The 56,563-nt window shown below is 67.0% G+C and carries 52 protein-coding genes and 1 riboswitch (1 of these 53 cut by a window edge); of the genes, 42 read left to right on the plus strand and 10 right to left on the minus strand.

The features are described from left to right. The first annotated feature begins 220 nt into the window (after positions 1–220). Entirely contained in the window at positions 221–1,198 is a 978-nt protein-coding gene (locus AC0GNO_RS06665; protein ID WP_472903438.1) for an esterase/lipase family protein, read from the plus strand. Positions 1,199–1,261: 63 nt separating this feature from the next. On the opposite strand, the gene hppD is transcribed toward AC0GNO_RS06665, so the two are convergent. Further along, positions 1,262–2,398: a 4-hydroxyphenylpyruvate dioxygenase gene (gene hppD / locus AC0GNO_RS06670; protein WP_472903439.1), complete on the minus strand. Its 1,137-nt coding sequence runs from the start codon at positions 2,396–2,398 to the stop codon at positions 1,262–1,264. A gap of 121 nt (positions 2,399–2,519) precedes the next feature. Between hppD and AC0GNO_RS06675 the strand changes: the two genes are divergently transcribed. The 9 genes from AC0GNO_RS06675 to AC0GNO_RS06715 all read left to right on the plus strand — a co-directional run bounded on the left by AC0GNO_RS06675 (position 2,520) and on the right by AC0GNO_RS06715 (position 12,354). Continuing rightward, complete coding sequence (locus AC0GNO_RS06675; protein WP_472888779.1) at positions 2,520–2,993, plus strand: Lrp/AsnC family transcriptional regulator; 474 nt, start codon at positions 2,520–2,522, stop codon at positions 2,991–2,993. Positions 2,994–3,133: 140 nt separating this feature from the next. Beyond that, positions 3,134–3,871: a GNAT family N-acetyltransferase gene (locus AC0GNO_RS06680; protein ID WP_472888778.1), complete on the plus strand. Its 738-nt coding sequence runs from the start codon at positions 3,134–3,136 to the stop codon at positions 3,869–3,871. A 120-nt stretch (positions 3,872–3,991) separates the two neighbouring features. Further along, positions 3,992–4,858 carry an HlyC/CorC family transporter gene (locus AC0GNO_RS06685; RefSeq protein ID WP_472888777.1) on the plus strand — a complete coding sequence of 289 codons (867 nt, stop codon included), beginning with the start codon at positions 3,992–3,994 and terminating at the stop codon, positions 4,856–4,858. Positions 4,859–4,897: 39 nt separating this feature from the next. Beyond that, positions 4,898–6,700, plus strand: coding sequence for an apolipoprotein N-acyltransferase (lnt, locus tag AC0GNO_RS06690; RefSeq protein WP_472903440.1), 1,803 nt, complete (start codon positions 4,898–4,900; stop codon positions 6,698–6,700). A 124-nt stretch (positions 6,701–6,824) separates the two neighbouring features. After that, positions 6,825–7,745 (plus strand): glycine--tRNA ligase subunit alpha, encoded by a 921-nt coding sequence (gene glyQ / locus AC0GNO_RS06695; RefSeq protein WP_472888775.1) that lies wholly within the window; start codon positions 6,825–6,827, stop codon positions 7,743–7,745. 16 nt (positions 7,746–7,761) lie between these two features. Continuing rightward, positions 7,762–9,882 carry a glycine--tRNA ligase subunit beta gene (gene glyS / locus AC0GNO_RS06700; RefSeq protein ID WP_472903441.1) on the plus strand — a complete coding sequence of 707 codons (2,121 nt, stop codon included), beginning with the start codon at positions 7,762–7,764 and terminating at the stop codon, positions 9,880–9,882. A gap of 103 nt (positions 9,883–9,985) precedes the next feature. Then, the gene (gene gmhB, locus AC0GNO_RS06705; protein ID WP_472903442.1) at positions 9,986–10,576 is read left to right on the plus strand and encodes a D-glycero-beta-D-manno-heptose 1,7-bisphosphate 7-phosphatase; all 591 of its coding nucleotides are present in this window, start codon (positions 9,986–9,988) and stop codon (positions 10,574–10,576) included. Positions 10,577–10,584: 8 nt separating this feature from the next. Beyond that, positions 10,585–11,328, plus strand: a complete 744-nt coding sequence (locus AC0GNO_RS06710; protein WP_472903443.1) for a lysophospholipid acyltransferase family protein — start codon at positions 10,585–10,587, stop codon at positions 11,326–11,328. Between the two features lie 120 nt (positions 11,329–11,448). Further along, a complete protein-coding gene (locus AC0GNO_RS06715; protein WP_472903444.1) occupies positions 11,449–12,354 on the plus strand; it encodes a M48 family metallopeptidase in 906 nt (301 codons plus the stop codon). Between the two features lie 3 nt (positions 12,355–12,357). Here AC0GNO_RS06715 and AC0GNO_RS06720 read toward each other — a convergent pair whose 3' ends face one another. Further along, positions 12,358–13,428, minus strand: a complete 1,071-nt coding sequence (locus AC0GNO_RS06720) for an MBL fold metallo-hydrolase (RefSeq protein WP_472903445.1) — start codon at positions 13,426–13,428, stop codon at positions 12,358–12,360. Positions 13,429–13,548: 120 nt separating this feature from the next. Here AC0GNO_RS06720 and AC0GNO_RS06725 point away from each other — a divergent pair, with 120 nt between their 5' ends. Together AC0GNO_RS06725 and AC0GNO_RS06730 are read left to right on the plus strand one after the other, a co-directional pair. Continuing rightward, positions 13,549–13,965, plus strand: coding sequence for a MerR family transcriptional regulator (locus AC0GNO_RS06725; protein ID WP_472903446.1), 417 nt, complete (start codon positions 13,549–13,551; stop codon positions 13,963–13,965). Between the two features lie 54 nt (positions 13,966–14,019). After that, complete coding sequence (locus AC0GNO_RS06730; protein WP_472888768.1) at positions 14,020–14,385, plus strand: DUF1304 domain-containing protein; 366 nt, start codon at positions 14,020–14,022, stop codon at positions 14,383–14,385. Positions 14,386–14,397: 12 nt separating this feature from the next. On the opposite strand, the gene AC0GNO_RS06735 is transcribed toward AC0GNO_RS06730, so the two are convergent. Continuing rightward, positions 14,398–14,568: a hypothetical protein gene (locus AC0GNO_RS06735; RefSeq protein WP_472903447.1), complete on the minus strand. Its 171-nt coding sequence runs from the start codon at positions 14,566–14,568 to the stop codon at positions 14,398–14,400. 126 nt (positions 14,569–14,694) lie between these two features. On the opposite strand from AC0GNO_RS06735, the gene AC0GNO_RS06740 reads away from it, so the two are divergent. The 10 genes from AC0GNO_RS06740 to AC0GNO_RS06785 all read left to right on the plus strand — a co-directional run bounded on the left by AC0GNO_RS06740 (position 14,695) and on the right by AC0GNO_RS06785 (position 26,498). Next, on the plus strand, positions 14,695–15,156 hold the full coding sequence (locus AC0GNO_RS06740; protein ID WP_472903448.1) for a PaaI family thioesterase: 462 nt from the start codon (positions 14,695–14,697) through the stop codon (positions 15,154–15,156). Between the two features lie 32 nt (positions 15,157–15,188). Then, positions 15,189–16,370: an isovaleryl-CoA dehydrogenase gene (locus tag AC0GNO_RS06745; protein ID WP_472903449.1), complete on the plus strand. Its 1,182-nt coding sequence runs from the start codon at positions 15,189–15,191 to the stop codon at positions 16,368–16,370. Positions 16,371–16,444: 74 nt separating this feature from the next. After that, positions 16,445–17,113, plus strand: coding sequence for a carbonate dehydratase (can, locus tag AC0GNO_RS06750; RefSeq protein ID WP_472903450.1), 669 nt, complete (start codon positions 16,445–16,447; stop codon positions 17,111–17,113). Positions 17,114–17,145: 32 nt separating this feature from the next. After that, positions 17,146–18,981, plus strand: a complete 1,836-nt coding sequence (gene aceK / locus AC0GNO_RS06755) for a bifunctional isocitrate dehydrogenase kinase/phosphatase (RefSeq protein WP_472903451.1) — start codon at positions 17,146–17,148, stop codon at positions 18,979–18,981. 19 nt (positions 18,982–19,000) lie between these two features. Then, positions 19,001–20,188 carry an acetyl-CoA C-acyltransferase gene (locus AC0GNO_RS06760; protein WP_472888763.1) on the plus strand — a complete coding sequence of 396 codons (1,188 nt, stop codon included), beginning with the start codon at positions 19,001–19,003 and terminating at the stop codon, positions 20,186–20,188. Positions 20,189–20,196: 8 nt separating this feature from the next. After that, the gene (locus AC0GNO_RS06765; RefSeq protein WP_472903452.1) at positions 20,197–20,865 is read left to right on the plus strand and encodes an SDR family oxidoreductase; all 669 of its coding nucleotides are present in this window, start codon (positions 20,197–20,199) and stop codon (positions 20,863–20,865) included. A gap of 30 nt (positions 20,866–20,895) precedes the next feature. Beyond that, positions 20,896–22,023, plus strand: coding sequence for an acyl-CoA dehydrogenase family protein (locus AC0GNO_RS06770; RefSeq protein ID WP_472903453.1), 1,128 nt, complete (start codon positions 20,896–20,898; stop codon positions 22,021–22,023). A gap of 124 nt (positions 22,024–22,147) precedes the next feature. Beyond that, positions 22,148–23,539 carry a Trk system potassium transporter TrkA gene (gene trkA / locus AC0GNO_RS06775; protein ID WP_472903454.1) on the plus strand — a complete coding sequence of 464 codons (1,392 nt, stop codon included), beginning with the start codon at positions 22,148–22,150 and terminating at the stop codon, positions 23,537–23,539. A gap of 16 nt (positions 23,540–23,555) precedes the next feature. Then, a complete protein-coding gene (locus AC0GNO_RS06780) occupies positions 23,556–25,028 on the plus strand; it encodes a TrkH family potassium uptake protein (RefSeq protein ID WP_472888759.1) in 1,473 nt (490 codons plus the stop codon). Between the two features lie 9 nt (positions 25,029–25,037). Continuing rightward, complete coding sequence (locus tag AC0GNO_RS06785) at positions 25,038–26,498, plus strand: TrkH family potassium uptake protein (protein ID WP_472903455.1); 1,461 nt, start codon at positions 25,038–25,040, stop codon at positions 26,496–26,498. Positions 26,499–26,632: 134 nt separating this feature from the next. Here the strand turns inward: AC0GNO_RS06785 and AC0GNO_RS06790 are convergent, their stop codons facing one another. Beyond that, positions 26,633–27,340 carry a glutathione S-transferase N-terminal domain-containing protein gene (locus AC0GNO_RS06790; protein WP_472903456.1) on the minus strand — a complete coding sequence of 236 codons (708 nt, stop codon included), beginning with the start codon at positions 27,338–27,340 and terminating at the stop codon, positions 26,633–26,635. Between the two features lie 139 nt (positions 27,341–27,479). Here AC0GNO_RS06790 and AC0GNO_RS06795 point away from each other — a divergent pair, with 139 nt between their 5' ends. Genes AC0GNO_RS06795 through AC0GNO_RS06810 form a run of 4 tightly spaced genes read left to right on the plus strand, consistent with a single transcriptional unit; the run spans position 27,480 to position 29,874 of the window. Then, positions 27,480–27,917 (plus strand): rhodanese-like domain-containing protein, encoded by a 438-nt coding sequence (locus AC0GNO_RS06795; RefSeq protein WP_472903457.1) that lies wholly within the window; start codon positions 27,480–27,482, stop codon positions 27,915–27,917. Between the two features lie 5 nt (positions 27,918–27,922). Next, positions 27,923–28,318, plus strand: a complete 396-nt coding sequence (locus tag AC0GNO_RS06800; RefSeq protein WP_472903711.1) for a YchJ family protein — start codon at positions 27,923–27,925, stop codon at positions 28,316–28,318. 5 nt (positions 28,319–28,323) lie between these two features. Further along, positions 28,324–28,980: an HAD family hydrolase gene (locus AC0GNO_RS06805; protein WP_472903712.1), complete on the plus strand. Its 657-nt coding sequence runs from the start codon at positions 28,324–28,326 to the stop codon at positions 28,978–28,980. Between the two features lie 9 nt (positions 28,981–28,989). Further along, the gene (locus AC0GNO_RS06810; RefSeq protein ID WP_472903458.1) at positions 28,990–29,874 is read left to right on the plus strand and encodes a hypothetical protein; all 885 of its coding nucleotides are present in this window, start codon (positions 28,990–28,992) and stop codon (positions 29,872–29,874) included. 239 nt (positions 29,875–30,113) lie between these two features. On the opposite strand, the gene AC0GNO_RS06815 is transcribed toward AC0GNO_RS06810, so the two are convergent. Next, the gene (locus AC0GNO_RS06815; RefSeq protein ID WP_472888751.1) at positions 30,114–30,401 is read right to left on the minus strand and encodes a hypothetical protein; all 288 of its coding nucleotides are present in this window, start codon (positions 30,399–30,401) and stop codon (positions 30,114–30,116) included. Then, the gene (locus AC0GNO_RS06820) at positions 30,388–31,608 is read right to left on the minus strand and encodes an AraC family transcriptional regulator (protein WP_472903459.1); all 1,221 of its coding nucleotides are present in this window, start codon (positions 31,606–31,608) and stop codon (positions 30,388–30,390) included. The genes AC0GNO_RS06815 and AC0GNO_RS06820 overlap by 14 nt, the downstream gene beginning before the upstream one ends. A gap of 127 nt (positions 31,609–31,735) precedes the next feature. On the opposite strand from AC0GNO_RS06820, the gene AC0GNO_RS06825 reads away from it, so the two are divergent. From AC0GNO_RS06825 to AC0GNO_RS06885, 13 genes are all read left to right on the plus strand, one after another. Next, entirely contained in the window at positions 31,736–33,463 is a 1,728-nt protein-coding gene (locus tag AC0GNO_RS06825) for an AMP-binding protein (protein ID WP_472903460.1), read from the plus strand. A 12-nt stretch (positions 33,464–33,475) separates the two neighbouring features. Continuing rightward, on the plus strand, positions 33,476–35,098 hold the full coding sequence (locus AC0GNO_RS06830; protein ID WP_472903461.1) for a carboxyl transferase domain-containing protein: 1,623 nt from the start codon (positions 33,476–33,478) through the stop codon (positions 35,096–35,098). 8 nt (positions 35,099–35,106) lie between these two features. Then, positions 35,107–35,619, plus strand: coding sequence for a DinB family protein (locus AC0GNO_RS06835; RefSeq protein ID WP_472903462.1), 513 nt, complete (start codon positions 35,107–35,109; stop codon positions 35,617–35,619). Then, the gene (locus AC0GNO_RS06840) at positions 35,616–36,404 is read left to right on the plus strand and encodes an enoyl-CoA hydratase/isomerase family protein (RefSeq protein ID WP_472903463.1); all 789 of its coding nucleotides are present in this window, start codon (positions 35,616–35,618) and stop codon (positions 36,402–36,404) included. Before AC0GNO_RS06835 ends, AC0GNO_RS06840 begins: the two co-directional genes overlap by 4 nt. A gap of 27 nt (positions 36,405–36,431) precedes the next feature. Beyond that, a complete protein-coding gene (locus tag AC0GNO_RS06845; protein WP_472903464.1) occupies positions 36,432–37,157 on the plus strand; it encodes a DUF4126 domain-containing protein in 726 nt (241 codons plus the stop codon). A gap of 8 nt (positions 37,158–37,165) precedes the next feature. After that, positions 37,166–39,172 (plus strand): acetyl/propionyl/methylcrotonyl-CoA carboxylase subunit alpha, encoded by a 2,007-nt coding sequence (locus AC0GNO_RS06850; protein ID WP_472903465.1) that lies wholly within the window; start codon positions 37,166–37,168, stop codon positions 39,170–39,172. Positions 39,173–39,207: 35 nt separating this feature from the next. Continuing rightward, entirely contained in the window at positions 39,208–40,128 is a 921-nt protein-coding gene (locus tag AC0GNO_RS06855; RefSeq protein ID WP_472903466.1) for a 2-hydroxyacid dehydrogenase, read from the plus strand. Between the two features lie 66 nt (positions 40,129–40,194). Next, positions 40,195–41,103, plus strand: a complete 909-nt coding sequence (locus AC0GNO_RS06860; RefSeq protein ID WP_472903467.1) for a hydroxymethylglutaryl-CoA lyase — start codon at positions 40,195–40,197, stop codon at positions 41,101–41,103. Between the two features lie 5 nt (positions 41,104–41,108). Continuing rightward, positions 41,109–41,762: a LysE family transporter gene (locus AC0GNO_RS06865; RefSeq protein ID WP_226464871.1), complete on the plus strand. Its 654-nt coding sequence runs from the start codon at positions 41,109–41,111 to the stop codon at positions 41,760–41,762. Between the two features lie 24 nt (positions 41,763–41,786). Further along, entirely contained in the window at positions 41,787–42,314 is a 528-nt protein-coding gene (locus AC0GNO_RS06870) for a YbaK/EbsC family protein (protein ID WP_472903468.1), read from the plus strand. Next, complete coding sequence (locus tag AC0GNO_RS06875; protein WP_177132314.1) at positions 42,311–42,526, plus strand: DUF1289 domain-containing protein; 216 nt, start codon at positions 42,311–42,313, stop codon at positions 42,524–42,526. The genes AC0GNO_RS06870 and AC0GNO_RS06875 overlap by 4 nt, the downstream gene beginning before the upstream one ends. A 29-nt stretch (positions 42,527–42,555) precedes the next feature. Next, a complete protein-coding gene (locus tag AC0GNO_RS06880; protein WP_472903713.1) occupies positions 42,556–43,230 on the plus strand; it encodes a DsbA family protein in 675 nt (224 codons plus the stop codon). Between the two features lie 135 nt (positions 43,231–43,365). Beyond that, the gene (locus AC0GNO_RS06885; protein ID WP_472888737.1) at positions 43,366–43,803 is read left to right on the plus strand and encodes a universal stress protein; all 438 of its coding nucleotides are present in this window, start codon (positions 43,366–43,368) and stop codon (positions 43,801–43,803) included. A gap of 120 nt (positions 43,804–43,923) precedes the next feature. On the opposite strand, the gene AC0GNO_RS06890 is transcribed toward AC0GNO_RS06885, so the two are convergent. After that, entirely contained in the window at positions 43,924–45,057 is a 1,134-nt protein-coding gene (locus tag AC0GNO_RS06890) for an ABC transporter substrate-binding protein (RefSeq protein ID WP_472903469.1), read from the minus strand. A 129-nt stretch (positions 45,058–45,186) separates the two neighbouring features. On the opposite strand from AC0GNO_RS06890, the gene uvrA reads away from it, so the two are divergent. Beyond that, positions 45,187–51,099, plus strand: a complete 5,913-nt coding sequence (gene uvrA, locus AC0GNO_RS06895) for an excinuclease ABC subunit UvrA (RefSeq protein WP_472903470.1) — start codon at positions 45,187–45,189, stop codon at positions 51,097–51,099. A gap of 594 nt (positions 51,100–51,693) precedes the next feature. Here the strand turns inward: uvrA and AC0GNO_RS06900 are convergent. Then, the gene (locus AC0GNO_RS06900) at positions 51,694–52,080 is read right to left on the minus strand and encodes a hypothetical protein (RefSeq protein WP_472903471.1); all 387 of its coding nucleotides are present in this window, start codon (positions 52,078–52,080) and stop codon (positions 51,694–51,696) included. A 137-nt stretch (positions 52,081–52,217) separates the two neighbouring features. Here AC0GNO_RS06900 and AC0GNO_RS06905 point away from each other — a divergent pair, with 137 nt between their 5' ends. After that, the gene (locus AC0GNO_RS06905) at positions 52,218–53,354 is read left to right on the plus strand and encodes a YeeE/YedE family protein (RefSeq protein ID WP_472888733.1); all 1,137 of its coding nucleotides are present in this window, start codon (positions 52,218–52,220) and stop codon (positions 53,352–53,354) included. Between the two features lie 7 nt (positions 53,355–53,361). Here AC0GNO_RS06905 and AC0GNO_RS06910 read toward each other — a convergent pair whose 3' ends face one another. Continuing rightward, positions 53,362–54,594 carry an MFS transporter gene (locus tag AC0GNO_RS06910; RefSeq protein WP_472903472.1) on the minus strand — a complete coding sequence of 411 codons (1,233 nt, stop codon included), beginning with the start codon at positions 54,592–54,594 and terminating at the stop codon, positions 53,362–53,364. Positions 54,595–54,655: 61 nt separating this feature from the next. Beyond that, positions 54,656–55,465, minus strand: a complete 810-nt coding sequence (locus AC0GNO_RS06915; RefSeq protein WP_472903473.1) for an HAD-IIB family hydrolase — start codon at positions 55,463–55,465, stop codon at positions 54,656–54,658. Positions 55,466–55,519: 54 nt separating this feature from the next. Then, positions 55,520–55,607: riboswitch (S-adenosyl-L-homocysteine riboswitch) on the plus strand. A 68-nt stretch (positions 55,608–55,675) separates the two neighbouring features. Here AC0GNO_RS06915 and ahcY point away from each other — a divergent pair. After that, positions 55,676–56,563: the 5' portion of an adenosylhomocysteinase gene (ahcY, locus tag AC0GNO_RS06920; protein ID WP_472903474.1), read on the plus strand. 549 nt of this gene lie beyond the right edge of the window; only the first 888 of its 1,437 coding nucleotides appear in the window; its start codon is at positions 55,676–55,678; its stop codon lies off the right edge, out of view.

Here is a 56,563-nt window from a genome sequence, read left to right on the forward strand (position 1 = left end):
TCACTGATGAAGTACGCCAGGTGCCCTTCGGGCAGCCAGTCTTGCAGTGCGTCGGGCAGCAGTCGCTGCTGTTGGGGTTCGTAGGGGAGGTAACTTGCGGCCATGCCCACAATTTACCAAGCCTTCGCGACCTCAGTGCGCTTCTGCCGCGCAAGCTCCTAGGGCGTGCGCTCTATCACCGTGCAGGCAACATCCGGCGATGGCGTGCGATAGTTCAACGATGTTCGATAGACAAGTTGCTGATCCCAACGGGCGGGCCGCGGTCCACCGCGTTTCCGGACTCGCACGCCTGCAGCAAGGACTCATGCTCGGGTCGTTGGCACTGGCCGCGGGCTGGAGTCTGTGGGCGTGGAGCTGGTCCCGCCCCGCTGCGTTGCTGGGGGTGCTGGCCATGTTGGGGGGTTATGCCTTGGTGCTGGCGCTGGAGTTTGTGGTGGTCGGCGTGGTGAACCGGAGCGACCCGACACCCCGTGCCCATGCGGGAACCCTGTTGTGCGCCTGGTGGCAGGAGGTGCGGGTGGCCCCCCGGGTGTTTTCCTGGCGGCAGCCGTTTCGCTGGCGCTGTCTGCCGGATGAAGACGTGCCGCCGGCACCGGGTTGCACAGCGTTGGTGTTCGTGCACGGCTTTGTGTGCAACCGCGGCTTCTGGCTGCCCTGGATGCACGAGCTGCGGCAGCGCGGCGTGCCCTACACCTCGGTGAATCTGGAACCGGTGTTCGGTTCGATAGACGCGTATGGGTCATCGATCGACGACGCCGTGCGGCGTGCGCACGCGCTCACCGGACAGCCGCCGATGCTGGTGTGTCACAGCATGGGCGGCCTGGCGGCGCGCGCCTGGCTGGACGCGGTGCCCGGTGCGGACCAGCGGGTGAGCCGGATCGTGACCATCGGCTCGCCGCACCACGGCACTTGGCTGGCCCAGTTCAGCCGCGTGAACAACGGCCGCCAGATGCGGATCGGCGGGGACTGGTTGCGCTCACTCCAGGCGCGTGAGGCTGTGACAGCGCCGAACAACCGCTACGACCGCTTTGTCTGCTGGTATTCCAACGCAGACAACATCGTGTTCCCCGCCGCCACGGCGATGCTGCCGGGCGCCGACAACCGCCATGTGCCTGGCGTGTCGCACGTGGCCATGGCGTTTCACCCCCAGGTGATGCGCGAGACGCTGGCCTTGTTGATCCGACCATCAGCAGCCTGAGCGCTGGCGCGAAGAGCCAGTGCTTCTTCGGGCAGGCGATGGACCTCCGCGCCTGGCCGGCGATTATTCAGCCCTGGTTCCCGTCGCCAACACCCCACGGCGCATCTGGTCGAGCTCCATGGTCTCGAACAGCGCCTTGAAGTTGCCCTCGCCAAAGCCCTCGTTGCCTTTGCGCTGGATGAACTCGAAAAAGATCGGGCCGAGCTGGTTCTCGCTGAAGATCTGCAGCAGCAGTTCGCCGGGCTTGCCGTCCACGAGGATGTTGCGCTGCTGGAGTTCGGCGACGTTTTCGCCGTGGCCGGGAATGCGTTTGTCGAGCAGTTCGTAGTAGGTGTCGCTGGTGTTGAGCAGCTTCACCCCGGCGAGTTCGAGCGCATCGACCGTGTCGTAGAGGTGGGTCGAGCCCATGGCGATGTGCTGGATGCCCTCGCCGTGGTAGCGGTCCAGGTACTCCTGGATCTGGCCGGCCTTCTCGTTGCCTTCTTCATTGATCGGAATGCGGATCTTGCCGCAGGGGCTGGTCATGGCCTTGCTCTTCACACCCGTGGCCTGACCCTCGATGTCGAAGTAACGCACTTCACGGAAGTTGAACAGCCGCTCATAGAACCCGGCCCATTCGTCCATGCGGCCGCGGTGCACGTTGTGTGTGAGGTGGTCGATGTAGGTCAGGCCGTGGCCCACCGGGTTCAGCTCCGCACCGGGCAGCGGCTCGAAGTCCACATCGAAGAAGCCGATGTTGCCGATGTCGCCCGGCTGCGCGCCGTTCTTGCCGCGCCAGCGGTCGATGAAATAGATGATGGAGTCGCCGATGCCCTTGATGGCCGGGATGTTGAGCTCGCCCGGTGCCGCCGTGTTGGCGTAGCCCCAGGCACCGAGCGAAAGGGCCCGCTCGTAGGCCACTTTCGCATCGCGCACGCGGAAGGCGATGGCGCACACGCTGGGGCCGTGGAGGCGGGCGAAGCGCTGGGCGAAGCTGTCGGGTTCGGCGTTGATGATGAAGTTGATCTCGCCCTGGCGGTACAGCGTCACGGCCTTGTGGCGGTGTTTGGCGATCGGCTTGAAGCCCATGCGCTCGAACAGCGCGCCCATGGCGGCGGGATCGGGCGCGGCGTATTCGATGAATTCGAAACCGTCAGTGCCCATGGGGTTCTCCCAGGTGGCTGCGGCAGACGTGACGGCGGTGGGCAGGCTGGCGTTCATGGTGGTCTCCTTGTGGTGTGGCGAAAGCAAAGCGCCACTGTATCGGCGCAGCGTGTCACGATTCCAGCGTTTTGGGGCGCTCCGTTTGTCCTTTTTGCAGGATTCCTGCAGAATCAAAAGCATGCAAGCACTGGACAAGCTCGATCGCCACATACTGCGCAGCCTGCAGGCCGATGGCCGGGCAACCTACGACCAGATCGCGGAGGTGGTGGGTCTGTCGCCCAGTGCCGTGCTGCGGCGGGTGAAGCGGCTGGAAGAGGTGGGCGTGATCGACCGCTATGTTGCGCTGGTCAGGCCCGAGGCCGTGGGTCTGGGCCTGACGGCCTATGTCAACGTGCGGCTGGAGAAACACGCGGAGAGCGCCAAACGCAATCCCATGGACCAGTTCCGCGCCAGTGTGATGGGCTGGCCCGAGGTGGTGGAGTGCGCCGCGCTCACGGGTGAGATGGACTTCCAGCTGCGGCTGGTGGTGGCCGACATGGCGGCTTACTCGCGCTTCATGATGGACACCCTGCTCAAGCACCCCAGCGTGCAGGATTGCAAGACCAGTTTCGTGATGGACCGGGTGAAAAGCACCACCGCTTTGCCCGTGTAAAGCGCCCTCTTCTGAGGCATTTTGTTGCATCGCAACAAAATGAGGTGACAGACGGTCAAAAAGCCGCCCGCCCATCGGGTTTTTCCCGGTTTAGAGGCGCACGCCCTTGTCGATATAGGGATAACCCTTATATTCAAACCATGATCGATCCCCTCTCCTGGTTCAAGTCTTCTGCGCAGCGCAGCGCAGCGCCGTCACGTCTGCTCGACGACGTGGCGCCGGGTGAGTTGCGCAACACGGGTTCGTCCACCTCCATGGCTGTGCCTATCCGGTCCATGGGGCCGGGGCATCTGGAGCGCATCAGCGCCCACCTGCTGGCGCTGGAACCACACGACCGTTACCTGCGCTTTGGTTATGCGGCCAACGACGAGCAGATCCAGCGCTATGTGGCCAGCCTGAACTTTGCGCGCGACGAGCTGTTCGGCATTTTCAACCGCAAGCTCGAACTCATTGCCATGGCGCACCTGGCGTATTCGGTGGATCCGCAGTGCACCAGTTGCGCCGAGTTTGGTGTCTCTGTTTCCCGTCTGGCCCGGGGTCGCGGTTACGGCAGCCGCCTGTTCGAGAGGGCCGTCATGCACTCTCGCAACGAGGGCGTAAGCCAGCTGTTCATCCATGCGCTGTCTGAAAACACCGCCATGCTGCGCATCGCCCGCAAAGCCGGTGCGGCGATCGTGCGCGACGGTTCCGAAAGCGAAGCCCATCTGCACCTGCCGCCGGCCGATTTTGATTCGCGCGTGACTGAGATGGTCAACGAGCAGATGGCCCTGACCAACTACCACCTCAAGGTCCAGGCCCGGCAGTTCTGGGACGGGCTGGCCCTGCTGATGGAAATCCGCCAGGGCGTGCGCGAATCGCGCGAACGCGTGCGCGGTTGACCGGGCAAGCCTGATCCGGCTTCCCACGCGGGCGCTCCGGGCGCCGTGGCGGTGTGTCTCTGGTTGCCGTCATGGGCTTGCGGTATCCTTCGATACTCCCTCAACCATCCCATTCCTTCAGTGGCCGACATCCCTCCCAGTCCCGGGCCGCAGCGCAGCCTGCGGCATGAAGACAAACGTGGTTTCCTGCAAAAGCTCGCGGAGTTCATCCATCCGGGCCCGGATTCCAAGGACGAACTGATCGAAACCCTGGCCGAGGCCGAGGACAACGACATCATCAACGCCGAATCGCGCATCATGCTCGAAGGCGTGATCCGCATGGCCGACATGACGGCCGGCGATGTGATGGTGGCGGCCCCGCGCATGGATGTGCTCGACATCAATGCGCCCTACGATGAACTGCTCCACCTGGTCATCGACACCGCGCACTCGCGCTTCCCGGTCTACGAGGGCGAGACCGAAAACATCATCGGCATCCTGCTCGCCAAAGACCTGCTCAAGCTGCAGCGCGCGCCCGAACTCAACATCCGCGCCCTGTTGCGCCCGGCCACCTTCGTGCCCGAGAGCAAGGGGCTGAACGACCTGCTGCGCGAATTCCGCGGCAACCGCAACCACCTGGCGATCGTGATCGACGAGTTTGGCCGTTTGGCCGGCCTCATCACCATTGAAGACGTGCTGGAAGAGATTGTTGGCGAGATCGAGGACGAGTTCGACGTGGTCGAAGACGATGGCGACATCTTCGCCCTGGCTGACAGCACCTGGCGCGTCAGCGGTGACACCTCCATCGAGCGCATCAATGAGTCCTTCGGTCTCAAGCTCGCGGTGGACGATTTCGACACCATCGGGGGCCTGATCGCGCACACCATGGGCCACGTGCCCAAGCGCGGCGAGGTGCATGAGCTCGATGGCCTGCGCTTTGTGGTGCTGCACACCAAAGGCGGCGCAGTCAAATGGTTCAAGGTGTTGCCGACGCCTCTGGTCGATTGAGCCCGAGCCGCGATCGCGCCCACACGCCAGCGAACCGCCATGCGCAGCCTGTTCGGTAACCTGCACACGCCGTCGAGCCTTTCCCCCCTCAGTGGCCAGCCGCCGGGACGTCCTGCCCGTGGCAGGGGCCTGTTCTGGCTGGTGGTCTGTCTGCTGGCCGGCTGGCTGCAGGCGGCTGCACTGGCCTGGCCCGTGCGTGGCTGGAGCCCGCCGGGCCTGGCGCCAGGCGAGCCCAATGGCTGGCTGCAGATCGGATCGCTGTCCCTGCTGGTCTTGGCCTTGCGGCATGTGCAGCAGTTGCGCCAGGGCGTCTGGCGCACCTGGGTGTTCGCCACGGCCTGGCTGGCCTCGACCTTCTGGTGGCTGTTTGTTTCCATGCACACCTACGGCGGCCTGCCAGCCTGGTTGGCGGCGCTGGCCGTGCTGGCGCTGGCGGGTCTGCTGGCCCTGTATTACGCGCTGGCGGCGGGCCTGATGTGCGCACTGGCACCGCGTTCGCGCATCCAGCAGGCCGTGATGTTCGCGGCGCTCTGGACCCTGGCCGAGCTCGCGCGAGGTCGCTGGCTGACCGGGTTCCCCTGGGGTGCAGGCGGTTACGCCCAGGTTGATCTGATGGCGGCCTGGGCTCCCTGGGTGGGGGTGTACGGCATGGGCGCGATCGCCGCGCTGCTGGCCTTTGCGCTCGCGGCGGCGCTTTCGGCGCTGGGGGGGTGGATGCGTCAAGGCTTGTTCCCGACCGCGCGCCGGCCCGGCGCCCCCGATCCCCTGCGCTGGTACCACCAGCGAGGCCGCTCAATGGCTGTTGCTCAAGGGCTGTCCGGAGTGGTTTTGCTGGTCGCGCTGTTGGCCAGCGTGCTGTGGGGCGGTGCGTGGCGCGACCAGGGCCAGCGCGACACCACCGCACATGGCCAACTCCGGGTCTGGCTTCTGCAGGGCAACATCGCCCAGGACCAGAAATTCGAACCCGGCACCGGTGTTGCTGAGGCCTTGCGCTGGTACCCGGAACAGATCGCCAAGGCGGCCGAGGCGGCGCGCGTCGATACGCTGCGCGGGCCGCAGCTCGTGGTGGCGCCCGAGACCGCGTTGCCGATGTTGCCCGATCAACTGGGTGACGCGTTCTGGCAACCGCTCCTGCGAGGGCTGTCGCAACCGGATGCCTCGCTGGGCGCGTTGCTGGGCCTGCCGCTGGGCAGCTACGAGCAGGGTTACACCAACTCGGCCTGGGGCATCGAGCCGCGCACCGCCGCGGCGCCGCAGCCCGGCGGGTTTTTCCGTTACGACAAACACCACCTGGTGCCCTTCGGCGAATTCATTCCGCCCCTGTTTCGCTGGTTCACCGACCTGATGCGCATTCCGCTGGGCGACTTCAACCGTGGCGCACTGGCGCAGCCCGCCTGGTCCTGGGCCGGACAGCGCATCGCGCCCAACATCTGCTACGAAGACCTGTTCGGCGAAGAGCTGGCCGCCTCGTTCCAGGACCCCGTGACGGCACCCACCGTGCTGGTCAACCTGAGCAACCTTGCCTGGTTTGACGACTCGGTGGCGATCGACCAGCATCTGCAGATCTCGCGCCTGCGCGCCCTGGAGCTGGGCCGGCCCATGCTTCGCGCCACCAACACCGGCGCCACCGCGGTCATCAACCACCGCGGCGAAGTCACACACCAGTTGCCGCGCCTGACCCGGGGCCGGCTGGAGGCCGTGGTCGAAGGGCGCAGCGGCAGCACGCCCTTCGCCCGCTGGGCCGGACGCTGGGGTCTTTGGCCAGTCTGGGTGGCGTGCCTGACCGTGGTCGTGCTGCTGGCCAGCCGCCGACCCCGGCGCCGCCGCGCGCGCGGCGCCTGAACGCCCCCACGGTCAAAGGCTGGCGCCCCGTAAAATCCAGCTTCTGCGCAGTGCGCCCGCCAGGGCGGCTGCCCCTCGCACCCAGAACACTTCCGGCCCGGACTTCGCACCGGCCCCCTCCCGCATGTTGACCTTCCAGCAAATCATTCTGAAACTGCAGTCCTATTGGGACGCCCAGGGCTGCGCGCTGCTGCAGCCCTACGACATGGAGGTCGGCGCCGGCACCAGCCACACCGCCACCTTCCTGCGAGCGCTCGGCCCCGAGCCCTGGAAGGCCGCCTACGTGCAGCCCAGCCGCCGCCCGAAAGACGGCCGCTACGGCGAGAACCCCAACCGCCTGCAGCACTACTACCAGTACCAGGTGGTGTTGAAGCCTGCACCCAGCAACATCCTGGAGCTCTACCTGGGCTCGCTCGAAGCGCTGGGCTTCGACCTGAAGAAGAACGACATCCGTTTCGTCGAAGACGACTGGGAAAACCCCACGCTCGGCGCCTGGGGCCTGGGCTGGGAGGTCTGGCTCAACGGCATGGAAGTCACGCAGTTCACCTACTTCCAGCAGGTGGGCGGCATCGACTGCAAACCCATCACCGGCGAGATCACCTATGGCCTGGAGCGCCTGGCCATGTACCTGCAGGGCGTGGACAACGTCTACGACCTGGTGTGGACGAACCGTGCCGATGGCTCCAGTCTGAGCTATGGCGACGTCTACCTGCAGAACGAAAAGGAACAGTCGGCCTACAACTTCGAACACTCGGACGCCGACTTCCTGTTCACCGCCTTCAGCGCCCACGAAAAGCAGGCCAAACACCTGATGGAGCAGCAGCTCGCGCTGCCCGCCTACGAGCAGGTCCTGAAGTGCGCCCACAGCTTCAACCTGCTGGACGCGCGCGGCGCCATCAGCGTGACCGAACGCGCTGCCTACATCGGCCGCATCCGCAACCTGGCGCGCGGCGTGGCCCAAAGCTACTACGAAAGCCGCGAGCGCCTGGGCTTCCCCATGGCGCCGCGCGAGTGGGTGGAACAGATGACGAAGAAAGCCGCCTGAGCGGGAGAGCACAAGAATGACAACCAAGAACCTCCTCGTCGAACTGTTTGTGGAAGAGCTGCCACCCAAGGCGCTCAAGAAGCTGGGTGATGCCTTCGCCGGCGTGCTGTTTGAACAACTCAAGGCCCAGGGCCTGACGGCGGCCGGCTCCGCCGTGGCGCCCTTCGCCTCACCGCGCCGACTGGCCGCGCACGTGACCGCCGTGACCGAGCGCGCAGCCGACAAGGCCGTGTCGCAAAAGCTCATGCCGGTGAGCGTGGGCCTGGACGCCAGCGGCCTGCCCACGCCCGCGCTGCTCAAGCGCCTGGGGGCGCTCGGGGCCGATGCCTCGGCCGTGGCTGGCCTGAAGCGCGCGCCCGACGGCAAGGCCGAAGCGCTGTTCTACGACAGCGTGGTGCCCGGTGTGGACCTGGCCGTGGGCTTGCAGAAGGCGCTGGACGAAGCGATAACCAAGCTGCCGATCCCCAAGGTGATGAGCTACCAGCTCGAAACCGATTGCGAGCTGCCCGGCTGGAGCAGCGTGCACTTCGTGCGCCCGGCGCACGGCCTGGTGGCGCTGCACGGCAGCAGCGTGGTACCGGTGAAGGCGCTGGGGCTCCGGGCCGGCAACGGCACCCAGGGCCACCGCTTTGAAGCGGCCAAGTCGCCTGTGCTGCTGGCCGACGCCGACAGCTACGCGCAGACCCTGCTGACCGACGGCTCGGTGATCGCCAGTTTCAACGACCGCCGCTTCGCCATCGTGCAGCAGCTCGCGCAGGCCGCCGAGCGCCTGGGCCCGGGCTACGAGGTGCTGATGGACGAGGCCCTGCTGGACGAAGTGACCGCCCTGGTCGAACGGCCCAACGTGCTCACCTGCGGCTTCGAAGAGCAGTTCCTCGAAGTGCCGCAGGAATGCCTGATCCTCACGATGAAGGCCAACCAGAAGTATTTCCCGCTGGTCGATACCCACGGCAAGCTGACCAACCAGTTCCTCGTCGTCAGCAACATCAGCCCGATGGATGCCAGCGCCGTGATCGGCGGCAACGAGCGCGTGGTGCGCCCGCGCCTGGCCGACGCCAAGTTTTTCTTTGACCAGGACCGCAAGAAGACGCTGGAAAGCCGCGTGCCGGCCCTGTCCAAAGTGGTCTACCACAACAAGCTGGGCACACAGGGCGAGCGCATGGAACGTGTCTGCGCCATTGCCGAGACCATTGGCCTGCAGCTGGGCGGCCCTGAGCTGGCGGCGCGTTCGCTGCTGTCCGCGCGACTGGCCAAGACCGACCTCGTGACCGACATGGTGGGCGAGTTCCCCGAGCTGCAGGGCATCATGGGCGGCTACTACGCGCGCCACGACGGTCTCTCCGAAGACATCGCCTTCGCGATCGAAGACCACTACAAACCGCGCTTCGCGGGCGACGAACTGCCGCGCACGATGACTGGCGTGGTGGTCGCGCTGGCCGACAAGCTGGAGACGCTGGTCGGCATGTTCGGCATCGGCAACCTGCCAACCGGCGACAAGGATCCGTTTGCGCTGCGCCGGCACGCGCTGGGCGTGATCCGCATGCTGGTGGAGAAAGATCTGCCGCTGGATTTGCAGGGGCTGCTGGCCGGTGCCGCACCCGCTTTCGGCGACAGGATCACCGACGCTACTGCCGCGCTCGCCGACTTCATCTACGACCGCCTCGCCGGAAGCCTGCGCGAGCAGGGCGCCAGCGCCCAGGAAGTCGATGCCGTGCTGGCCCTGCGCCCGCAGCGCCTGGCCGACGTGAGCCAGCGCCTGCAGGCCGTGCGCGCCTTCGCGGCGCTGCCCGCCGCAGCGGCGCTGGCGGCCGCCAACAAACGCATCGGCAACATCCTCAAGAAGTCCGAAGGCGAGGGCGTCGCGGTGCAGGAGAGCCGGCTGGTCGAAGCGGCCGAAAAGGACCTGTTTGCCGCGATGCAGAAGACCGTGCCAGCGGCCGACGCCGAGTTCGCCAACGGCGACTACACCGCTTCGCTGATGACGCTGGCCGCGCTGCGCGCGCCGGTCGATGCCTTCTTCGACGGCGTGATGGTGAACGCCGAAGACCCGGCGCTCAGGGCCAACCGCCTGGGCCTGCTCAAGCAGCTGCACGAAGCGATGAACCGCGTGGCCGACCTCTCCCGTCTGGCAACATGACAGCCCCTGCGCTCCGCCGCTGCGCGGGTCGCTGTCCCCCGAGGGCGCGCGGCCTTGGCTGGGGCGGCCCGGCGCAGCGGCCCTCACTTCTGTGGAGCACCGCATGAAACTGCTGATCCTCGACCGCGACGGCACGATCAACCGCAGCCGCGACGACTACGTCGCTTCTCCGGACGAATGGGAAGCACTGCCCGGTGCGCTCGAAGCCGTGGCACGGATCAACCAGGGCGGCTGGCGCGTGGTGCTGGCGACCAACCAGAGCGGCATCGGCCGTGGCTTGTTCGACATGGCTTCGCTGAACGCGATTCACGCCAAGATGCACCGCCAGCTCGCGGCCGCCGGGGCTCGCGTGGAGGCGGTGTTTTTTTGTCCGCACGCCCCTGAGGATGGTTGCCACTGCCGCAAACCCGAACCTGGCCTGTTTGAACAGATCGGGGTGCGTTTCGGCATGACACTGGCCAATGTGCCGGCGGCGGGCAACGCCCTGCGTCATGTGCAGGCCGGCGCTGCGGCCGGCTGTCCCACCCATCTGCTGCTGACCGGCAAGTCCGAACACCTGCGCGGTCGTGCCGGGCCTGGAGCGGACGCCGAGCTGGCGATGCTGCTTCCCCATCTGCCTTCGGGCACCCGCCTGCACGAAGACCTGCCCGCATTTGCCGACTGGCTGCTGGCGCAGGACACCGCCACCTCCTGAACCGCCCCATGATCGTCATCAACTTCCTGCGTGCCGTCCTGCATCTCTTGTTCATGGTCGTGACCGTGATTCCGTGGGCGCTGGCGGTGGTGGTCGCCGCGCCGTTCATGAAGCCCGACCGCATCTACTGGATGTGCGCGCGCTGGCTCAAGCTGGCGGTCGATGGCGGCACGTTGATCCTGGGCATCCGCAACCAGGTGATCGGCTTCGAGAACCTGCCGGTGGGCAGCACGGCGCCCGCGGTGCTGCTGGTCAAGCACCAGTCGCTCTGGGAGACCTTCAGCATGGCCGCGCTGATGCCGCATCCGCTGGCCTTTGTCTTCAAGAAAGAGCTGCTGAAGGTGCCATTTTTTGGCTGGGCCATGGCGCGCATGGACATGATCCACATCGATCGGGCCGACGGTGCGCGCGCCTTCGCCAAGGTGGTGCAGCAAGGGCAGCGGTTGCTGGACCAGGGCACCTGGGTCATCATGTTTCCCGAGGGCACGCGGATTCCCCGCGGCGAGAAGGGCACGTACAAGAGCGGGGGCACCCGCCTCGCGATCCGCACCGGCGCGCCGGTGATCCCGATCGCCGTGACCTCGGCCAAGTGCTGGCCGCGCAAGGCCTTCATCAAGAAGCCCGGTGTGGTGGAGTTTTCGATCGGCAAGCCGATCCCCAGCGCGGGCCGTCAGCCGGACGAGCTGATGCGCGAGGTGGAAGACTGGATCGAGACCGAGATGCGGCGCCTCGATCCCACGGCTTACACATGACCACCCCTGCGCCGCGCTTTCAGCGCGTCACCCCCTCAAGGGGGCGATGCGAGTGGCCCGGCAAAGCCGGTTCCACCGCATCCTCGGTGCAGACATCTCGCTCCGGAGGGGACTGAGCCCATGCAGCGCTTCGTGCAACTGGCGCTCGATTTCCTGACCGGGCCTGAGCCCGTGGGGTTGCCCAGGCCGCCTGCGCCGGTGGCGAAGCCCCGGCCTGCGGCTCCGCCCGCCGAGCCGTTGAATGAGGTGTTCCAGCCCGGCACCTGGCACCACCCGCGCGCCAATCGGCTGCTCAAGCTGGGCAACTGCGATGTGGCTTACGAATTCAAGCGCGGCAAACGCCGCACCATCGGCCTGTCGGTCGGGCCCGATGGCCTGAGCGTGAGTGCGCCGCGCTGGACGCCAGTCGGAGAGGTCGAAGCGCTGTTGCACGACAAGGCCGGCTGGGTGCTGGAAAAGCTGCAGAACGCCCGTCAACGCGCCGGGGAGCTGGCGCAGGCCCGAACCGTCTGGGCCAACGGTGCCGAGCTGGACTTTCTGGGCCAGCGCGTGCGCTTGGTGCTCGATCCTGCGCACGGGTTCGCGCAGGTCGGGGCTGTGCTGGAGCCGGCCGCCATCGACGCGTCCGATGCCGTGGGTGCCCTCCGGCTGGGGCTGGCCCACAACGCCACCGAGGCCCAGATCCGCGACGCGGCGCAGGCCTGGCTGATGCGCCAGGCCAAGCGCGTGTTCGCCGAACGGCTGGATCATTTTTCGCCGCTGCTGGGTGTGCGCTATGAAAAATTGCGCCTCTCCAGCGCCGGCACGCGCTGGGGCAGCGCCAGTGCCGACGGCACCATCCGGCTGAACTGGCGGCTGATCCACCTGAAGATGGAGATGGTGGACTACGTCGTGGTGCACGAGCTCAGCCACCTGCGCCACATGGACCACAGCCCGCAGTTCTGGGACGTGGTGGCGAGCGTGATGCCGGACCACATGGCGCGGCGGCGCGCGCTCAAGCGGGCTGCGGTGCCGCTCGGCGAGTGAGTCTCAAACGGCCTTGAAGCGGTAGATGCCCTCGGCATCGCGCTCGCGCCGCACCTGACCGCCAAACCACAACCGGTGCAGATGCGCCACCGCTTCGCCCATGGCGAAGGTGGTCTGGTGCAGGTCCAGCTCGCGCTGGAACAGCAGGGGAATAGCGTCTGCGCCGCTGATGGGTCGCTCGAGGCAGGCGTCGAGCAGTTCGGCCAGGCGTTCGGCGTGGTGGTCCTTCAGCTGCCGGATGCGTTCGTGCAGCCCGGTGAAGGGCTTGCCGTGCGAGGGCAGCACCAGCGTGGCTTCGGGCAGCGGCAGGTATTTGTCGAGCGAGTCCAGGAACAGCGTCAGCGCATCGCTCTCGGGCTCCATGTCGTACACGCTCACGTTGGTGCTGATGCGCGGCAGCACCATGTCGCCGCTGATCAGCACCTGCAACTCGTTGTTGTACAGCGCGATGTGTTCGGGCGCGTGGCCGTAGCCGCTGATGCAGCGCCAGCCGCGTTCGCCGATGGTCACGGTCTGGCCGTCCATCAGGCGGTGGTAGCGCGGCGGAACGGCCGGCACCATGCCGGGGTAGTAGCTCGCCCGGCCGCGGATTTGCGCCAGGCTGTCGGGGTCGGTCATGCCGTGGGACGCAAAGAAGTCGGCCGCACTGGCGCCACCAAAACCGGTGGTGCTCTGTGAGCCGATGCGCGCCGAGTTGTAGTCGGTGGCGCTGATCCACAGCATGCAGGCCCACCGCTCGCACAACCAATAAGCCAGCCCGATGTGGTCCGGGTGCATGTGGGTTACGATCACGCGCAGGATGGGCAGGCCGTCGAGTTCGTTGGCAAAAATCTGCTCCCACTGCGCCTTCGCTTCATCGCGCGAGATGCAACAGTCCACCACCGTCCAGCCCTCCACGCCGTCCAGCGTATCGCGCAGCAGCCAGAGGTTGATGTGGTCCAGCGCGAACGGCAGCGCCATGCGGATCCACTTCACCCCCGGCGCCACCGTGAGCGTGTGGCCGGTGTCGGGCAGCGTGTCGCCCAGCGGGTAGTGCAGGCGGGCTTCGAGCTGCTCTCGGGAGGGGGGATTCATGCGCGGGTGGATTCCGTTAAGATGCCAACGAGTGACGTTAACGTAAACGTCAAGAGATGCCGGGCATTCTACGGAGCGGGGTTCCGATGCACTGTCCGCAACCCGACAAGGCCCTAGCCCATGGCGAGCAACCCGACCTACACCATCAGCGATCTGGCGCGCGAGTTCGACCTGACAACGCGCGCGATCCGCTTCTACGAAGACATGGGCCTGCTGCAGCCGCAGCGCGAAGGCCCGGGTGGGCGCAACCGGGTCTACAGCGCGCGCGATCGCACGCGCCTGAAGCTCACGCTGCGCGCCAAGCGTCTGGGGCTCTCGCTGACCGAGGCCAAGGACATCATCCAGATGTACGACAGCCCGCGCGACACCGGGCCGCAGCTGCGCAAGTTCCTCGCCGTGCTGGCCGAACACAAGCGCCAGCTCGAAGAGCAGATGGCCGACCTGGTGGCCAACCTCGACGAGGTGAAGGTGCACGAGAAAGAGGCGCGGGCGCTGCTGGCGAAGGTGGACAAGACGATCAAGGCCGACAAGGTCTGAACGGCGCGCTCGCATGGCTGCCGCACGGACAGCACCCGTTTTGCAGGAGTTCCCATGGCCATCATCGCCAGCATCGTCGTTGTTCTCGTCGCGCTCCTGCACCTCTACTTTCTGGTGCTGGAAATGTTCCTGTGGGACAAGCCGGCCGGCCTGAAGGCCTTCGGTAACACGCCGGAGAAGGCCGCGGCCACCAAGGTGCTCGCCGCCAACCAGGGGCTGTACAACGGCTTCCTGGCCGCGGGGCTGCTGTGGGGACTGCTGCTGGGTGCCGAGGGCTTTGGCGTGACGGTTTTTTTCCTCGGTTGCGTGCTGGTGGCGGGCCTGTACGGCGCAGCCACTGCCAGCCGGAAGATCCTGTTTGTGCAGGCGTTGCCGGCGGCCATCGGACTGCTGCTGGTGTTCCTGTCGCGTACCGTCTGAGGTGTGGAGACGTCAGCCGCTGTCGCCTGGCACAGGGTTTTCGACCCACACCACCTTGTCGTGCTTGGCCGAGAGAATGACGCTGTCTATCTGGCCGGCCTTCTCCACGAACACCGGCCCGCGCTTGGTCTGGGCGCAAATGCTGCCGAACCGGTTCTTGGCTTTGGTGGGTGTGACGCGCATGGTGGGCTCCTGGGATGAATGGCCGTTTGGCTATTGAACTGGCCTTGCGGGTTCGTCCCGACTTGCGGCGGCAGGCTTGTCTCGGTCATAATTGACGTTTACGTAAACGTCAATCAAGGTGCGAACTTGAACCTCCAGACCTTCGAACCCCGCGACACGGATTTCGCCGCCCGCGTGCGCGCCAGCTTCGAGCGCCAGGCCGCCATGCGCACCCTGGGCGCCACGCTGGCCGCGGTGCGTCCCGGCCAGGTGGAAATCACCCTGCCGTGGGCCGAGCCGCTGACGCAGCAGCACGGTTTCCTGCACGCCGGCATGGTGTCGACCGCCCTCGACTCGGCCTGCGGCTACGCCGGGTTTTCGCTGATGCCGGTGGAGGCCGCGGTGCTCACCATCGAGTTCAAGATCAACCTGCTGGCCCCGGCCAAGGGCGAGTCCTTCCGCATGGTCGGCACCGTCATCAAGCCCGGGCGCACCGTCACGGTGTGCGAGGGCCATGCCTACGCCATCGAAGGCGGGCGCGAAAAACTCATCGCCACCATGGGCTGCACGCTGATGGCCGTCGTCGGCCGCGACAACATCCAGGGCTGAACCCCACTTTTTTTCTTTTCAGGAGACACCCCATGAACAACCTGCCCGGCCTCAACTTCCAGCTCGGTGAAGACATCGACGCGCTGCGCGACGCGGTGCGCGAATTTGCGCAGGCCGAGATCGCGCCCCGCGCCGCCGAAATCGACAAGAGCGACCAGTTCCCCATGGACTGCTGGCGCAAGATGGGCGAGCTGGGCGTGCTGGGTATCACCGTGTCCGAGCAGTACGGCGGCGCCAACATGGGCTACCTGGCGCACATGGTGGCCATGGAAGAGATCAGCCGCGCCAGCGCCTCGGTGGGTCTCTCCTATGGCGCGCACAGCAACCTGTGCGTGAACCAGATCAGCCGCAACGGCACACCCGAGCAGAAGGCGAAGTACCTGCCCAAGCTGATCAGCGGCGAACACGTGGGCGCGCTGGCCATGAGCGAACCCGGTGCCGGCTCCGACGTGATCAGCATGAAGCTCAAGGCCGAAGACAAGGGCGGCTACTACCTGCTCAACGGCAACAAGATGTGGATCACCAACGGCCCCGACGCCGACACCCTGGTGGTCTATGCCAAGAGCGAGCCCGAGATGGGCGCGCGCGGCGTCACCGCCTTCCTGATCGAAAAAGGCATGCCCGGATTCAGCATCGCGCAGAAGCTCGACAAGCTGGGCATGCGCGGCAGCCACACGGGCGAACTGGTGTTCCAGAACGTCGAGGTGCCGGCGGAGAACATCCTGGGTGGCCTGAACATGGGCGCCAAAGTGCTGATGAGCGGCCTGGACTACGAGCGCGCCGTGCTCACCGGCGGTCCGCTGGGCATCATGCAGTCGGTCATGGACAACGTGATTCCCTACATCCACGACCGCAAGCAGTTCGGCCAGAGCATCGGCGAGTTCCAGCTGATCCAGGGCAAGGTGGCCGACATGTACACCGTGCTGCAGGCCGCGCGCAGCTTCGCCTACACCGTGGCCAAGAACCTGGACCTGCTGGGCACCGACCACGTGCGCCAGGTGCGCAAGGACTGCGCCTCGGTCATCCTGTGGACCGCCGAGAAGGCGACCTGGATGGCCGGCGAGGGCGTGCAGATCTACGGCGGCAACGGCTACATCAACGAGTACCCGCTGGGCCGCCTCTGGCGCGACGCCAAGCTGTACGAGATCGGCGCCGGCACGAGCGAAATCCGCCGCATGCTGATCGGGCGCGAGCTGTTTGCCGAGACCTGCTGAAACACCGATGGACATCGGGGTGAACCGGCCTTGCCCGACAATGGCCGGGCTGTTCAACAACTTCTGATTGCCTCATGAGCTCATCGCTGCAAGACCTGTTTGACCACAACCGCGAATGGGCTGCGGCCATGGTTCGCGAGAAGCCCACCTTCTTCACCGACCTGCTGGCCCAGCAGAGCCCGCAGTACATGTGGATCGGCTGTTCCGACAGCCGCGTCCCGGCCAACCAGATCACCGGTCTGGCGCCCGGCGAGGTGTTCGTGCACCGCAACGTGGCCAACGTGGTGGTGCCGACCGACCTGAACTGCCTGTCCACGATCCAGTTCGCGGTGGACCAGCTGCAGGTGAAACACCTGATGGTGGTGGGCCACTACGGCTGTGGTGGTGTGAAGGCCGCGCTGAACGACACCCGCGTGGGTTTGGCCGACAACTGGCTGCGCCACATCAAGGACGTGCGCGACCGCCACGCCGCGCTCATCGCGGCCACGCCCGAGGACTTCCGGGTCGAGGTCCTGTGCGAACTCAACGCCATCGAGCAGGTGATGAACGTGGCTCAGACCACGGTGGTGCAGGACGCCTGGGCGCGTGGCCAGTCGCTCACGCTGCACGCCTGGGTCTACGCCCTGAGCGACGGCCTGTTGCGCGACATGCTGATGACGGTGGACGGCCCGGGCGGGCTCGAATCGATCTACCAGGCGGCCCTGGCGGGTGTGGCGGCCAAACGGCGGAACACGGCTGCCTAGAGCAGGCTGAGACAGCCGCCCCAAGGCCTTGCATGTTTCCCCAGCGACTCGACTCCACCGTGGCCTACGCCATCGCCAAGGCGATGATGGACGGCTTCAACCGCCACTACCGGCTGTTCCGCACCGAGTCGGCGCGCGCCAAACACCGCTTCGAGACGCGCGACTGGCGCGGCCAGCAGCGCGCGCAGCGCGAGCGCATCGAGTTCTACGACCTGCGCGTCAACGAATGCGTGATGCGCCTGCACAAGGAGTTCAAGGCCGAGCAGCAACCCATGGACGTGTGGGAGCAGGTCAAGCTGCATTACATCGGCCTGCTGGTGAACCACCACCAGCCCGAGCTGGCCGAGACCTTCTTCAACTCGGTCTGCACCAAGATTCTGCAGCGGGCCTATTTCCAGAACGACTTCATCTTCGTGCGCCCGGCGGTCTCCACCGAGTACATCGAAAACGAGGAGCCGCGGGCCCTGCCCACCTACCGCTGCCATTACCCGACCGCAGACAACATGGAGGCCGAGGTGCTGCGCATGATCGCGGACTTCGACTTGCGGGTGCCCTTCGAAGACCTCGCGCGCGACGCCCATCTGGTGCTCGAAGCCATGAAGCCGCACTTCGACCACGTGAAGCTGCGCGCCAACTTCCAGTTCCAGGTGCTCTCGGGCCTGTTCTTCCGCAACAAGGGCGCCTACGTGGTCGGCAAGATCATCAACGGCTTCCAGGAAGTGCCGTTCGCGCTGCCCATCCTGCACAACGAAGACGGATTGCTGGTGATCGACGCGGCGCTGTTCGGTGAAGACGACCTGCTGATCCTCTTCAGCTTTGCGCGCGCCTACTTCATGGTGGACATGGAAATCCCCAGCGCCTATGTGCAGTTCCTGCGCAGCATGATGCCGCGCAAGCCGCGCGCCGAGTTCTACAACGCGCTCGGTCTGGCCAAGCAGGGCAAGACGCTGTTCTACCGCGACTTCCTCTTCCACATGCGGCATTCCACCGACAAGTTCCGCATCGCGCCCGGCATCAAGGGCATGGTGATGCTGGTGTTCGACCTGCCGAGCTTTCCGTTTGTGTTCAAGGTCATCAAGGACTTCTACCCGCCGCAGAAAGACACCACGCGCGAGCAGATCCGTGGCAAGTACCTGCTGGTCAAGCAGCACGACCGCGTGGGCCGCATGGCCGACACGCTGGAGTTTTCCGAGGTGGGTTTCCCGCGCGAGCGGTTCACCGACGAGCTGATCGCCGAGATCCAGAAATTCGCGCCGAGCCAGCTGGAGATCAGCGACCGCAACGGGGACGGGGACATCGAGGTCATCCTCAAGCATTGCTACATCGAGCGGCGCATGATCCCGCTCAACATCTATCTGCAGGAGGCGTTTGATGCACTGCGGGGCGAGGGGGCGGACGACCTGTCGCTCAAGCGCGCGCGCCAGCAGCTCACCCGCGCCGTGGTCGAGTACGGCAACGCCATCAAGGACCTGGTGGCGGCCAACATCTTCCCGGGCGACATGCTGTGGAAGAACTTCGGCATCACGCGCCACGGCAAGGTCGTGTTCTACGACTACGACGAGATCGAGTACATCACCGACTGCAACTTCCGCCGTGTTCCCGCGCCGCGCAACGAAGAAGACGAGATGTCGGGCGAGGTCTGGTATCCGGTGGGTCGCCACGACGTGTTCCCCGAGACCTTCGGCCCCTTCCTGCTCGGCAACCCGATGGTGCGCGAGGAGTTCATGAAGCACCACGCGGACCTGCTCGACGCCGCCTTCTGGCAGGCTCACAAAGAGCGCATAGCCGCGGGCCATGTGTTTGACGTTTTTCCCTACGAGCGCGACCGGCGCTTCCATGTCCAGGCGGACAAAGAACTTTTAGCTTGAACTTTCACAGGAGATTTCCATGAACCCAACAGATCCCATCGTCATCGTCGGCGCCGCGCGCACCCCCATGGGTTCGTTCCAGAGCGACTTCGCTTCCCAGTCCGCCCACGACCTCGGCGGCGTGGCCATCCAGGCCGCGGTCGAGCGCAGTGGCGTGGACAAGTCGCTGGTCGACGAGGTGCTGTTCGGCAACTGCCTGATGGCCGGCCAGGGCCAGGCGCCCGCGCGCCAGGCCGCGCTCAAGGGCGGGCTGCCGCTGTCGGCCGGCGCGGTGACGCTGTCCAAGATGTGCGGATCGGGCATGAAGGCCACCATGCTCGCGCACGACATGTTGCTCGCCGGCAGCGCCACGGTGATGGTGTCGGGTGGCATGGAGAGCATGACCAACGCGCCCTACCTGATGCTCAAGGGCCGCGGCGGCTACCGCATGGGCCACGACAAGATTTACGACCACATGATGCTCGACGGACTGGAAGACGCCTACGAAGCCGGCCGCAGCATGGGCACCTTCGGCGAAGACTGCGCCGCCAAATACAGCTTCACCCGCGAGCAGCAGGACGCCTTCGCCATCGCCTCGGTGACGCGCGCCAAGGCCGCCACCGAGAGCGGCGCCTTTGCCAAAGAGATCGCGCCCGTGACGGTGAAAGACCGCAGCGGCGAACGCGTGGTGTCGGTGGACGAAGGCCCGGGCAAGGTCAAGCTCGACAAGGTCACTTCGCTCAAGCCCGCGTTCAAGAAAGACGGCACCATCACCGCTGCCAGCAGTTCCTCCATCAACGACGGCGCCGCCGCGCTGGTGCTGATGCGCGAGTCCACCGCGCTCAAGCAAGGCCTGAAGCCGTTGGCCCGCATCGTCGGCCACGCCACCCATGCGCAGGAGCCGAACTGGTTCGCCACCGCGCCCGTGGGCGCCACGCAGAAGTTGCTGGCCAAGACCGGCTGGGCGGTGGGCGACGTGGACCTGTGGGAAATCAACGAGGCCTTCGCCGTGGTGCCGATGGCGCTGATGACCGAGCTGTCGATCCCGCATGAAAAGGTGAACGTGAACGGCGGCGCCTGCGCGCTGGGCCACCCCATTGGCGCCAGCGGTGCGCGCATCCTGGTGACGCTGCTGTACGCGCTGCAGGCGCGTGGCGGCAAGAAGGGCGTGGCCACGCTGTGCATCGGCGGCGGTGAAGCCACGGCGATGGCCATAGAACTGGTCTGACGCTGCGCATGGCAACGGTTCTGGTCATCGGCGCGTCGCGCGGCATCGGCCTCGAATTCGTGCGCCAGTACCGCGAGGCGGGTGAGCGTGTGATTGCCACCGCGCGCGACGACGCCGGGCTGGAGCGCCTGCGCGCGCTCGGTGCCGAGCCGCTGCGGCTGGATGTGGGGCAGCCCACCAGTGTGAGTGCGCTGTCCTGGCAACTCGATGGCGAGAAGCTGGATGTGGCGCTCTATGTGGCGGGCGTGATCGATCGCGCCAGTGCCACCTCGCCGCCCACCCAACCGACCTTTGACCGCGTGATGCACACCAATGTGATGGGCGCCATGCAGGTGATCCCGCAGGTGTTGCCCCTGGTGGAAGAAGCCGGTGGCGTGTTCGGTGCGCTGTCCAGCGCCATGAGCCAGATCGGCAGCGTGCCGGGCAGCAACAGCTGGCTCTACCGCGTGAGCAAGGCGGCGCTGAACATGGCGGTGAGCAGCGCACGATTCGACTACCCGAAGGCCCGGCTGGTGGCGCTGGACCCGGGCTGGGTGCAGACCGACATGGGCGGCGGCGCTGCGCCGCTGACGGTCGAGGCCAGCGTGCGCGGTTTGCGCGCCGTGCTCGCCAGCGTGACACCCGAAGACAACGGCCGCCTGATCCACCACGACGGCCGGCGTGCCGAGCACTGGTAAGACTTTCAAAACATCAACGAGACACACAACATGCTGCTGACCGAAGACCAGGTGATGATCCGCGACGCCGTGCGCGCCTTTGCCCAGGAACAGCTCTGGCCCAACGCCGCGAAGTGGGACAAGGAACACCATTTTCCGAAGGACGTGCACAAGGGTCTGGCCGAGCTGGGCGCCTACGGCATCTGCGTGCCCGAGGCGCTGGGCGGCGCGGGGCTGGACTACCAGACCCTGGCCATCGTGCTCGAAGAGATCGCCGCGGGTGATGGCGGCACCAGCACCGTGATCAGCGTGACCAACTGCCCGGTCAACGCCATCCTCATGCGCTACGGCAACGCCCAGCAGCAGGAGCAGTGGTTGCGCCCACTGGCCGCCGGCCAGATGCTCGGCGCCTTCTGCCTGACCGAGCCACACGTGGGCTCGGACGCTTCCGCACTGCGCACCACCGCGGTGAAAGAGGGCGATGAATACGTGATCAACGGCGTCAAGCAGTTCATCACCAGCGGCAAGAACGGGCAGGTGGCCATCGTCATCGCGGTGACCGACAAAGGCGCCGGCAAGAAGGGCATGAGCGCCTTCATCGTGCCGACGGCGGCGCCGGGTTATGTGGTCGCGCGACTGGAAGACAAGCTGGGTCAACACAGCAGCGACACGGCGCAGATCAACTTCGACAACTGCCGCATCCCGGCCGAGAACCTGATCGGCAACGAGGGCGAGGGCTACAGGATCGCCCTCAGCGCGCTAGAAGGCGGGCGTATCGGCATCGCGTCACAAAGCATCGGCATGGCGCGCAGCGCGTTTGAATGCGCCGTGAAATACGCCAAGGAACGTGAGAGTTTCGGCCAGCCCATCTTCAACCACCAGGCGGTGGGCTTCAAGCTCGCCGAGATGGCGACGCAGATCGAAGCCGCCCGCGCGCTCACGCACCACGCCGCCGCGCTGCGCGACGCCGGCCAGCCCTGCCTGAAGGAAGCCGCCATGGCCAAGCTGTTCGCCAGCGAAATGGCCGAACAGGTCTGTTCGCAGGCGATCCAGGTGCACGGCGGCTACGGCTATGTGAGCGACTTCCCCGTTGAGCGCATCTACCGCGACGTGCGCGTCTGCCAGATCTACGAAGGCACGTCCGACGTGCAGAAAATCATCATCCAGCGGGCGCTGTAGGCGCGAGCGCTCCGCCGGCGCGACGTGCCTCCACCCAGGATGCGGTGGAACCGGCTTTGCCGGGCCACTCGCATCGCCCCCTGGGGGGTGACGGCGAAGCCGGCGCGGGGGGTAACATCCAGCTATGAAGATCATCATCTTGGGCGCTGGCCGCGTGGGCGAGAGCGTCGCGGAAAGCCTGGTTTCCGAGCAGAACGACATCACCGTTATCGACCAGGATCCGGCGCGGCTGCGGCTGCTGGAAGAAAAGCTGGACCTGCGGGGCGTGGTGGGCAATGGCATCCAGCCCTCCGTTCTGCAGGAAGCCGGGGCCCGCGATGCCGACATGGTGATCGCGTGCGCCGCGGCCGATGAGGCGAATCTGGTGACCTGCAAGGTGGCGCACGACGTGTTCAACGTGCCCACCACCATCGCCCGCCTGCGCTCGCCAGAGTTTGTCGAAGGCGATGAACTGCTGGGCAAGAACGGCTTTTCGGTGGACCACGTGATCTGCCCCGAAGAGTCGGTCACGCGCTACATCCACCAGCTCATCAGCTACCCCGAGGCGCTGCAGGTACTGGAGTTTGCCGATGGCCGCGCCAGCCTGATTGCCATGCGGGCGGCCTACGGCGGTTCCCTGGTGGGGCACACCATCGGTGAGTTCCGCGAGCGTTTTCCACACGCTGAAATGCGGGTGGTGGCGCTGTACCGTCTCGACACCGAAATGGAGGCCACCAAGACCACCCGCATCCTGGCGGGCGACGAGGTGTTCGTGCTGGCCGACACCGACAAGATCCGTTACGTGCTGGGCGCCATCCACAACATCGACAAGCCGGTGCAGCGCCTCATGATCGCGGGCGGTGGCAAGGTGGGCCTGCGTCTGGCGCGCAGCCTGGTGGGACAGTGCGAGGTGAAGATCATCGAGCGCGACAAGACGCGCTGCGAATACCTGGCCAGCCAGCTGCCGTCTAGCATGCTGATCCTGCAGGGTGACGGGGCGGACGAAGACCTGCTGCTGGAAGAAAACGTGGGCCAGATGGACCTGTTCCTCGCGCTCACCAGCGACGATGAAGACAACATCATGTCGGCCATGCTGGCCAAGCGGCTCGGCGCCGGGCGCGTGATGTCGCTGATCAACCGACGCGCCTACGCCGACATGATGCAGGGCAGCACGATCGACATCGCCATTTCACCGGCGCAAGCCGTCATTGGTGAACTGCTGACGCACCTGCGCCGCGGCGATGTGGTGGCCGTACACAGCCTGCGCCGGGGGGCGGCCGAAGCGCTGGAAGGCGTGGCGCACGGCGACGTGAAAACGTCCAAGCTGGTGGGCCGCAAGGTCGAAGAGGTCAAGCTGCCCAAGGGCACGCGCATCGGGGCCATCGTGCGCGGCCAGGGGCGCAGCTCGAAGGTCCTGATGCCGCACCACGACACGGTGATTGAAGCCGATGACCACATCATCATCTTCATCCCGAACAAGCGTCTGGTGCGCGAAGTCGAGAAACTGTTCCAGGTGACCGCCACCTTCTTTGGCTGAATTCCGCAGGGTCGCCATGCCGTTTCTGCGCATCTTTCCCGTGCTCGGCGCCATTGTGATGGTGTTCGCCCTGACCATGCTGGTGCCGTTGGGCGTATCCGCCTGGACGCACGATGGCGCCGAAGCGGCGTACCCCATCGCCATGCTGGTCACCTTCGCGGCGGGCCTGGCCATGCGCAGCGCGGTCTGGCGCGTGGGTCGGCAGCTGGACCTGCAGGCGCGCGACGGCATCCTGCTGGTCGGGATGGTGTGGACCCTGCTGCCGCTGTTCGCCAGCCTGCCCTTGCTGCTCTATTTCTCGGGCACAGCCTCGCCCATGTCGTTCACCGACGCCTACTTCGAGTCCATGTCGGGGCTGACAACAACCGGGGCGACGGTGCTGGTGGGCCTGGACGCGCTGCCTGCCTCCATCAACCTCTGGCGCTGCTTCCTGCAGTGGCTGGGCGGCATGGGCATTCTGGTGCTGGCGGTCGCCATCCTGCCGATGCTGGGCGTGGGGGGCAGCCAGCTCTTTCGCGCCGAAGCGACCGGTCCCATGAAGGACGCCAAGCTCACGCCGCGCATCACCGAAACCGCCAAAGGCCTGTGGAGCGTGTACAGCCTGTTGTCGCTGGCGTGCGTGCTGGGTTACTGGCTGGCCGGCATGCCGGCGCTGGATGCCTGGATCCACATGTTCTCGACCCTGAGCCTGGGCGGCCTGTCGTCGCACGACAGCAGTTTTGGCTTCTTCCAGTCGCCCGCCATGGAGTGGGTGGCGATCGTGTTCATGCTGCTCGCCAGCTGCAATTTCGCGCTCTATTTCGTGGCCCTGACCAAGCGCAATCCGGGGCGCATCTGGCGCGATGCCGAGTGGCGCGGTTCCATGGCACTGCTGGTGGGTTCGAGCGTCTTCATCGCCGGTTTGCTGCTCTTCAAGGGCACCATGAGCGATCCGCTGGAGACCCTGCGCGTGGCGCTGTTCAACGTGGTGTCGATCGGCTCGACCACCGGCTACTCCACCGTGGACTACACCACCTGGCCGGTGTTTGCGCCGCTGTACATGATCATGCTGTCGGGCATTGCCACCAGCGCCGGGTCCACCGGGGCAGGCATCAAGATGGCGCGGCTGGTGATCCTGTTCAAGCAGGCCAAGCGCGAGATGGCGCGCATCGTGCATCCGCGCGCGGTCAACCCCGTCACGCTCGGCGGCCACCTGATCGACAGCAGCACCATCTTTTCGGTGCTGGGCTTCATGCTGGTGTACGGCGGCACGATCATCGGCCTGACCATGTTGCTGCTGTTGACCGACATGCCGTTCGACACCGCGTTCACGGCCGTTGTGGCCAGTGTCAACAACATGGGGCCCGGGCTCAACGAGGTGGGTCCGGCGGGGAATTTTGCGGGCCTGACCGATTTTCAGACCTGGGTGTGCACGGCGGCCATGCTGCTGGGCCGGCTGGAAATGTTGTCGTTCCTGGTGCTGTTCACGCCCGGCTTCTGGCGCAAGTAGATCGCGCCCATGTACACGTTGCTGCCGGTCCTGAACGTGTTTTCGCGCATCCTGTTTGCGTTCGCCTTCAGCTTTCTGGTGCCGCTGGCCTGGGCCTGGAGCGAAGACCACGAGCAGTACCGCTACGTCTGGGAAGGGGCGTTTGCGCTGGCCGCGCTCAGCGGCCTGGCGCTGTGGGCCGCCACGAACCGCCACCGCCGCGAGCTGCAGGCGCGCGACGGCTTCCTGCTCGTCAATCTGGTGTGGATCGTGCTGCCGGCCTACGCCGCTTTGCCGCTGCTGTTCACGGTGCCCGGCATCGGCTGGACCAAGGTCTATTTCGAGGCCATGAGCGCGCTCACCGCGACCGGGGCCACGGCGCTCTCCGGGCTGGACTACCTGCCGGTGTCCGTCAATGTGTGGCGCTGTTTCCTGCAGCTGGTGGGCGGCCTGGGCATCATGCTGCTGGTGGTGGCGGTGCTGCCCATGCTGGGGCTGGGGGGCTACCAGGTCTACAAGGCCGAAACGCCAGGGCCCATGAAAGACGCGAAGTTCACACCGCGCATTTCCGAGACGGCGCGCGGGCTCTGGGGGGTCTATGCCGCTTTCTCGGTGGCCTGCATGCTGGCCTACCGCTGGGCCGGCATGAGCTGGGCCGACGCCTTCATGCACATGTGCACCACCATGGGCCTGGGTGGCTTTTCATCGCACGACGCCAGCCTGGGCCACTTCAGCTCGCCGACGATCGAGGCCGTCGCCACGGTGTTCATGGCCCTGGCCGGCATCAGTTTCGTGCGCTATTTCATCGTGATCCGCAGCCGCTCGCTGCGGCCCATCATCCGCGACCGCGAGATCCGCACCTACATCAGCGTGCTGCTGGTTTCGATCATGCTGGTCGCCAGCCTGCTGCTGGGGCACGGCGTTTACGACGACTTGGCCCTGGCCCTGCGCACCAGTGCCTTCCATGTGGTGTCGCTGGCCACCACCACCGGCTACGCCTCCACTGACTATGCGCAGTGGCCGGTGTTCGCGCCGGTGCTGCTGCTGTTCCTGGGCTGTTTCGTGTCCTGTGCCGGCTCCACCGGCGGCGGGATCAAGATGGTGCGTATGGTGTTGCTGATCAAACAGGCGCGGCGCGAGCTGGTGCGCAGCATCCACCCGCGCGTGGTGAACCCGGTCACGATGGGCGGCGCCATCCTGCCCATGTCGGTCATGAACGCCACCTTTGGCTTCATGCTGATTTACGGCGCGGTCACCATGGGCCTGACCATGCTGCTGCTGTTCACCGGGCTGGACATCGTGACCGCGTTCTCCGCCGTGGTCGCCACCGTCAACAACATCGGTCCGGGGCTGGGACAGGTGGGGCCGACGAGCAACTTCGGCGTGCTGAGCGACTTCCAGATCTGGGTGCTGACCTTCGCCATGCTGCTCGGCCGGCTGGAGCTGCTGACCGTGCTGGTGCTGTTCACGGGCTCCTTCTGGAGGAAGTAGAGAGCACCCCCCGCGCCGCCTGCGGCGTCACCCCCCTCCAGGGGGGCGGCACTGGCCGTCCGGCAAGCCGGCCCGGCGGTGCCCTGGGTGACGGCACTTCGGGCGCGACTGGTCGCGTGTTTCTCAGCTGCTTTTCAGGCCGGGGTTGCCGGGATGTTCAGGCCGCGTTGCACGGCGGGACGTTCGACAAACCGGGCCAGCACGCGGGCGACTTCGGGGAAGTCCTTGAAGCCCACCAGATCGCCCGCGCCGTAGAAGCCGACCAGGTTGCGCACCCAGGGCCAGGTGGCGATGTCGGCGATGCTGTAGTCGGCGCCCATGATCCAGTCGCGGCCCGCCAGGCGCTGGTTCAGCACGCCCAGCAGGCGGCGCGATTCGGCGGCGTAGCGGTCGCGGGGGCGCTTGTCTTCATAGTCCTTGCCGGCAAACTTGTGGAAGAAGCCGAGCTGGCCAAACATCGGCCCCACGCCGCCCATCTGGAACATCAGCCACTGGATGGTTTCATAGCGCTGCGCCGGATCGGACGACAGGAACTGGCCGGTCTTTTCTGCCAGGTAGATCAGGATCGCGCCCGATTCAAAGAGAGCCAGCGGCCGGCCACCGGGGCCGTTGGGGTCGAGGATGGCGGGGATCTTGTTGTTCGGGTTGAGCGAGAGGAACTCGGGCGAGAGCTGGTCGTTGCTGTCGAAGGCGACGCGGTGCACTTCGTAGGGCAGGCCGGTTTCCTCCAGCATGATCGAGACCTTCACGCCGTTCGGCGTGGGCAGCGAATACAGCTGCAGGCGGTCCGGGTGGCGCGCAGGCCATTTGTTCGTGATGGGGAAGGCGGACAGGTCGGTCATGGGCGCTCCAGGGCAGGGCGGCGGGCTGCCGCGAGGCATTCATTGGACACCGCCGCGCAATGCCCTTGTGCCAGCGAACCCATGGCGTTTGGCGTAGCCCGGTGGCGCGGATAATTCCCATCAAAGGAGACACCGACCCATGCCCATCACCAAAGGATTCCGCGTGCTCGTGGACGAAGCCACGGCGCAGATCACCACCTACACCGTCGAGCAAGTGCGCAAGCGCCTCGAAGCGGGCGACGCCACCTTGCAGGTGGTCGACATCCGCGACGTTCGCGAACTCGAACGCGAAGACACCGTGCCCGGTGCCCTGCACGCGCCGCGCGGGATGCTGGAGTTCTGGGTCGACCCCGAGTCGCCTTACTACAAGCCGGTGTTCGGCGACGAAAGCAAGGAGTTCGTGCTGTTCTGCGGCGCCGGCTGGCGCAGCGCGCTGGCCACCAAGGCCCTGCAAGACATGGGCATGACCAACGTGGCCCACATCGACGGCGGCTTTGCCGCGTGGACCAGGGCCGACGCGCCCACCGAAACCCTGGAGGCGCACAAGGCCCGGCACGCGGCGCGCAAGGCCGCTTGAGCGGGGTGCCCGTGAGCGTCTGTCCCTGTGGCCGGACCGACGCGCGGGGCAAAGCCAGTGCGTTCGACAACTGCTGCGGGCGCTACCTCGACCACGACACCCCGGCGCCCGACGCCGAAAGCCTCATGCGCTCGCGCTACAGCGCCTTCGTGCTGGAGCGGGTGGCGTACCTGCAGAGCAGCTGGCACGCCAGCACCCGGCCCGCCGACCTGACGCTGGAGCCCGGTGTGAAGTGGCTGGGGCTGACCGTGAAACGCCATCGCGTGATCGATGCCGACCACGCCGAAGTCGAGTTCGTGGCGCGTTCGCGCGTGGCCGGCCGCGGTCAGCGCCTGCACGAGACCAGCCGCTTCGTGCGCGAAGGCGGGCGCTGGTTTTATGTGGATGGAGATATGAAGTGAGTGCGATGTTTGAAGCCGTGCTGTTTGATTGCGACGGCGTGCTGGTCGACAGCGAGCCCATCACCAACGGCGTGCTGCGTGAGGTGCTGAACGAAGCCGGCTGGGCGCTGAGCCAGGCCGAGTGCATGCAGATCTTCATCGGCAAGGCCGTGCGCGACGAACGCGCGCGCATCGAGGCCGAGACCGGCCAGCCGCTCACCGATCACTGGATGCGCGCCTTCTACGCACGGCGCGACCAGCGCCTGCGCGCCGAACTGCAGACCGTGCAGGGCGCGCTCGATGCCGTCATCGCCGCGCACGCGCACACCGCGGGCCGCATCGCCTGCGCCTCCGGCGCCGACCGGCCCAAGGTCGTGATGCAGATCGGCATGGCCGGCATGGCGCCGTATTTCGGCGACCGCATCTTCAGCGGCCACGACCTGCCGCGCTCCAAGCCGCACCCCGACGTGTACCTCGCCGCCGCGGCCCACCTCGGCGCCGACCCGGCGCGCTGCCTCGTGATCGAAGACACCGCCACCGGTGCCCACGCCGGCCTGGCCGCGGGCGCCACCGTCTGGGGCTACTGCCCGCAGGGTCACGGCCGCGCGTTCGACGGCCTGCCGGTGGCGCGGGTGTTTCGCCACATGGACGAGCTGGCGCGGGCCTTGCCCGCGTTGCGGTAAAAACGCGCCATGCAACTCACACGCCGCCACCTGCTCGCCCACAGCGCAGCCCTGCCATTTTTGCCACTGGTCGGCCTTGGCCTCACTGCCTGCTCCACCGTCGAAACGACCAGCGTGCAGGCGCGCCTGCTCGGCAAGTCCATCACCGTCATCAGCACCATCGGCACCACGCTGCGCCTCAGCTGGCGCGGCACCACGTTGTTCAACAACGAGTTCGGCGAAGCCTTCGTGCCCGACTGGGGCTACAAGGAACAGCTCGAAAACCGCACCGTCGAACTGCTCAGGGCCTCGGGGCGTTTCTCCAGCGTGCAGCGCGTGACCATCACCGCCACCCGCCGAGAAGAAGCGCTCAAGGAGCTGAAGGAACTCAAGACGCCGACCGACCACGTGCTGCTCATCTCGGGCGCTCCCTCGGCCGACAGCATCTGGGCCACCCGCGAAGGCTTCTTCGGTCTGGGCATCGCGCAGCGCAGCATCCTGCAGCTCGGCACCGAGTCGGTGGCCCACGCCTCGTTGCGCGTCGACCTGCTCGTGCCCAGCACCTTCGGCACGGTGCTCGGCGAAGCCACCGTGTCCACCGCCCAGCGCGTGCCCGCGCCCGCGCTGCTGCGCGGCCCGCGCCTGAACGACGACCACGCCGCTGCGGCGCGCGAGTCGCTCAAGGTGCAGGTGGACGCCGCGGTGCAGAGTCTGGTGAACCAGCTGGGGTTGGGGCAGGCGGCGCCTGCCTCTGCGCCGGCTTCTTCGGCACCGAAGCCTGCACCGGCTCCCGCATCGGTGCCGACGGCACCATCGAGCAACGCTTTCCCGGTGACCACGCCGAACGTGGAAGGCCGGGGTATTCCGGCGCCTTTGGGGGCTGGCGCGTCAGACAGCCTGCCGGCGAGGCGTTGATTGGGGCAATTTCTTTGCTGTCGTGTTCGGAGGCGCTGGGGACGTGCCGAATGCGATCAGACAGGTGGGTCTTGGTCAGCGTTGCCAAATGCCGGTTGAGTCGACAGGCGGACTGTTGTCGACCTGGAGCGGCCACCGCTCCATAGGGAAAGGCAAAGCTGACGTCCCGCTGTTGGTGCTCCGGTTGAGTTGGCGCAGCGCTGGGCCGCGATAGCCCAGCGGGAGATGTCGTGCGGGGCTCACGCCATGAATTTTCGAATGGAGTCGCATACCGAGAGCAACTGCCGATCATCCATGCGGCCGATGATGTTTCTGATGACGGTGCCCATGACCTTCTGAACGCCGGATAGTCCGAGGGCAGCAGACTGCTGCACAACGAAGTTCGCCTTCGTGGCCTTCAGCGATTGCAGAAAGTACTGATCCATGCCGCAATCAGTCAGTTCAAGTACCAGCTCTGTGAGCTGGCCGGAGTGGACAGTTGCCTTCTCGGCGCCCTCGACGGCTTCGAGCACTTCAAGTGTCTTCACTCTCAATTCTTGCGAGTGATGGAAGCGCAGGAATGGCTTCGGGCCTGGCTCGGCGCTCTTCTTCGGTGCCCGCTTTGCTGCGGCAGGAGTCGTGCGCTTCGTTGAAGTTGGCATGGTTCGGATCCTGTCGCGGAAAGAGCACCATCGTACGCGTCATGGCCGCGCCTCGCCACTCCCCCGGCGTCACCCCCGTCCAGCCCTTGAACGCGCGCATGAAGCTCTTCTGGTTCTGGAACCCGGCCGCTTCGGCCACCTGTTTGATCGGCCGGGTCGTGCGCTGCAGCAGGTCGAGCGCGCGGTCGCGTCGGACCTCGTCTTTCAGTGCCTGCAATGTGGCGCCTTCGTCTTTCAGCTGCCGGTGCAGCGTGCGGGCCGAGGTGTTGAGCAAGGCCGCGAGGTCGTTGGCGTTGTGCGCGTCCAGCGGCTGGGTCATCAGCACCTGGCGCACGCGCTGCACCAGCAGGCGGTCGCGCCGGTAGGGGCGCACCTGGATCGGCAGGGCGCGCTGCAGCATCTGGTTCATGGCGGCTTCGTCGCGCTTGACGGGCAGGGCGAGGTAGCGCGCGTCGAAGTGGATCGCGGTCTGGTCGGCGCCAAACACCGTCGGGCCATCGAACAGCACCCGGTAAACCTCGGCGTGCGGTGGCGCGGCGAACGGGAAGCTCGCGCCCAGCAGCGGGATGCGCGAGTCCACCAGCCAGCAGGCCAGGCCGTGGCTGTTGCGCAGCACAGAGACGCCACAGAATTCGCGCAGGCTGCCGTCGCCGCCCGGCGGGCGGTGTTCGGTGAGGGCGATGCTGGCCACGTCGCCGCTGGTGGTCACGGCGAGCGTGATGTCGGGCGTGAGCAGGCCGTGGTGGCGGCACCAGCGTTTGAGTGCCACGCCCAGCGTGGGCGCCGAAAGCGAGGCGCGCGCGAGCATGCCGTAGCTGCCCCAGGGCAGGGCGCGGCGAAACCAGCCCAGGGCTTCGTCGTCCAGTTCCTGCATGGCGGCGCCCGAGAGGGTTTCCATCTGCGCGGCGGTGATGCGCGCCGCGGGATCGGCCACGCGGGCTGGCGGAATCTGTGCCTGCGCCAGAACCTGCGCCGGGTCCAGCCCGCGCTGCTGGTAGGCGATCACGATGGCCTGCACGAACGCCATGGGCGTGGCGGCGCGGTCGCTGCGGCGGTCGGATGGGCTGGCAAGGGTTGTGCGGGGGTCAGGCATGGCGCCAGTGTGCCTGATGGGTGGCGTGATTTGCAACCATTCTGGCAAGCGTTGTCGGCGCAAGGCTCCTAAGCTAGGCCCTGCAGTCCGGTGCGAGCCGGACCCTGGAACCCGAGGAGACAAGCCCATGAGCGACCCCCGAAACACGGCCGAGCCCCTGACGCTCAGCCACGCCCGCGGCGCGACCGACGTGCCGCTGATCGAGCAGACCATCGGCGCGTTTTTTGACGCCATGGTGGCGCGCCAGCCCGATCACGAAGCGCTGGTGAGCGTGCACCAGGGGCGGCGCTACACCTACCGCGCGCTGCAGGCCGACGCGCACCGCCTGGCCAGCGCGCTGCTGGCGCAGGGCCTGAATCCGGGCGACCGGGTGGGCATCTGGTCGCACAACAACGCCGAATGGGTGCTGATGCAGCTGGCCACCGCGCAGGTGGGCCTGGTGCTGGTGAACATCAACCCGGCCTACCGCACGGCCGAGGTGGAATACGCGCTCAACAAGGTGGGCTGCCAGCTGCTCGTGACCATGGCGCGCTTCAAGACCAGCGACTACCTGGGCATGCTGCGCGAGCTGGCGCCCGAGTGGGCGCACGGCCTGCCCGGCGCGCTGGAAGCGCAGCAGCTGCCGCACCTGAAGACCGTGGTCTGGATCGACGAAGCCGGGCAGGGCGCCGAAGAGCCCGGGCTGATGCGCTTCTCGGCACTGCTTGCCCAGGGCGACGCGGCCGACCCGCGCGTGGCGCAGGTGGCGGCCACGCTCAAGGCGAGCGACCCGATCAACATCCAGTTCACCAGCGGCACCACCGGCTTCCCCAAGGGCGCCACGCTCACGCACCGCAACATCCTGAACAACGGCTTCTTCATCGGCGAGTGCATGAAGCTCACGCCGGCCGACCGCCTGTGCATCCCCGTGCCGCTGTACCACTGCTTCGGCATGGTGCTGGGCAACCTGGCCTGCTTCACGCACGGCGCCACCATCGTCTACCCGAACGACGGCTTCGACCCGCTGACCGTGTTGCAGACGGTGCAGGACGAACGCTGCACCGGCCTGCACGGCGTGCCCACCATGTTCATCGCCGAGCTGGACCACCCGCGTTTTGCCGAATTCGACCTGTCCACGCTGCGCACCGGCATCATGGCCGGCTCGCCGTGCCCCACCGCCGTGATGCAGCGTGTGGTGAGCGACATGCACCTCTCGCAAATCACCATCGCCTACGGCATGACCGAGACCAGCCCGGTGAGCTGCCAGAGCAGCACCGACACGCCGCTGGACCGGCGCGTCTCCACCGTGGGCCAGGTGCAGCCGCACCTGGAGGTGAAGATCGTGAACCCCGACAGCGGCGAGGTGATGCCGACGGGTCAGTCGGGCGAGCTGTGCACGCGCGGGTATTCGGTGATGCACGGTTACTGGGAAGACCCGGCCAAAACCGCCGAGGCCATCGACACCGAGGGCTGGATGCACACCGGCGACCTCGCCACCATGGACACCGAGGGCTACGTGAACATCGTCGGCCGCATCAAGGACATGGTGATCCGCGGCGGCGAAAACATCTACCCGCGCGAGATCGAAGAATTCTTGTACCGCATGCCGCAGGTGCAGGACGTGCAGGTCGTCGGCGTGCCCGACGTGAAATACGGCGAAGAGCTGTGCGCCTGGGTCATCGTCAAGCCCGGCCAGACGCTGGATGAAGAGACCGTGCGCGCCTTCTGCAAGGGCCAGATCGCCCACTACAAGGTGCCGCGTTACATCCGCTTTGTGGACGCCTTCCCCATGACCGTGACCGGCAAGATCCAGAAGTTCAAGATCCGCGATGCCATGAAGGACCAGCTGGGGCTGGCCGAAGCAAAAACCGCCTGAAAGCACACCAACATGCCCGCACTCGACACCAAACTCAACGCCCGCTCCGCCGACTTCCAGGCCAACGCCGCCGCCATGCGCGTGGTGGTGGACGACCTCAAGGCGCAGGTTGAAAAAGCCACGCTTGGCGGTGGCGACGCGGCGCGCGCCAAACACACCGCGCGCGGCAAGCTGCTGCCGCGCGACCGCGTGCAGATGCTGCTGGACCCGGGCACGCCGTTTCTGGAGTTGAGCCCGCTGGCCGCGATGGGCATGTACCCGGACCGCGACGGCAGCGACAGCGCGCCCTGCGCCGGGGTCATTGCCGGCATCGGCCGCGTCAGCGGTGTGGACTGCATGATCGTCTGCAACGACGCGACGGTGAAAGGCGGCACCTACTACCCGCTCACCGTCAAGAAGCACCTGCGCGCGCAGGAAGTGGCGCAGCAGAACAACTTGCCCTGCATCTACCTGGTGGACTCGGGCGGCGCCAACCTGCCGAACCAGGACGAGGTGTTTCCCGACCGCGACCACTTCGGCCGCATCTTCTTCAACCAGGCCAACATGAGCGCCCAGGGCATCGCGCAGATCGCGGTGGTCATGGGTTCGTGCACGGCGGGCGGCGCCTACGTGCCGGCCATGAGCGACGAGACCATCATCGTCAAGAACCAGGGCACCATCTTCCTGGGCGGTCCGCCGCTGGTGAAGGCCGCCACGGGCGAGGTGGTCACGGCCGAAGATCTGGGCGGTGGCGACGTGCACACGCGCCTCTCGGGCGTGGCCGACCACTTGGCGCAAAACGACCTGCACGCGCTGGCCCTGGCTCGCCAGGCGGTCAAGAACCTCAACGCACGCAAGGTCCCGCCGATCACGACCATCGACCCGGTGGCGCCGCTGTACCCGGCCGAAGAGCTGTACGGCGTGATCCCGACCGACACCCGCAAGCCCTTCGACGTGCGCGAGATCATCGCGCGCATCGTCGACGGCTCGGACTTCGACGAGTTCAAGTCGCGCTTCGGTACCACGCTGGTCTGCGGCTTCGCTCGCATCGAAGGCATGCCGGTCGGCATCATCGCCAACAACGGCATCCTGTTCAGCGAATCGGCGCTCAAGGGCGCGCACTTCATCGAACTGTGCTGCCAGCGCAAGACGCCGCTGGTCTTCCTGCAGAACATCACCGGCTTCATGGTCGGCCGCAAGTACGAGAACGAAGGCATCGCGCGCAACGGCGCCAAGATGGTGACCGCCGTGGCCACGGCCGCGGTGCCGAAGTTCACCGTGATCATCGGCGGCAGCTTCGGCGCCGGCAACTACGGCATGTGCGGCCGCGCCTACAGCCCGCGCTTCCTGTGGATGTGGCCGAACGCGCGCATCAGCGTGATGGGCGGCGAGCAGGCCGCGAGCGTGCTGGCCACCGTCAAGCGCGATGGCATTGAAGGCAAGGGCGGCAGCTGGAGCGCCGAGGAAGAAGCCGCGTTCAAGGCGCCCATCAAGGAACAGTACGAGGTGCAGGGCCACCCCTACTACGCCACCGCCCGCCTGTGGGACGACGGCGTGATCGACCCGGCCGACACGCGCCGTGTGCTGGCGCTGGGGCTGAGCGCTTCACTCAATGCGCCGATCCCCGAAACAAAGTTCGGCCTGTTCCGCATGTGAGCACCGGCATGGACCCGATCGCCCACTTCACCCGCCAGGCGCGTTACCACGTCTGGGCCACGCACCGCCTGCTGGACGCGGTTTCCCGTCTGAGCGATGAAGAGTACCGGCGCGATGTGGGCCTGTTCTTCAAGAGCATCCACGGCACGCTCAACCACCTGCTGGTGGGCGAGCACCTGCTCTGGTATGCGCGTTTCTCCAAGGGCGCTTCGCCCCTGCTCGCGCTGGACGCGGAGATCGAACCCGACCGCGAACGCCTGGGCCAGGCGCTCAAGGGCGGCGCCGCCAACTGGGAACACCTGATCGCCAGCTGGCCCGCCGAGCGCTTTGATGGCCAGCTGGACTACCGGACCATGAAGGGCGTGCCGCAGTCGCTGCCGTTTGCGGCCACGCTGGCGCACGTGTTCAACCACGCCACCCACCACCGCGGCCAGATCACCGCCGCGCTCACCGCCCTGGGCCAGCCCGGTCCCGAGCTGGACTGGGTGTACCACCTGCAACTGGAAGCCCAGAAGCCATGAACAAAGCCCTGACCATTGCGGTGCAAGACCGCATCGCCCGCATCACGCTCAGCCGCCCCGAGGTGCGCAACGCCTTCAACGACGAAGTGATCCAGCAGCTCAAGACCGCGTTTGAAGCCGTGGGCACACGCGACGACGTGCGCGCCGTGGTGCTGGCCGCCGAGGGTCCGGCCTTCTGCGCCGGGGCCGACCTGAACTGGATGCGCCGCATGGCCGACTACACGCGCGACGAAAACGTGGCCGATGCGGGCCAGCTCGCCGCAATGCTCCAGGCCATCTACGAATGCCCCAAGCCCACCATCGCGGCCGTGCAGGGCGACGTGTTCGCCGGCGGCATGGGTCTGGTGGCGGCCTGCGACATGGCCGTCAGTGTGGACACCGCCACCTACTGCCTGAGCGAGGTCAAGCTGGGCCTGATCCCCGCGACCATCAGTCCCTACGTGATCCGCGCCATGGGCGCGCGCGCCTCGCACCGCTACTTCCTCACGGCCGAGCGCTTCAGCGCGCAGGAGGCGCACCGCATCGGCTTCGTGCACGAGCTGGTGAGCGGTGCGGAAGCGCTGGACGCCAAGGTCAACGAACTGGCCCAGGCACTGGTGAGCGCCAGCCCGGCCGCCGTGAAAGCCTGCAAACAGCTGGTGCAGGACGTGGCCGAGCGAGCCATTGACGACGCACTGATCGCCGCCACGGTGCAGGGCATTGCCGACATCCGTGCGAGCGAACAAGGTCGCGAAGGCGTGCAATCTTTTCTGCAGAAGCGCAAGCCCGCCTGGCTGGCGGGCTAGCCGGTTTCTTCTCTCAAGGAGAACACCATGGACGCACTCTGGACCACCCTCGTCAACTGGCTGCACGGCATGGGTCTGCACCTGGGCACCGGCGTGGTCCATGAGGTCGGTGGCCAGGTGGCCGAGGGCGTGAGTGCCGCCGCCAGCCAGCTCGACATGCCCAGTCTGCTGGCGCTGGCCGCCGCGCTCGGCTGGGTCAGCGGCTTCCGGCTGTACGCGGTGGTGTTCCTGGTCGGTGCTTCGGGCGCGCTGGGCTGGATGCCCTTGCCCGAAGGTTTGCAGGTGCTGCAGCACCCCGCCATGCTCATCACCAGCGGCGCACTGCTGTTCGTCGAATTTTTCGCCGACAAGATCCCCGGCCTCGACTCGCTGTGGGACATGGTCAACAGCGTGATCCGCATCCCCGCCGGCGCCGCGCTGGCGGCGGGCGCGCTGGGTGCCGACGGCGCCACCATGGCCCTCGTGGGCGCGCTGCTCGGCGGCACGCTCGCGGCCAGCAGCCAGGCCGCCAAGACCACCACGCGCGCGGCCATCAACAGCTCGCCCGAGCCGTTCTCCAACATCGCCATGAGCCTGGTCGAAGACGGCCTGGTGGTCGGCGCGGTCTGGCTGGCCACCCACCACCCGCTGGTGTTCGGCGTGCTGCTGGTCATCACCGTGGTGCTGATGTGGATCGTCACCTGGATGCTGTTCAAGTTCCTGCGCGCGGTGTTCCGCCGCGCGCAATCCCTGTTTTCTTCTGCTACCGCTTAGGACCCCTCATGTTCAACAAGATCCTGATTGCCAACCGAGGTGAAATCGCCTGCCGAGTCGCCGCCACCGCCCGCCGCATGGGCGTGCGCACCGTGGCCGTGTACTCCGATGCCGACGCCAGCGCCAAACACGTGGCGGCCTGCGACGAGGCGGTGCACATCGGCGGCAGTGCGCCGAAAGACAGCTACCTGCAATGGCAGCGCATCCTCGACGCGGCCAAGGCCACCGGCGCGCAGGCCATCCACCCGGGCTACGGTTTCCTGAGCGAAAACGAGGCCTTCGCCAACGCCTGCGCCGAAGCCGGCCTGGTGTTCATCGGACCGCCCGCGAGCGCCATCCAGGCCATGGGCCTGAAGGCCGAGTCCAAGCGCCTGATGGAGAGCGCCGGCGTGCCGCTGGTGCCGGGTTACCACGGCGCCGACCAGGACCCGCACATGCTCCAGCACGAGGCCGACCGCATCGGTTACCCGGTGCTGATCAAGGCCAGCGCCGGCGGCGGTGGCAAGGGCATGCGCGCGGTGGAGAAGGCCGAGGACTTTGCCGCTGCGCTCGCTTCGTGCAAACGTGAGGCCATCAACAGCTTCGGCAGCGACGCCGTGCTGGTTGAAAAATACGCGCAGCGTCCGCGCCACATCGAGATCCAGGTGTTCGGCGACACACACGGCAACTGCGTCTACCTGTTCGAGCGCGACTGCTCGGTGCAGCGGCGTCACCAGAAAGTGCTGGAAGAGGCGCCCGCGCCCGGCATGACGCCCGAGCTGCGCCAGCAGATGGGCCTGGCCGCCGTGGCCGCGGCGCGCGCCGTGAACTATGTGGGCGCGGGCACGGTGGAGTTCATCGTCGAGCAGCCGCCCGAAGGCGGCATGCGCTTCTATTTCATGGAAATGAACACGCGCCTGCAGGTGGAGCACCCGGTGACCGAAGCGATCACGGGGCTTGATCTTGTTGAATGGCAGCTGCGCGTCGCCAGCGGCGAGCCGCTGCCGCTGACGCAGGAGCAACTGCATATCGACGGCCACGCCATCGAGGCGCGCATCTGCGCCGAAACGCCCGACAACCAGTTCCTGCCCGCCACCGGCCGGCTCGACGTCTACCGCAAGCCCGCCTGCACCAGCTTCGAACGCGGCGCGGTGCGCGTGGACGACGGCGTGCGCGAGGGCGACGCGATCAGCCCGTTCTACGACTCCATGGTCGCCAAGCTGATCGTGCACGGCCGCACCCGCGCCGAGGCACTGGCCCGGCTCGACGCTGCGCTGGCTGAAACGCGCATCGTCGGCCTGTCGACCAACGTGCAGTTCCTGCGCCACGTGGTCGCCAGCCCCTCGTTTTCGCAGGCGAATCTGGACACAGCGCTGATCCCGCGCGAAGCGGGCGTGCTGTTCAACCAGGACAAGGTCGGCCTGAATCTCGCGGTGGCCGCCGCTGTCGCGCAGACCCTGCTGGCCGAGCGCGCGAGCGAAGGCAAAGACCCGTTCTCGCGCCGCGACGGCTGGCGCCCGCACGGCCTGACCGTGCGCCGCTTCGACTTCGAATACCTGGGCGAGGCCATGCAGGCCAGCCTGACTTACCTGCACGACGGCGCGTTGCAACTGGCGTTCCATGAAACCAGTGGCCTGCTTGAGTTTGATGCGCTGCCGGCGGAGAACGGTACGCTGATGGACCTGCGCTTCATGGGCCAGCGCCAGACGGTGCAGACCTGGCAGCGCGAAGAGATCGTGCACATCTTCTGTGCCCTGGGCGCCACCCAGATCACCGAGCTCGACGCGCTCGCCCACGCCGGCGAAGCCGCTCACGATGTCGGCCGTCTCACCGCGCCCATGCCGGGCAAGGTGGTGTCGTTCGCCGTGAAGGCCGGCGACGCGGTGAAGAAGGGCCAGCCGCTGGCGGTGATGGAGGCCATGAAGATGGAACACACCATCGCCGCGCCGGCCGATGGCACCGTGGCCGAGCTGCTCTACGCGCCGGGTGACCAGGTGGCCGAGGGCGCGGAGCTGCTGAAGATCCAGACCGCCTGACAACGCGGGCATTGTTCGCCCGCTAAGCTCGCTGCATGAACATCACTTTCTGCTGCACCGACACCAAGGCGCAACCCTGGCTGGACGGCCTGCGCGCGGCCTTTCCCGAAGCGTCCGTCGAGGTCTGGGAACCCGGCGCGCCACAGGCCGACCACGCCGTGGTCTGGGCGCCACCGCAACAGTTTCTCGACGAGCAGCAGGCGCTCAAGGGCTTGTTCAACATCGGCGCGGGTGTGGACGCGCTGCTCAAGCTGCGCCTGCCGCCCGGCGTGAAAGTCGTGCGGCTCGACGACGCGGGCATGTCGGTGCAGATGGCCGAATACGTGTGCCACGCGGTCATCCGCCACTTCCGCGAATTCGATGGCTACGAGGCCGACGTGAAGGCCGGCAAATGGTCGTACCGCAAGCCGCGTGATCGCCAGGACTTTTCCATCGGTGTGATGGGCCTGGGCGTGCTCGGTGAGCGCGTGGCCCGGGCACTGCGGGTGTTTGACTTTCCGGTGCACGGCTGGAGCCGCACGCCCAAGGCCATCGAGGGCGTGCTCACCCACAGCGGAGAGGCCGGGTTCGATACCTTCCTCTCAAACTGCCGCGTGCTGGTGAACCTGCTGCCGCTCACGCCCGACACGCGGGACATCCTCAACCGCGACACACTCGGACGCCTGAAGCCCGACGCTTACCTCATCAACGTGGCGCGTGGCGCGCACCTGGTCGAGGCCGACCTGCTCGCCCTGCTGGAGAGCGGCCACATGGCCGGCGCCACGCTGGACGTGTTCCGCACCGAACCATTGCCCGCTGACCACCCGTTCTGGAACCACCCCAAGATCACCATCACCCCCCACACCTCGGCGCGCACCTTGCGCGATGAAAGCATCGCGCAAATTGCGGGCAAGATCCGCGCGCTCGAAGCGGGTCAGCGCGTTGCGGGTGTGGTCGATCCTGTCAGGGGCTATTGAATTCAGCCCTCACCCCAACCCTCTCCCGCTGAGCGTGAGAGGGGGTCAAGCCCTTCGGAGACATTCATGAACATCCCATCAAAAGTCCAGCTCATCGACGTCGGCCCGCGCGACGGCCTGCAGAATGAAAAGCAGCCGGTGCCCGCCGCCGTGAAGATCGAGCTGGTTCACCGCCTGCAGGCTGCGGGTCTGAAAGAGATCGAGGTCACCAGCTACGTGAGCCCGAAGTGGGTGCCGCAGATGGCCGACAACCACGAGGTCATGAGCGGCATCACACGCCAGGCCGGTGTGCGCTACTCGGTGCTCACGCCCAACCTCAAGGGCTTCGAGGCCGCGCTGCTCGACCGGCCCGATGAGATCGTGGTGTTCGGCGCGGCCAGCGAGGCCTTCAGCCAGAAGAACATCAACTGCTCCATCGCCGAAAGCATCGAACGTTTTGCGCCCGTGGTGGCGGCGGCCCAGGCGGCCGGCGTCGCTGTGCGCGGCGCCATGAGCTGCACCGTCGGTTGCCCGTACGAAGGCGAGATTGCACCCGAGCGCGTGGCCTACCTGGCGGGGCTGATGAAGGGCATCGGCGTCGAACGTGTGGACGTGGCCGACACCATCGGCGTGGGCACGCCGCGCAAGGTGCAGGCCGCCATCGAGGCGACGCTGAAGCACTTTTCCATCGATCAGGTGTCCGGTCACTTCCACGACACCTACGGCCAGGCCCTGTCCAATACGCTCGCTGCGCTGGAGCTGGGCGTCTGGAACTTCCAGTCCTCCGTGGCCGGCCTCGGCGGCTGCCCCTACGCCAAGGGCGCGACCGGCAATGTGGCGACCGAAGACGTGGTCTACCTGCTGCACGGCATGGGCATTCAGACCGGCATCGACCTGGATGCGCTGGTGGATGCGGGCCAGTTCATCAGCGAACACCTGAACCGCCCGAGCGGCTCGCGCGTGGCGCGCGCGTTGCTCGCGAAACGCCAGGGCTGAACACCATGGATCTCAACATCTGGCTCGCGTTCTTCGCCGCCTCCTGGGTGATCGCGATTTCACCGGGCTCGGGCGCGGTACTGTCCATGAGCCATGGTCTGGCCTACGGCGTGCGCCACACCAGCGCCACCATCGCCGGCCTGCAGCTGGGGCTGTCGGTGATCCTGCTGATCGCCGGGGTGGGCGTGGGCGCGCTGCTGCTCGCCTCGGCCACCGCGTTCACCGTGGTCAAGGTGCTGGGCGCGGGCTACCTGATCTGGCTGGGTGTGAAGCAGTGGCGCTCGCCGGTGCATGCGGCCCATGCCCACCAGCAGGCCGCCGACGGCGTCGCTGGCCTGAAGCCCGGGCTGCCCACGGTGCGCCAGCGGGTGCTGACCGGCTTCATGACCAACGTGACCAACCCCAAGGGCATCGTGTTCATGGTGGCCGTGCTGCCGCAGTTCATCGACCCGTTGCGTCCGCTGTGGTTGCAGCTGCTGATCCTGCTGGTGACCTCGATCTCGGTCGATCTGGTGGTGATGCACGGATACGCCTTCCTGGCCTCCCGCGCGCAGCGCTGGCTGGCCACCGCGAAGGCGCGCCGCGCGCAGAACCGCGTGTTCGGCGGCGTGCTGGTGGCCATGGGTGCGAGCCTGATGCTGGTGAAACGGGCCGCCTGATGGTGGCAGGTACCATTCCCGCCCATGACTGACGACACCCTGAATTCTGTGGAGCTGCCGCCCGGCGTGCAGCGTGTCATGGCCGCGCTGGCTGAACGCGGCCACCCGCACACGCCCGTGATGCTGAGCGATGCCGCGCGCACCGCGCAGCAGGCGGCGGACGCCCTGGGTGTGGCCCTGGGCCAGATCGCCAAGAGCATCATCTTCCGGCGCAAGAGCGATGACGCGGCGGTGCTCGTCATCACCTCGGGCGACCTGCGTGTGGACGAAAAGAAGGTGCAGGCCATCGTCTGCGCCGAGGGCGGCAAGCTGGGCCGTGCCGACGCCGATTTCGTCAAGAGCAAGACCGGTTTTTCCATCGGCGGCGTGTCGCCGCTGGCGCACGCCACGCCGCCGGTGACGCTGATCGACGATCAGCTGTTCCGTTTTGCCGAAATCTGGGCTGCGGCGGGCCACCCGCACGGCGTGTTCCGCCTCAGCCCGCATGAACTGCAAAGCCTGACCGCCGCACCCGTGCACGATGTCACCGCGCCGCTGGCGCCTCTCTCATGAATGCGCCCCTGATCAACCTGCGCGACGCGCGCGAACGCCACCCTGGCCCCGGCGTGCCCTCGCCCTGTGTGTCCATCTGCGAACTGGACGAACGCAGCAGCAGCTGCAAAGGCTGTTACCGGACCCTGCCCGAAATCGCCACCTGGAGCGCATTGGCGGATGCGGAAAAGCTGGTGATCTGGGAACGCATCGAGGCGCGCCAGAGCGCCTGACCCGAGAGGACCCCATGAGCGTTGACACCCTGCACGACATCACGTTCTGGTACGACCCGATCTCGCCCTACGCCTACCTCGCGTTCGAGCGCCTGCCCGAAGCGCTGATGGGGCTGAGCGTGCGCGTGCGCTACAAGCCGGTGCTGTTCGCCGCCTTGCTCAAGGCCAACGGCCAGCTCGGGCCGGCGGAGATTCCTTCCAAGCGCGACTGGACCTACCGCCAGGTGGGCTGGCTGGCGCACCAGCACGGCGTGACGCTCGACCTGCCAGCCGCCCACCCGTTCAACCCGCTGGCGCTGCTGCGCCTGGGCCTGGCCACCGCGACCGACGACGTGCCTGGCGAGACCAACCGCTATGTGACTGAGCAGCTGTTCCACCACGTCTGGCGCGGCGGTGGCGATGCGGTGGCGCCGGATCGCCTGGCCGCGCTGCAGACCCTGCTGCAGGACCACATGGCCCAGCGCGAGAAGCCCTGGCACGCACCCGACAGCGAGGTGGTGAAACAGCGCCTGCGCAGCAACACCGGCGCCGCGCTGGCGCTCGGCCTGTTCGGCGTGCCGGCACTGGAGACCGCTGGCCGCGTGTTCTGGGGGCAGGATGCGCTGCCCATGCTGCGGGCCCAGCTGGAGGGTGACCCCTGGTTCGATTCCGGTGCCTGGGATGCCGCAGCGGCGCTGCCTGTGGGCGTGCGTCGCGGGGGCTGACGCCCGGGTCGTTGACGGGCCTCAAGCCGGGGGGCGCGCGATGACGACTAAGATGGTGTGCACCCGTCGCGGCCGGGATCCTGAAACGGACCTCGGGCCGGAACTGAAACACTTTCACCCACAAGGAGATATGGCATGTTCAAAAAAATTCTGGTCCCTACCGATGGCTCGACCCTGGCGCAGAGCGCAGCCACCACCGCCGCCCAGCTCGCCAAGAGCCAGGGCGCGCAGGTCGTGGGCGTGTATGTGATCGACCCATTTCCCTACATCGGCATCGGTGATGCGTCCGCCGTCGGTTTGCAGGCCTACATGGCCGAAGCCCGCAGCGCCGCCGGGCAAGCGCTGGAGGCGCTGGGCAAGGTCTGCAAGGAAGAAGGCGTGCCGTTCGCCGGAGACACGATCGAGCGCAACGTGGTCTACGAAGGCGTGATCGAAACCGCAAAAGCCGAAGGCTGCGACCTGATCGTCATGGCCTCACACGGCCGCCAGGGCGTCAAGGCCCTGATCCTGGGCAGCGTGGCGCAGAAGGTGCTCACGCACGCCAGCATGCCGGTGCTGATCGTGAAGGGCTGAAGGAAACACCCCCGCCGCGCTTCGCGCGACCCCCTCAAGGGGGCGGCACTGGCCGTCCGGCAAAGCCGGCCCGGCGGTGCCCTGGGTTGCCCCCTTTTCAAGGGGGCGGCGACGCAGGGGCTATCGTCTGAACTTCCCCGCTGCATCGACGATCGACAGGTCGGCGAAATCGAGGCCGGTGTGGTTGTCCGGTCCGTAGCTCACGCTCAGTCCGCCGATGTTGAAGTTCTGCAGGCCCTCCAGCGCATCCCGCAGGCTGCCGGATGTCGGGTTGGGCCCGGCGCGTCGCAGGCCTTCAACCAGCACCTTGGCGGCTGCAAAGCCTTCGATCATCGCGGGCGACACGCCTTCCATGCCCCTGGCCTTGGCCAGCGTTTGCGCCTCGCGGATCAGGGGGTAGGCCAGCGAGCGTTCATTGGGAAATACCTGGGTCACGATCACGCCGTGTGCATGTTCACCCAGCAGCTTGATGAACCCTTCTGAGGCGTTGTTGGACAGGGTGACGATCTGTGCCCTTGAGCCGGCGGCGCGGATCGCCCTGACCGCGTTGGCGGTGTTGCCGGCCGAGCCGATCACCATCACGGCCTGGGCCTTCTGCTGGGTTACCTGCTGGGCCAGCGCGGCAAACTCGGGTTTGTCACGGGGGAATTTTTCCAGCAGCAGCGGTTTCTGCCCGACCTTCTCAAAACCCTTCTGCGCCCCGGCGGCCGAATCCGCGCCAAACGAGTCGTCGGTCTGCAGCACGGCGATGCGCGTCATGCCGATGCTGGCCAGGTGTTCGATGGCCTTGGCCGCTTCGCGCTGGTAGGTGGCGCGCACGTTGAACACCCAGGGATTGACGGGGGTGTGCAGCGCCATGGCGCCCGTGCTGGGGCCCACCAGCGGCAGTTTGTGCTCGGCCAGCAGCGGCAGCAGGGCCTGGGCGTGCGGTGTGCCGCGGTTCAGAAACAGCGCCAGCACCTTTTGCTGGGTGATCAGTTCGCGGGCCACCTCGACCGTGCGCTTGGGGTCGAACTGGTCGTCCACCGAAATCAGTTCGATCTTCTGGCCGTTCACGCCGCCGCGCGCGTTCACCGCGTCCAGGTAGAGCCTGGCGCCTTCGGTGTTCTCTTTCACGCCGGCCGCCACCGAACCGGTGAAGCCCGAGGGCTGACCGATGCGCAACTGGGCCCAGGCGGGCATGGCGAGGGTGGTGAGGGCCGTCAGGCAGACGGTGACCAGAGCCAGGCGGTGCCCTGGGCGGTTGGGTGTCATGTGTTTGTCTCCAAGGATGGCGCCAGTCTAGGCGCGGCGCCGTCGCGGGAAATTGTGGAAATGACGTAGCCGCGCACGGCGCGGGCCTTGCGCTCCTAGAATGTTTGCCTCCCCACCGGAAGCCCCCTCATGTCTGATGCGCACCCGCTCCTGAACCCCTCGTCCCCGTCCGAACCCGCGGGCGCTGCGTCGGCAGACAGCCCGGCGCACACCGAGACCGGGCTGATCCGCATCCGCGGCGCGCGCCAGCACAACCTGAAGAACATCGATCTCGACATCCGCACCGGTGAACTCACGGTGGTCACTGGGCCCAGCGGTTCGGGCAAGTCCAGCCTGGTGTTCGACACGCTCTTTGCCGAGGGCCAGCGCCGCTACGTGGAGACCTTCAGCGCCTACGCGCGCCAGTTCCTCGACCGCATGGACAAGCCGGCGGTGGACCGGGTGGATGGCGTGCCGCCCGCCATCGCCATCGACCAGACCAACCCGGTGCGCAGCTCGCGCTCGACCGTGGGCACGATGACCGAGCTCAACGACCACCTGAAGCTGCTGTTCGCGCGCGGCGCCGACCTGTTCGACCGCGAGACCGCGCTGCCGGTGCGGCACGATTCGCCGGAGTCGATCTGCGCCGAGCTGCAGAAGCGTTGTGTGGCGTTGAACGATCCCAGGCTGGTGGTCACTTTCCCTGTGGAGCTGCCGGCCAGCACCACGCCGGAAGAGATCGAACAATGGCTCTCGGCCAGTGGCTACACGCGGGTGCAGGCCGAACGCGTGGTGCAACGCGCCGCGCCCGTGCCCGACGCGAAGGCCGCCAAGACCACCAAGGCAAAAACCGCCAAGGCGGACAAGGCGGCCAAAAGCGCTGCCGCCAGCGAATCGGTGAAGGTGCTCGACGTGGTGGCCGACCGCTTCCGCATCGGCACGGCCGAGCAGGCGCGGGTGATGGAGGCCATCGAAGCCGGTCTCAAGCGCGGCAGCGGCAAGCTGATGGTGTATGTGTTGGGCGAGGAGGGTGCCGAGCCCGTGATCTGGCGCTTCTCGACCGGCCTGCATTGCCCCGAGAGCGACATCCGCTACACCGACCCCACGCCGTCGATGTTTTCGTTCAACTCGGCCGTGGGCGCCTGCGAGGCCTGCCGCGGTTTCGGCCGTGTGATTGGGGTCGACTATGGCCTCGTGATCCCGAACGACAAGCTCACACTGCGCAACGGCGCCATCAAGGTGTTCCAGACGCCGGCCTGGAAAGAAGCGCAGGACGACCTCATGCGCCACGCTGAAAGCGCGGGCATCCCGCGCGACACGCCCTGGAACAAGCTCACGCCCGAGCAGCAGCACTGGGTCAAGGCCGGTTCGCCGAACTGGAACGGCAAGTGGAACCAGCACTGGTTCGGCATCGCGCGCTTCTTCGAGTACCTGGAGAGCAAGGCCTACAAGATGCACATCCGCGTGCTCTTGTCCAAATACCGCAGCTACACCGAATGCCCGAGCTGCGGCGGCGCGCGCCTGAAGACCGACAGCCTGCTCTGGCGCATCGGCACCAAGGCCCAGGCCGACGCGGTGCTGCCGCCCGAGAAACGGTATCTGCCGAAGGGCGTGAAGTGGTCGCGTGCGCAGCTGGAGGCTTTGCCCGGCCTGTGTCTGCACGACCTGATGCTGCTGCCGCTGGACAAGTTGCGGGTGTTTTTTGCGGCGCTGGACAAGACGCTCGTCCCGGCGGGCTCGGACCTCGCGGGCGCCGGCCAGGCGCAGGCGGTGCGCCTGCTGTTCGAAGAAATCAACACCCGTATCCGCTACCTCTGCGAAGTCGGCATTGGGTACCTCACGCTGGACCGCCAGAGCCGCACGCTCAGCGGCGGCGAGGTGCAGCGCATCAACCTCACCACCGCGCTCGGCACCTCGCTGGTGAACACGCTCTTCGTGCTCGACGAGCCCAGCATCGGCCTGCACCCGCGTGACATGGCGCGCATCAACGACGCCATGCTGCGCCTGCGCGACGCCGGCAACACCCTCGTGGTGGTCGAGCACGACCCGGCCGTGATGCTGGCCGCCGACCGCCTGATCGACATGGGCCCCGGTCCGGGCGAACGCGGCGGCCAGATCGTGTTCGACGGCACACCCGAGCAGATCCGCAGCGCCGACACGCTGACCGGCGCCTACCTCGGCGCGCGCAAGACCGTGGGCATGGGCTTCAAGCGCATGGTGACCGACAGCACACCGCGGCTGATCCTCGAAGGCGCGCGCGAGCACAACCTGCAGAACGTCTCGGTCGAGTTCCCGCTGCAACGCCTGGTGGTGGTCACCGGCGTGTCCGGCTCAGGCAAATCGAGCCTGATCCAGGACGTGCTCGCGCCCGCGCTGCTGCGCCACTTCGGCAAGTCCACCGACTCGCCCGGCGCACACGACCGCCTGCTCGGTGCCGACTTCCTGAGTGAAGTCGTTTTTGTCGACCAGTCGCCCATCGGCAAGACCGCGCGTTCCAACCCGGTGAGCTACGTCGGTGCCTGGGATGCCGTGCGCGCCCTGTTCGCCGACGCGCCGCTCTCACGCCAGCGCAGCTACACCGCGAGCAAGTTCAGCTTCAACAGCGGCGACGGCCGTTGCCCGACCTGCGGTGGCTCCGGCTTCGAGCACGTGGAGATGCAGTTCCTGAGCGACGTGTATTTGCGCTGCCCGGACTGCGACGGTAAACGCTACCGGCCCGAGGTTCTGGAGGTGAAGATCGAGCGCGGTACCCGCTGGTTCAGCGTGGCCGACGTGCTGAACCTCACCGTGAGCGAAGCTGCCGCGCTGTTCGCTGCCGACCGCGAGGTGATCCGTGCGCTGCAGCCCATCGTGGACGTGGGGCTGGAGTACGTGAAACTGGGCCAGCCGGTGCCGACCCTGTCGGGCGGCGAGGCGCAGCGCCTGAAGCTCGCGGGTTTCCTGGCCGAAGCCGCCAAGAGCGCCAGCGCGAGCCGCCAGCCGATTTCGCGCAAGGGCACGCTGTTCCTGTTCGACGAGCCCACCACCGGCCTGCACTTCGACGACATCGCCAAGCTCATGCGCAGCCTGCGCAAGCTGCTCGAAGCCGGGCATTCGCTGGTCGTGATCGAACACAACCTCGACGTGATCCGCGCCGCCGACTGGCTGATCGATCTTGGCCCCGAAGGCGGCGCGGGCGGTGGCCTGGTGGTGGCCGAGGGGCCGCCCGAAGACGTGCGACAACACCCCACCAGCCACACCGCCAAAGCCCTGCGCGACTACGCCGAGTCCATGGGCGAGGTGCACGCGGTGCACGAAGGCCGGCTGGTCGACTACCTGAAGCAGCCGCAGCGCCAACGCGCCTCGGCCGCGCGCGCCGAGGGTCACAGCAACGCCATCCGCATCGTCAACGCCAAGGAACACAACCTCAAGAACCTGAGCGTGGACATCCCGCGCGGCCAGTTCAACGTGATCTCCGGCGTGAGCGGTTCGGGCAAGTCCACGCTGGCCTTTGACATCCTTTTCAACGAAGGCCAGCGGCGCTACCTCGAATCGCTCAACGCCTATGCGCGCAGCATCGTGCAGCCCGCGGGCCGGCCCGAGGTGGACGCGGTCTACGGCATCCCGCCCACGGTGGCGATCGAGCAGCGGCTCAGCCGCGGCGGCCGCAAGAGCACGGTGGGCACCACCACCGAGGTCTGGCACTTCCTGCGCCTGCTCTACGTGAAGCTGGGCACGCAGCACTGCGTGCACGACGGCGCGGCCGTGATGCCGCAGAGCCCCGAGAGCATCGCCGCCGCCATCCTCACGCGCTACGCCGGCCAACACATCGGCCTGCTCGCGCCGCTGGTGTTCAACCGCAAGGGTGTCTACACCGAGCTGGCCGACTGGGCGCGCCCGCGTGGCCACACGCACCTGCGCGTGGACGGCGAGTTCCTGCCCACGAGCGGTTTCCCGCGCATCGACCGCTTCAAGGAACACACCATCGAGCTGCCGGTGGCCGACGGTGTGGTGGACCCGGCCAACGAGGCCTGGCTGCGCAGCCAGCTCGGCAAGGCGCTGGAGATCGGCAAGGGCCAGGTGCACGTGCTGCACCAGATGGAGGGCCTGGCAGAGGCCATGGCCGAAGGCATCACCACCGTGGGCCTCGGCAAACTGGAAGTCTTTTCCACCAACCGCGCTTGCCCGGTCTGCGCCACCAGCTACCCCGAGCTGGACCCGCGCCTGTTTTCGTACAACAGCAAACACGGCTGGTGCCCCGACTGCGTGGGCACGGGCCTGGCGCTCTCGCGCGAGCAGCGCAAGGCGCTCGACGATTCGGTGCGCGACGACAACGAGCGCGGCCGCGAGCAGAGCTTCGCCGAACCCGAGGTGGAAGATCTGGCCGACCGGCCTTGCCCGGCTTGCGAAGGCACACGATTGAACGCCCAGGCCCGCGCGGTGAAGTTTGGCGGTGTGGGCATCACCGACGTGGCCCGTCTGTCGGTGAATGAAGTCCGCTCTTGGGTGCAGGGCTTGCTGAAAGTGGCCGTGCTGACGAGCCGCGAGGCCGACATCGCGCGCGACCTGCTGCCGGAGATTGAAAGCCGCCTCGCCTTCCTCGAAGAGGTGGGGCTGAATTACCTCACGCTCGACCGCGGCGCCCCCACGCTCAGCGGCGGCGAAGCGCAGCGCATCCGCCTCGCAGCGCAGCTCGGCAGCAACCTGCAGGGCGTGTGTTACGTGCTCGACGAGCCGACCATCGGCCTGCACGCTCGCGACAACGCCATCCTGCTCAACGCGCTGCACAAGCTCGGCGAGATGGGCAACACGCTGGTGGTGGTGGAACACGACGAAGACACCATCCGCCGCGCCGACCACATCATCGACATCGGCCCGAGTGCGGGCAAACGCGGAGGTCGTGTGGTGGCGCAAGGGTCGGTGGCCGACCTGTCGGCCAACGCCGAATCTGTGACCGGGCGCTACCTGCTGCACGCGATGAAACATCCGCTGCAGCTGCGGCGAGCCGTGGATTCGGCGGCTCCCGCACTCGAAGTCCGTGGCGCCAAGCTGCACAACCTGCAGAACCTCACCGTCGCCGTCCCCCTGCAACGCCTGGTCGTGGTCACCGGCGTCAGCGGCTCCGGCAAGTCCACCTTCGCGCGCGACGTGCTGCTCACCAACGCGGCGACTGCCGTGTCCCAGCGCAGCACCTTCGCCGGCCGCACCAGCTGGGACGCGGGCGAGCGCCCCACCTGGACCGGCTGCGACAAGCTGCTCGGCTCCGAGGTGGTGGACCGCGTGCTCGAAGTCGACCAGACCCCCATCGGCAAAACGCCGCGCAGCTGCCCCGCCACCTACATCGGTTTCTGGGACACGGTGCGCAAGCTCTTTGCCGACACGCTCGAAGCCAAGGCCCGTGGCTACGGTCCGGGCCGCTTCAGCTTCAATACCGGCGAAGGCCGCTGCCCGGGCTGCGAAGGGCAGGGCATGCGCACCATCGAGATGAGCTTCCTGCCCGACGTCAAAGTGCCCTGCGAGGTCTGCCACGGCGCGCGCTTCAACCCCGAGACCCTGGCCGTCACCTGGAAGGGCAAGAGCATCGGTGACGTGCTGCAGATGGAGGTGGACGAAGCGGTCGAATTCTTCGCCGCCATGCCCAGCATCAGCCACCCGCTGCAGCTGCTGAAAGACGTGGGCCTGGGGTACCTCACGCTGGGCCAGCCCAGCCCCACGCTGAGCGGTGGCGAAGCCCAGCGCATCAAGCTCGTGACCGAACTCAGCAAGGTGCGCGACGACATCGGCCGCCGTGGCCAGAAGGCGCCGCACACGCTCTACGTGCTCGACGAACCCACGGTCGGCCTGCACATGGCCGACGTGGAAAAACTCATCCGCGTGCTGCACCGGCTGGTGGACGGCGGCCACAGCGTGATCGTGATCGAACACGACCTGGACGTGATGGCCGAAGCCGACTGGATCATCGACCTCGGGCCCGAAGGCGGCGGTGGCGGTGGCCGCGTGGTGGCCGAAGCCCCACCCGACGAGGTGGTGCGGCTGGGCACGCACACGGGCAGGGTGCTGGGGCCAGTGTTGGCGCGGGCGTGAATCTTTGCCTTGGCCGATACGCCAGTTAAAGAAACGCGCGTTTCTTTGACCAGCGATCACCCTCTACCCGACGACGCCGCCCCAGGCAGCTTGTAAGCCTGCAAATTGTGGTTCGGCGACTCCGGGTACAAAAACACCAAGGTACCCGACGGGATCAGGACGGACAAGTGCTGATTGCGCAGGTGTTTCAGCTCTTTGCCCAAGAGCTTCGCCAACGTTTCCCCCCCTGAGCGGGTGCCACCCGCACAGGTCGCAAATCATCTTCCAGGGGCAGCTTGCCCTGTTCCGGGTGTGGGTCTGGCCGCTCCCCGCCTTGCTGACCTGAGCACTCACCCGGGATGTTTTCCTGGGTCTGCGCGCGGCCGGGTTGGGCGCGGTGCCAGCCTTCGTGCTCGCGCTGCTGGCGCTTTGCCCGCTCAACACCTGGCGCGACGCGCCGCTGTTTCCCACGCTGGTTTCAGCGCTCAAGGACCTGGCGGGCAAGATGCCTTTGCCGCCCGGTGCCTCGGGCCGACATTGGTGCCGCCGACGGGTTGCCGTTTTGCCAGCGCTGGAGCCGTCCGACGGACACCACCAGAGCGGCGGCTTCCCGGTTCAGGCCCAGGCCATCCAGGCCAGCGCCAGTGCCAGCACCGCAAAACCCCAGAGCAGCAGGCGCGTGCGCACGCGCAGCGCCTCCACGGCGGTGACCAGGCGCGCGTTCTGTTCGGCCAGTTCGGCCACGGTCTGGGTCAGCTGTTCCTGCGCCTGGGCCTGATGATGAATCTGCTGCTGCGCCACGATCAGGCGGTTGGTCAGCTCCCCCAGGCTCGGTGTTTCACCCGCCGGCATCTCGATGACCTCGACGGCCGGTGGCGTCGCCGGGGTCTGAGCGCGCTGTCGTTCGAGCAACTTGCGCGCGGCGCTGAGCACCTTGGGCGCATGTTCGATCACGTCGCCCCAGGGGATGACTTTCAGGGCAACCAGCCAGGGGATGGCCATGAATTTCCTTTCAGGGACGATTTCAGGAAGCAGTCGGCTGGTTTGAGCTTACCCGTGTTGACCGGTTCACCGGATGTTGCGCCGCATCAAGTCCCGCACCGCGGGCGGGCGTAACATGGTCGCTTGCGCATATTTTCATGAATGGAGTCGTCATGGACTGGACGGGCTGGATCGAGCGTTTTGGTGAACCGGGTGTGCTGGCGGTCTGTGGCCTGCTCACCGGGCTGGCCTTCGGCTTCTTCGCGCAACGCTCCAGGTTCTGCCTGCGCGCGGCCGTGATCGAGTTCTGGCACGGCAAGTTCGGCGACAAGCTCGCGGTCTGGTTGCTGGCCTTTTCCACCGCCGTGGTGGCCGTGCAGTTGTTCGTGGTCTCGGGGCTGCTCGACGTGAGCACCGCGCGCCAGCTGTCGTCCCGCGGCAGCCTGTCCGGTGCGCTCATCGGTGGACTGATCTTTGGTGTCGGCATGGTCATGACGCGCGGCTGCGCCAGCCGCCTGCTGGTGCTCTCGGCCAACGGCAACCTGCGGGCGCTGCTCTCGGGACTGATCTTTGCCGTGACGGCGCAGGCTTCGCTCAGTGGCGTGTTGTCGCCCTGGCGCGAAACCATCGCCGGCTGGTGGACGGTGGACGGTGGCCCCGCGCGCAGCCTGCTGGCGGTGGTGGGCGTCGGCCCGATGGACGGGCTGGCTTTCGCCGCGGTGTGGCTGGTGACGGCGCTGTTTTTTGCCTACTACAGCGGCTGGGGTTTCTGGAAGTGGGCTGGCGGCATCGGCACCGGTCTGGCCGTGGCGCTGGCCTGGCTGGCCACCTACCAGGTGCTCGCGCATTCGTTCGAGCCGGTGCAGGTCCAGGGCATGACCTTCAGTGGCCCCTCGGCCGAATGGCTGATGCGCGTGCTGAGCAACCCGAACGACCCCTGGAACTTCGACCTCGGTCTGATGCCCGGCGTGTTCCTGGGCTCGCTGATCGGTGCGCTGGTGGGGCGCGACTGGAAGCTCGAAGGTTTCGGCGGCGGTTACACCATGCCGCGCTACATCATCGGTGCCGTCCTGATGGGTTTTGGCTCCATGCTGGCCGGTGGTTGCGCCGTGGGCGCGGGCATGACGGGCGGCGCGATCTTCGCCGTCACGGCCTGGGTGACGCTCGTGGGCATGTGGGTGGGCGGCGGTGTGGCCGACCGTGTGTTCGACGGGGCGCACAAGCCGGCACCCGCGCCGGCACCTTCGCCCGAGCCGGCTCCCTTGGCGGCCAGCGCTCCGACGGCAGCGCCCTGAACAGAGCCTAACCGCGGCCGGTGCGGTGCAGCAGCCACCAGCCCGGCCCGGCCACCGCCAGCAGCAGCGCCGGAAAGCCCAGCGCCGGTGCCCAGTCCAGCATGGCCGCACCCAGCGCGGGCGCCAGCACGCCGCCCAGGGTGTACGACAGCACCAGCACGGCGGTGCTGTTGACCAGGGTGATGCCTTCTTCGCGCGAGCCGATGTCGATCATCGCCAGCGTGTAGAGGCTGCCGCCGGCGCCGCCCCATGAAAACGCCACCGCCGCCGCCAGCCAGGGCGTGCCCGCGACAAAAGGGATCAGCGCCGTGGCAGCCAGCGTGACGAGCGCGCACCAACGCATGAGCGCGAGGCGGGCGCTGCGCGGGTCACCCCAGCGTGGGAGGGCGCCCAAGCGGTCGGCCAGCAGCCCGGCGGGCAGCATCATGAGCGCGCTGCCCAGGCCACTGGCCGAGACCAGCAAGGCCGCCGCCGTCACGCCCAGCCCCAGACTCAGGCCGTACAGCGGCAGGATGGATGTGAGCCCACTTTCGAAGAAACCACCGACGAAACCCACCGTCATGATCAGCGGGTGCGCGCGCAGCGCGTGCCACACGCCTTGCAGGCCCACACGGGCGCTGTGGGCATCCGTGGCGCCCGGCAGCCTCGGGATCAACAGGCTCCACAGCAGGCCGAGGGTCATGCTGGCAAGCACGATCCACAGCGCCACCGGGCTCTGCGCGCCCACGGTGGCGAGCAGCGCGGGTCCGATGACGAAGGTGGTGCCCACCATGGTTTCAAACAGGCCCACCAGGCGCCCGCGCCGCTGCGGTGGCGCGAACTCGGCCACCACCGCCTCGGCCAGCACCCAGCGCAGGCCCGACGCCGCGCCGGCGACGAACTCGAACACAAACCAGGCGGGCAGCCAGCGGGTGAACAGAAACCCGGTCGTGCTGAGCACCGGCACCAGCGCCGCCAGCCACAGCGTGGGGCGCCGCCCCAGCAGCTGCGTGATCGCCGAGGCAAACGGCGTGATGGCGAACACGCCCACCCAGCCCGTGGCCGCCAGCAGGCCCGCCAGCGCGTTGGACACACCGTCGCCCTTGAGGCGCAACAGCAGCAGCGGCATGAGCATGAAGTAGCCCACCAGCTCAAAGAAGGTGGAGCCAAAGATGGCCACCAGGCCGAGGCGGGCCTGCGAGGGGGGTGATGCGGGCAGGGCCAGGCCGCCGTGGCCGGGCGGCAGCGGGTGTCCGCTCATCGGGCAGGCTCCGCCCTTCGGGCTGCGCTGCGAGTCCCTTTCGGAACGGCCGGACGGGGGCTCATGCGGTCCTTCCCTCGCGGCCATCCAGCAGGGCCTGCACCACCTCGGCAAAGCCGGCACCACGCTCGCTCCGGGTCACATAGCGCGGGCGGTGGTCGAGCCGGTCCCAGAACCGCGCCACGTTGGCCACGCCCACGCTGTGCGGGAAGTGGCCGAACATGACCGCGTCGTTGGTCGAGTCGCCGACGTAGACCCAGTGCTCGGGCTCGGCGTCCAGATTCCGGCCGAGCTGTTCGCGCACCACCCAGCGCGCGCCCGCCAGTTTGTCGTGTTCGCCGATCCAGCCATTGACGTGGATGGAACTCACCGTGGCATGCAGGCCGCCCGCCTGCATCAGGCGCACCACCTGCGCGATGGTCGCACCGTCCAGCTGCGCGAACTCGCTGTGGTCGATGGCGATGTCGGTCTCGCGCCCGGGGCTGTCCTGCGACAGGCGGGTCTGCGGCAGCTCGCTCAGGATGCGCTGCGCCACCGCCTGCAGGCGTTCGAAGTTGGTTTGCCGTGTTGCGGTGTCCTGCAGGTAGGTCTTGTGCAGCGTGCCGCCCGGGTCGCGTGACAGCGCGACAGCGCCGTTTTCCGCCACGATGGCGTTCACCGGCCAGTCCAGCGCAAAGGCTTCGCTCCAGCCCGCGGGCCTGCCGGTGATGGCGAACACCGGCAGGCCCGCTGCGCGCAGGGCTTGCAGGGCGGCCAGCGCGTCCGGCGTGATCGCCCCCCCGGTGGTGAGGGTGTCGTCGATGTCGGTGAGCACACCGTGGATGTGGCTGCGCGCGGCCGCCGGCCAGTCGGAAAGGGTGAGATGAGGCATAAAGGCTGAAGAGTTTCGCAGATGCGCAAAAAGCCCGTCTGCGGTAGAATCATGTGATCCGAGGAGCGTTGCAGCGCACCCCTGACCACCGGTCAGCGCGGGGCGTGAGGCTCGGAAATCCATGCAACGACGCTCATCCACTGAACGTGCGATGGGCTTTTTTTTGCCCCCGCGTCCAGTGGTTATTGCCAACCTCATCTGGAGCGAACCATGAACGCACGCATTCCCAACGCCGTCAACGCCGACTGCGTCATCACCGACATCGGCCTGGCCGACTGGGGCCGCAAGGAAATCCGCATCGCCGAAACCGAGATGCCCGGCCTGATGGCCATCCGCGAAGAGTTCGCACCCAAGCAGGCGCTCAAGGGCGCGCGCATCACCGGCTCGCTGCACATGACCATCCAGACGGCCGTGCTGATCGAGACCCTGCAAGCGCTGGGCGCCGAAGTGCGCTGGGCGTCGTGCAACATCTTCTCCACGCAGGACCACGCCGCCGCCGCGATCGCCGCCGCCGGCACGCCGGTGTTCGCCGTCAAGGGCGAGACCCTGACCGACTACTGGGACTACACCCACCGCATCTTCGACTTCGGCCCCAAGGGCAGCGAAGGCGAAGGCCCGAACATGATCCTGGACGACGGCGGCGACGCCACGCTGCTGATGCACCTGGGCAAGCAGGCCGAGAAGGACCAGAGCGTGCTGGCCAACCCGGGCAGCGAAGAAGAACGCGTCCTGTTCGCCGCCATCAAGGCCAAGCTGGCCGAAGACAGCACCTGGTACAGCCGCAAGAGCGCCCAGATCATCGGTGTGACCGAAGAAACCACCACGGGTGTGCACCGCCTGAAGGAAATGTCGGTCAAGGGCAGTCTGATGTTCCGCGCCATCAACGTGAACGACTCGGTGACCAAGAGCAAGTTCGACAACCTCTACGGCTGCCGCGAATCGCTGGTGGACGGCATCAAGCGCGCCACCGACGTGATGATCGCCGGCAAGGTCGCCTGCGTGGCCGGTTACGGCGACGTGGGCAAGGGCTCGGCCCAGGCCCTGCGCGCCCTGAGCGCCCAGGTGTGGGTGACCGAGATCGACCCCATCAACGCCCTG

Source organism: Hydrogenophaga sp. L310 (genome assembly GCF_055703065.1).

Coding starts and splice junctions, on each gene's coding strand:
- AC0GNO_RS06665 (WP_472903438.1), top strand. CDS start 221: ATGTTCGATAGACAAGTTGCTGATCCCAACGGGCGGGCCGCGGTCCAC.
- hppD (WP_472903439.1), bottom strand. CDS start 2,398: ATGAACGCCAGCCTGCCCACCGCCGTCACGTCTGCCGCAGCCACCTGG.
- AC0GNO_RS06675 (WP_472888779.1), top strand. CDS start 2,520: ATGCAAGCACTGGACAAGCTCGATCGCCACATACTGCGCAGCCTGCAG.
- AC0GNO_RS06680 (WP_472888778.1), top strand. CDS start 3,134: ATGATCGATCCCCTCTCCTGGTTCAAGTCTTCTGCGCAGCGCAGCGCA.
- lnt (WP_472903440.1), top strand. CDS start 4,898: ATGCGCAGCCTGTTCGGTAACCTGCACACGCCGTCGAGCCTTTCCCCC.
- glyQ (WP_472888775.1), top strand. CDS start 6,825: ATGTTGACCTTCCAGCAAATCATTCTGAAACTGCAGTCCTATTGGGAC.
- glyS (WP_472903441.1), top strand. CDS start 7,762: ATGACAACCAAGAACCTCCTCGTCGAACTGTTTGTGGAAGAGCTGCCA.
- gmhB (WP_472903442.1), top strand. CDS start 9,986: ATGAAACTGCTGATCCTCGACCGCGACGGCACGATCAACCGCAGCCGC.
- AC0GNO_RS06710 (WP_472903443.1), top strand. CDS start 10,585: ATGATCGTCATCAACTTCCTGCGTGCCGTCCTGCATCTCTTGTTCATG.
- AC0GNO_RS06715 (WP_472903444.1), top strand. CDS start 11,449: ATGCAGCGCTTCGTGCAACTGGCGCTCGATTTCCTGACCGGGCCTGAG.
- AC0GNO_RS06720 (WP_472903445.1), bottom strand. CDS start 13,428: ATGAATCCCCCCTCCCGAGAGCAGCTCGAAGCCCGCCTGCACTACCCG.
- AC0GNO_RS06725 (WP_472903446.1), top strand. CDS start 13,549: ATGGCGAGCAACCCGACCTACACCATCAGCGATCTGGCGCGCGAGTTC.
- AC0GNO_RS06730 (WP_472888768.1), top strand. CDS start 14,020: ATGGCCATCATCGCCAGCATCGTCGTTGTTCTCGTCGCGCTCCTGCAC.
- AC0GNO_RS06735 (WP_472903447.1), bottom strand. CDS start 14,568: ATGCGCGTCACACCCACCAAAGCCAAGAACCGGTTCGGCAGCATTTGC.
- AC0GNO_RS06745 (WP_472903449.1), top strand. CDS start 15,189: ATGAACAACCTGCCCGGCCTCAACTTCCAGCTCGGTGAAGACATCGAC.
- can (WP_472903450.1), top strand. CDS start 16,445: ATGAGCTCATCGCTGCAAGACCTGTTTGACCACAACCGCGAATGGGCT.
- aceK (WP_472903451.1), top strand. CDS start 17,146: ATGTTTCCCCAGCGACTCGACTCCACCGTGGCCTACGCCATCGCCAAG.
- AC0GNO_RS06760 (WP_472888763.1), top strand. CDS start 19,001: ATGAACCCAACAGATCCCATCGTCATCGTCGGCGCCGCGCGCACCCCC.
- AC0GNO_RS06765 (WP_472903452.1), top strand. CDS start 20,197: ATGGCAACGGTTCTGGTCATCGGCGCGTCGCGCGGCATCGGCCTCGAA.
- AC0GNO_RS06770 (WP_472903453.1), top strand. CDS start 20,896: ATGCTGCTGACCGAAGACCAGGTGATGATCCGCGACGCCGTGCGCGCC.
- trkA (WP_472903454.1), top strand. CDS start 22,148: ATGAAGATCATCATCTTGGGCGCTGGCCGCGTGGGCGAGAGCGTCGCG.
- AC0GNO_RS06780 (WP_472888759.1), top strand. CDS start 23,556: ATGCCGTTTCTGCGCATCTTTCCCGTGCTCGGCGCCATTGTGATGGTG.
- AC0GNO_RS06785 (WP_472903455.1), top strand. CDS start 25,038: ATGTACACGTTGCTGCCGGTCCTGAACGTGTTTTCGCGCATCCTGTTT.
- AC0GNO_RS06790 (WP_472903456.1), bottom strand. CDS start 27,340: ATGACCGACCTGTCCGCCTTCCCCATCACGAACAAATGGCCTGCGCGC.
- AC0GNO_RS06795 (WP_472903457.1), top strand. CDS start 27,480: ATGCCCATCACCAAAGGATTCCGCGTGCTCGTGGACGAAGCCACGGCG.
- AC0GNO_RS06805 (WP_472903712.1), top strand. CDS start 28,324: ATGTTTGAAGCCGTGCTGTTTGATTGCGACGGCGTGCTGGTCGACAGC.
- AC0GNO_RS06810 (WP_472903458.1), top strand. CDS start 28,990: ATGCAACTCACACGCCGCCACCTGCTCGCCCACAGCGCAGCCCTGCCA.
- AC0GNO_RS06820 (WP_472903459.1), bottom strand. CDS start 31,608: ATGCCTGACCCCCGCACAACCCTTGCCAGCCCATCCGACCGCCGCAGC.
- AC0GNO_RS06825 (WP_472903460.1), top strand. CDS start 31,736: ATGAGCGACCCCCGAAACACGGCCGAGCCCCTGACGCTCAGCCACGCC.
- AC0GNO_RS06830 (WP_472903461.1), top strand. CDS start 33,476: ATGCCCGCACTCGACACCAAACTCAACGCCCGCTCCGCCGACTTCCAG.
- AC0GNO_RS06835 (WP_472903462.1), top strand. CDS start 35,107: ATGGACCCGATCGCCCACTTCACCCGCCAGGCGCGTTACCACGTCTGG.
- AC0GNO_RS06840 (WP_472903463.1), top strand. CDS start 35,616: ATGAACAAAGCCCTGACCATTGCGGTGCAAGACCGCATCGCCCGCATC.
- AC0GNO_RS06845 (WP_472903464.1), top strand. CDS start 36,432: ATGGACGCACTCTGGACCACCCTCGTCAACTGGCTGCACGGCATGGGT.
- AC0GNO_RS06850 (WP_472903465.1), top strand. CDS start 37,166: ATGTTCAACAAGATCCTGATTGCCAACCGAGGTGAAATCGCCTGCCGA.
- AC0GNO_RS06855 (WP_472903466.1), top strand. CDS start 39,208: ATGAACATCACTTTCTGCTGCACCGACACCAAGGCGCAACCCTGGCTG.
- AC0GNO_RS06860 (WP_472903467.1), top strand. CDS start 40,195: ATGAACATCCCATCAAAAGTCCAGCTCATCGACGTCGGCCCGCGCGAC.
- AC0GNO_RS06865 (WP_226464871.1), top strand. CDS start 41,109: ATGGATCTCAACATCTGGCTCGCGTTCTTCGCCGCCTCCTGGGTGATC.
- AC0GNO_RS06870 (WP_472903468.1), top strand. CDS start 41,787: ATGACTGACGACACCCTGAATTCTGTGGAGCTGCCGCCCGGCGTGCAG.
- AC0GNO_RS06875 (WP_177132314.1), top strand. CDS start 42,311: ATGAATGCGCCCCTGATCAACCTGCGCGACGCGCGCGAACGCCACCCT.
- AC0GNO_RS06885 (WP_472888737.1), top strand. CDS start 43,366: ATGTTCAAAAAAATTCTGGTCCCTACCGATGGCTCGACCCTGGCGCAG.
- AC0GNO_RS06890 (WP_472903469.1), bottom strand. CDS start 45,057: ATGACACCCAACCGCCCAGGGCACCGCCTGGCTCTGGTCACCGTCTGC.
- uvrA (WP_472903470.1), top strand. CDS start 45,187: ATGTCTGATGCGCACCCGCTCCTGAACCCCTCGTCCCCGTCCGAACCC.
- AC0GNO_RS06900 (WP_472903471.1), bottom strand. CDS start 52,080: ATGGCCATCCCCTGGCTGGTTGCCCTGAAAGTCATCCCCTGGGGCGAC.
- AC0GNO_RS06905 (WP_472888733.1), top strand. CDS start 52,218: ATGAATGGAGTCGTCATGGACTGGACGGGCTGGATCGAGCGTTTTGGT.
- AC0GNO_RS06910 (WP_472903472.1), bottom strand. CDS start 54,594: ATGAGCGGACACCCGCTGCCGCCCGGCCACGGCGGCCTGGCCCTGCCC.
- AC0GNO_RS06915 (WP_472903473.1), bottom strand. CDS start 55,465: ATGCCTCATCTCACCCTTTCCGACTGGCCGGCGGCCGCGCGCAGCCAC.